This window comes from Rhodococcus sp. BP22 (genome assembly GCF_014281965.1).
Classification (GTDB): Bacteria; Actinomycetota; Actinomycetes; order Mycobacteriales; family Mycobacteriaceae; genus Rhodococcoides.
Window position 1 is genome coordinate 341,944 of sequence record NZ_JACFTB010000003.1, and the last position, 56,197, is coordinate 398,140.

Here is a 56,197-nt window from a genome sequence, read left to right on the forward strand (position 1 = left end):
CGTCGACGACATGGCCGCCTCCGAGGAATTCGTCGTGGGACTCGGCGCCACGAAAGTGACCGGGCCACTCGATCAGCCGAGTTTCACCGTCTTCCGCGATCCCGTCGGTCATCTCTTCTGTCTGTGCCTGCGCTGACCTAGACTCACGCTGCGTATGACACCGGGGCCATCGTTGCCTGTACCTGCAGCCACTGCGCCAAGATTTGGCAACCGGTCAGACCGCTCGCATCGAGAGGTTCACTCGCGTAGGCGGTGTGGCGATCGCCGGACGGATTGGATATGCGCCACTTCCGCCATACCAATGTCCTGGGTAGATATCCGCTGAGCTCGGTGGCGGCGACGCGCAGGCGTCGTATGTCTGTCCGCCACTGCTTCGGCGACAGGTGTGTCTTGGCAGCATTTTGAAAACCATTGCTACGCAACAGTATCCACAGCTGTTGTAGCCACAGTTTTGGAGTGCGAAAAGACATCCACCGGGTCAGGTCGGCGATGTCGCGAATGTAGCTGTCGTCGCTTGCATTGCAGATCATGTCCGCGGGTTGCCCGATCCAGATCACCGCGACCGAGTCCGGAAGCGTCGGTCCGTCCCCGGCAACCCCGCGTCCCGAGCAGGCGGGCACAGCGCCCGCAGGTTGTTGGGGATCGGAGATCAACCCGGCGGCGGCGACGGCAGGAAGGTGCACCTCCCCGCGTGCGAGAAGACCCAACACCTCACGAATGACCGAACAGCCCTGGGAATAGCCGATGAGTGCAATCGGTCCCGTGGTTACCTGGATCGCCGAGATCAGACTTCGGACACCGAGTTCGGTGCTGTGCGAGAAGCTGAGGCCACCGACTGCCACCGGACCATACGACGCGGGGTAGCCGACCCACCTTCCGTCGAATCTTTCATCCAATTCGCCGGTGACGCTGCTCAGCAGCCCGGAGACCTCGGTACGGTCGTCGTCCGGGTGAGATTCCCCGGTGCCACCGACCGCAAGAACCGTCATCTGAGTCATATCTACGAGCATGCGCGAGGAGTCTGAGGCCAGTACCCGCACAATGCTGAGAAGAGTCTGTCAAACAGGTCGGGCGAGGCGATCGGCCATCTCGTCCACCGCGTCGTGCACGAGCCCTGCGTAGACATCCGGGTCGTCCACCGCCGAGGCACTCGAGGTGACGCTGATGGTAATCACGTCGCCGATGCCGTGAACGCCGTGGGTGAGGCTCATGACCGGGGATAGCGCCGGAAAGCCCGCGGTGAATCGGACGCGCCCACCGCCCAAGGTGAGATCGGCGGATCCGCGATTCACACTCGACACGACGGTATTGCCGGTGACCGTGTCGGGTATCACCGTGGGGTCGAACTGACGGATTCCCCATCGCAGTAGTACTGCGGGCACCATCTCGGACGCGAGAGCCGCTGCCGCCATGGCCGGATGGTCGGCACGCGCCCGACGATCGCGCAGCGTTGCCGAAATCTGCTGTGCTCGCTCGATCGGGTCGACGATTCCCGGATAGAGATCGATACCTGCATTCCGAAAGTGGTTGCGGGCCCGCCGCGGGCCGCTCTTTCCCAGCGTGATCTCCGCGCCGAGGCGCTCCGGAACGGTGTCACCGCAGCGCTGCAGGTAGTTCGACAACGCTATGGACACCGCCGTGATGGCGCCCACGGTGACCGTAACCCCTGGACCGCTGAGCTCGGCACGGTCTCGGACGACGGTTCGGATGCTTGTCTCGCCCGCCGGGGTGACGTTGACTCGGATCTTCTTCCTGCCGGGCGACTGCGGGGGTATCAGTCCCGCAGCAGTGTCGGCGGCGAGTGTCCTTTCGAGTGCTTGGGCGCGACGCGACTGCGTGATGAGCTCGACGGGACGGAAGCGTCCGCGAGGGTTGTGCAGCGGGGCGGAGAAATCACGCTCGCCGAAGAGCTGTCGTGCGAGCGAGGAGGCGACACGGCCGTCACCGAGGGCGTGTGAAACCTGTAGCACCGCAACGAGTGCCGGTCCTGCGCATCGTGGGGCGCCGGAGACGGAATCGAAAAGATGTAGCAGCCAGGGAGTTTCGAGCGGATCGACTGGGCTGGCAAACAGGTCGGCGACGGCTCGCAGGCATCCTGTCCATGTTCCCTCGGGCAAAGTATGCGAGATGACGTGGTGTGGTCCGACGGTCATCGGAACGGTCCGTGGATAGCCGAAGGCGTCGGCGAAGCAGATGCCGAGGTCGGGGATACCGCTGGCACTCGACACAAGTTGATCCACGACGTCGACGGCAGCGGTGCTCGTGTCGAAGCAATAGAGCAGAAATTGGTCGTTCGGGATTTTCGAAGCCATCCAATAGGCCTGAGCGTCGGTCGGGTGCAAACGTCCGGACATCTGCACAGAATAGTCCAAATCTCAGCGAGAAACTGCAACGCGTTCTAATGTCAATCGAATGGAACGGTTGAGCGGATTGGACGCGAGCTTTCTATACCTCGAAACTCCTGAGCAGCCACTGAATGTGTGCGGTCTCATCGAACTCGAAGCGGTGGGTGATGACGTCGACTACGACGCCGATGCCCTTAAGGTCGAGCTGGTGCGTCGACTGGAGGGCATTCCAACGCTCCGTAAGAAGCTCCACGACAGCGTCTTCAATCTCGACCACCCTGTCTGGGTCGAAGACGAGAACTTCGACATCGACAAGCATTTCCATCGAATGACCCTCCCCGCGCCCGCCGGCAAAGACGAAATCGCAGCGGCATGTGCACATTTCGCCGTACAGCCCCTTGACCGTTCGAGGCCACTGTGGGAGATGTGGGTGCTCGAAGGGGCGAAGAACGGCAAGACCCCCATTTTCCTGAAGATGCATCACTCGACCGTTGACGGAATCTCGGCAGCGAACATTATTTCGCTACTGTGCAGCATCGATCGGGATGCGGAACCACTTCCACCATCACCGGGGGTCGGATCGGTCAACAACTTCGACCTTGCGGTGGGAAGTGCAGTGTCCTTCGCAAGCAGGCCACTGCAGGCACTCAGTATTCTTCCCGCCACGGTACGAACCCTCACCGGGTGGATCGGACGAGCTCGAAGCGGGCGGGCCATGCCGCCGCCTTTCGTAGCACCGCGAACGCAATTCAACGGCACACTGAGTCGGCACCGCAGCGTCGCCTTCGAGCAACTGAAGCTTTCCGACGTCAAGGAAATCAAGAACGCATTCGACGCCAAGGTCAACGACGTCGTGCTGGCAATGTGTGCGGGTGCAATCCGTATCTACCTCGAAAAGACCGGTGGTCTACCGGAAGAGTCGCTCATCGCAGTCGTCCCGGTCTCGGTGCACGAGAAAAGCAGCAGACCGGGGACCAATCAGGTATCGGCAATGTTCGCGTCGTTGGCCACCGACATAGACGATCCGGTCGAACGATTGCTCGCTATCTCTGCGAGCCATGAGGTCGGCAAGGAGCACAACAGAGAAATCGGTGCGACCCTGTTGCAGGACTGGGCTCAATTTGCCTCTCCAGCAACATTTGCCGCAGCGATGCGTGCCTACGCGGCACTCGATCTTGCCCAGCACCACCCCGTCGTGCACAACCTGGTGATGTCGAATGTCCCCGGTCCACCGATGCCGTTGTATTTCCTCGGGGCCAAGGTGACCGGAATGTTTCCTCTAGGACCGATCTTGCACGGTGCCGGTCTCAACATCACCGTCATGTCCGGCGACGGGCGCCTCGACATCGGTCTTATCGCAGACCGCGAACAAACACCAGATCTGGACCGGCTCGCCGACGCGATGGGCGAGTCGCTGGCAGAGCTTCTCAAGGCAGCACAAACACGAACAAAGGAGAGCTGATGCGGGTGCTCGTCACCGGCGGTACCGGTTTCGTCGGGGCATGGACCGCGAAGGCGGCCGTCGACGCCGGACACGAAGTTCGTTTCCTGGTCAGAAATCCTGACAGATTGCAGACGAGCGCAGCCCAGATAGGCCTGGACGTCAGTGACTTTCGCCTCGGTGACATCACCGACGCCGACTCGATCTCGCGGGCCATGGATGGCTGCGACAGTGTCGTTCATGCCGCAGCGGTCGTCGCTACCGATCCATCTCGTGCCGAGGAAATGATCGCGACGAACATGCTGGGTGCCGAGAATGTGCTCGGGACTGCCGCAGCTCTCGGCTTGGATCCGATCGTGCACGTCTCGAGCTTCACGGCCCTGTTTCGGCCAGGTTTGGAGATGCTTCGCGCCGATCTTCCGGTCGTCGGTGGAACCGATGCTTACGGACGCACCAAGTCCCAGGTCGACCTCTATGCACGCGGAATGCAAGACGGCGGTGCGCCGGTCGTCATCACTTACCCCGGCATGGTGCTCGGCCCTCCTGCGGGTGACCAATTCGGTGAAGCCGCCGACGGCGTCGAATCCGCCCTGAAAATGCGAATGCTGCCAGGACGCAGCGCAGCCTGGACTGTCGTCGACGTCCGTGATCTCGCGGCGGTGCACGCGGCTCTACTCGAACCCGGGCGTGGGCCGCGTCGCTACATGGTGGGTGGGAAGCGGATACCGATCGGGTCGATTGCCGAGATGCTGCGGAAGATCACGGGGACGACAGTCCTCCCGGTCCCCGTTCCCGACGTCGCGTTGCGACTGCTGGGACGAGCATCCGACATCGTCGATTCGGTGTCACCGATCGAGACCCCCGTGTCTCGGTCACCGATTTCCGAGGCCGCGATGCAGTACTACACGCAGATGCCGCCTTCCGACGATTCGCCGAGCGAGAAAGATCTGGGAGTGCACTACCGCGGGTCTCTCGATACGCTCGATGCCACGGTCGCGGGCCTGCGCAGCGTCGGACGGTTGTGACCGAGCTCCGTGTGACTTCAGCTCCGACCCTGGGGTGTTGGTAGAAGTTTGTTCGAGAAAAAATGCGGCGCCGCGAGAGCGGCGCCGCATTTCTTCGGTTCACGATCCGATAGTTGGGAGCGTCAGCCGACGTTCACCAAACCGACGGTCGGGAAGTAGAAGCAGTTGTTGACGCCATCGGCAGTCTTGTGTTCGACATTGCCGAACACAGCTGCGAGAACGGTGCCCGAACCGGTCTCTACTGGTGCGAGGCGCGCCCCGGCGGCAGGCAACTTGGCGATAGCAGTGGTCAACGCTCCACGTACCAACTCGGTAGTGATGGGGTCGAGCTTGGCATTGTCGAGTATCGAATCGACGAATGTCGTAGTGGCTCCGCCCATGTCGGCGAATCCGCCCTTCAAGGTGTTGACGTTGAACCACGCCACCTGCATGCCGGCCTTGTTCGCCGAGTCATCGACGATGCCTGCCGGTAGGAAGGCGAACATCGTCTCGCCCTTCTCGACAGCGTTGAGTGGGGGAAGCAGTGGTGCCTTCGCATTCGGCCAAGGTCCTCCCGCTGCTCCCGCTACTGCGGGAGAGATGCCGAGGGGTACGCCGGGAACCGCAGCACAATTGATCGCCGCTGTCGGGTAGAAGAACGGCGTGATACCGAGGTCGGTAAGGATCTTGTTGGCAGCGTCGAGAGCCGCGAGGGGATTGGCGTCGACGTCGTCGGCGACCGCAGTGCGGGCTCCCGAGATCGCGGTCGCTGCGGCCAGCGCAGGATCGGTAGCCGAGGTGCCCTGCTGCTGGAGCGCTGTCACTGCCTGCGACAGTGGATCAATGGGTGCCTGGTCTGCCGTCGCGGTGGCGGGCAGCGCAAGCAAAGCTGCGCAGGACAGTGCGACTGTTCCAGCTATTCGACCGAACCGAGACGACATGTGTTGCTCCTGTGACTGATGAAACCAATGTTACGAATGTGGTGATCCGACCACACTCGCCCATCACTTCTCAAGCCCAGAGCTCCTCGGTTATTCAATCGATACGCGCCGCGGACCGATGATTTCCGCGAATCGGCTAACCGACATTGATTCCGTAGTCGCGAACAATGCCCGTCAACCCGGACGCATAACCCTGTCCGATTGCGCGGAATTTCCATTCCTGACCTCGTCGGTACAACTCCCCGAACACCATGGCGGTTTCGGTCGACGCATCCTCGCTGAGATCGAAGCGAGCCAACTCGCGATTGTCGGCTCGATCGACCACCCGGATGAATGCATTGACGACCTGGCCGAAATTTTGTCCCAAAGAATCGGCGTCGTGAATCGAGACCGGGAACACGATCGATTCGACCTTCGGTGAGAGTGCCACGAGGTCGATGTTGATGCTCTCGTCATCACCCTCGCCCTCGCCCGTCCGGTTGTCGCCGGTGTGCTCGATGGCACCGTCGGGCGAACGGAGATTGTTGTAGAACACGAAGAACAGATCGTCGACCGACTTCTTGTTCGAGTCCAGGCCGATTGCGCTCGCGTCCAGGTCGAAGTCGCCGCCCGTGGTGTCGCGGACGTCCCACCCCAGACCGACCGATACTGCCGTGAGGTTGGGGGCCTCCTTGGTCAGCGATACATTTCCGCCCTTGGCAAGCGTTACGCCCATGAAAATCTCTCCTTCGATCGTCCTGAACCGATGACTCCACAGTAGGTTGTGCCCGCGTGGGCCGGGGAAGGTACTCGGTCGCGCGAATGTGCAGCGAGAGGCAAATGATGCTCCGGAGTCTGGAGTGACTAGCGGTACTGAAGTGAGTGTGGTGCAATACGCAAACCGGAAAACTTAGCAGCGCCGAGATGAATCAGCGGCGCGACACGCCGAAGCGATCTATCGATGTGGGGGCTTGAAGTGCACGTTTCACGACGCGAGTTGTTCAAATACGCGGCGGTCGGGTCGGCAACTGCCGTCGGATTGGCGACATTGGGGGCCCGTTCTGCAGCGCACGCCGACGGGTTGGGCACACTGATCGACTACTCGGGTGGGGTCCCCTCGCCGGAGGCGATCAAAGCCGCAGGTCACCTGGGGGCCGTTCGCTATGTTTCCGATCGCAGGCCGGGTGCCGAATGGATGTTCGGCAAGCCGATGAAGCGCGACGAGGCCGATGCGCTGACCGACGCAGGGCTCGAGGTGGTGTCCAACTACCAGTTCGGCAAGGGCGCGACGTCCGACTGGAGAGGCGGATACGCGGCCGGGGTCAAGCATGCGAACCGGGGTCTGGAACTGCATCGAGCCGCCGGTGGACCCCAGAACCGGCCTATCTACGCCTCTATCGACGACAATCCCACCGCAGTCGAATTCGCCACGATGATCGCGCCGTACATCCTCGGTTGGCAATCTGTCGTCGGAGCCGAGAACACCGGGATCTACGCCAATTCACCGACCATCGAATTGGCGTCCATTGCTGGGCTCGGCCAGTGGTATTGGCAGCACAATTGGGGCACTCCGAAAGGCTTCCGGCACCCCGCCGCGCATTTACATCAAGTGCAGATCGACAAAGGAAAGGTCGACGGGATCAGCGTCGACATCAATGTAATTCTCAAGCCCGATTACGGCCAATGGTCGCTAGCCTGATTTTCGAAAGAAGAACGATATGAATCTCATCGATGTAATTTATACGATCGCCGGATATATCTATCAGTTCTTGTCGGATTCCTTCGCTTCTTGATACGAATCTCGTCCATGAGACTCGAGTACCAGCAGCAGGAAGGCAATGGCCGCGAGCGCGGCGACTGCGCAGGAGAACACCACCCCAGCAGTGACGAGGCCCCAGGCATTCGCGGCTGCTCCTGCTCCGATCACGGGCACCGAGATGGCGATGTAGAGGACGACGAAGAATGTCGACGTCACTTCGGCGCGTCGATCCACCGGTAGTTCTGCGGTCACCGTCGCCATCCCCTTGCTGAACGTCACTCCCTGTCCGACTCCACTCACCACGGCGCTCAGAATCAGCAGGGGCAACGACGCCGTCAGCAGTGAGATTGCGAGTACTACGACGCCGGCGAACAGTACGACGCATCCGGCCCGCAGCGCGAACGACGTATCCAAAGCGCGGAGCCCGATCTGAGCGGCCGCGGACGAGGCGAACAATACGAAGACGACAGCGCCGGTCACAGCGTGGTCGTCGATGCCGAGGACGCTGGTCATGAAGCCCGGGGAGACGCCGGTGAACAGGCCCAGAACAGCAAATCCGGCGAAGCCGGCAATCGATGCTCGGAGAAACGTGCCGCGGATAGGCGCCGGAATCGACAGTCTCTGCAGATGAGGTCTGGCTCCGCGTGCAACTTTCACCGTCTCGGGGGAGAGGTACACCGCGACCGCCGCCAGGATCAGCAAACCGATGTCGACGATGAAGGTCAGCTGCATCGGGTGCGGCAGATACTGAACCAGTACACCGGCAAGTAGTGGCCCGAGACCGAGTCCGCCGATATTCGCCGCCGTCGCAATCGCCGGTGCGTGTGCACGCCACTTGTCCGGCACCAATTCCACCAGTGTCACGGTTGCAGTTCCGACGAATATGCCCGCCGATAATCCAGAGAGCACCCGTCCGATCAACAGCGCGGTGAGCGATCCGGCGAATATGAACACCAGCGCGCTGACGATGCCGAATGCGATCCCGGCAAGCAGCATCGGGCGACGACCCAGTGAGTCCGACCAACGACCGAACGCCGGGAGTGCAGTGAGCACTCCCAGCGCATAGGCGGCAAAAACTATCGTGACGACGAAAACGGAGAATCCGAACTCGACCTGGTACAGCGAGTAGACCGGCGTCGGCATCGTGGTGCCGATCATCGCTACCGCGAATGCATAGGTAATCGCAACGAATGCGAGAGGTCTGCTCACGAGCAGACCCTACTCACACGATGATCAGGCTACGTAAAAGGTGCCGATCGTGGGAAGGAATCCGCAGGTCCGCGCCGGTGCAGCGGCATCTTCGGCGGACTTCGTCGTAATGGAACCGGATGCGACAGCGAGGACGCGTCCCGGTCCGGTATCAGCAATACCGGAGATCGTGGCAGGGCCGCCCGGGTTGATGGCGGACGCTCCGGTCAACTCCTGGGTCCCGGTGCGACGGTTGTCGAGATTGAGCCACGTCACGGTGAACGGTGACTCCTGCTGAGCTGCAAGAGGTGCTGTGCCGAGGGCGGTGAAAACGAAACCGGCGTGACCTGCAGCAGGTCCGGGAGGCGGAAGCGTCGCGGGGCCGGGTACGGCCAGCGCGGTGCCGATGGAATCTGCCGTGTCCGAGATGCAGCCTTTACCGATGGTCGGGTAGAGGAACTGCGCGATGACCGGCCCGTCGGAGGGAGGCAGTTCGGGTCCGCCGCCACCGGATCCGTCGAGGAACGTGATGACCCGTGTGAGAGTGGCTTTCACCGTCTCAGGGATGGCGGGATTGTCCAGCAGCTGACGTGCCTGGGCGAGGAGGTCGCCTTGCGGGCCCGCTGCGACGTCGGTCGGACCTGCTGCGGCACCCATGATGGCGGGGGCGAATGATGCAAGTGCTTCGATCTGCGCGTAGTCCGGCAGTGGCTGGTCCGCAGCGGGGAGGAACATAGGAGGCAGCTCGGCTGCAGGCGGTGCTGGCTCTGCAGAAGCAAAGGTCGGCAGCGCGAGCGCAGCGGCGCATGCCACCGCCGCAACAGTGACGACTTTGCGTGTTACCCCGGTACGAAGCACTTGATTTTCCCCATCCTGATCGTAAAACGGGCCATGAAGCGGTTGTTGGCTCGAGGGGCCACTCTATGTATCCGACCCTTGACTTGTACAGCCGGTACTTTCGGGCGTTGTCCGATTCTGCACGGGCGCGACTCGGCATTGACCGCCTCCGGACATTAGCGTGTTACAGAAGTGAATAGTGTGATTGGTGATGCAAATGTTATTTGTGAACATCCACGATGATCGTCTACAAATTCAGTGAACCGCGTGCGCGAAGCCTGATCGGGTTCCCTATAAGAAGCCCGATCGGGCTCCCTATAAGCTCGGCTGTCGATCTCGAACCGAGACGACGAACAGCACCGAGCGGGAGCGAGAGACAACAGGTGAACCGACTGGTTCGATACGCCCCCTTCCTGCTTGCACTGTCGGTCCTGGCCCGACTCGCCTGGGCCTTCGCCACGCCCAACGGGATGAACCTCGTCGACCTGCACGTCTACGTGGACGGTTCGGCAGCATTACTGAAAGACGACCTCTACAACTTCACCTACTCGGTGAAGACTCCCGACTTTCCGCTTCCGTTCACCTATCCGCCGTTCGCAGCGTTGGTCTTCTTTCCACTGCACTATCTGCCGTTCACCGTCGTCGGGGTCGCCTGGCAGTTGGCGACGATGGCAGCGATGTTCCTGCTCATCAAGCTCAGCCTCGGACTGATGCTCGGTGACGACGTGGCAGGCGCCTCACGCTGGACCCGCATCGCCATGGCATGGACAGCGCTGGCCCTGTGGACCGAACCCGTGCGCACCACTCTCGACTACGGACAGGTCAACGTCTTCCTCGCCCTGGGCGCGGTCGTGGCAATCCGCAGTACGCGTTGGTGGGTGGCAGGTGGACTCATCGGTTTCGTCGCCGGAATCAAGCTCACGCCGGCGATAACCGGGCTCTACTTCCTGGCCACGAAGCGTTGGAAGGCAGCGATCTTCTCGGCCGTCGCCTTCGCTGCCACCGTGGCGCTCAGTTACCTGGTTCTCGGCCATCAAGCAGGGACCTACTTCACCACCCTGCTCGGGGACGCCGATCGAATCGGACCGGTCGGCTCGGTATGGAACCAGTCGCTGCGCGGAGCAATGAGCCGGATCGCCGGGCACGACATCGAATCCGGGCCGCTGTGGATGGGCGGCGTCCTCGTAGTCTCCGCTCTCGCAGTTGCCGCGTGGCGCTCGCTACGACGTGACGATCGACTCGGCATCCTCCTCGTCGTTCAACTGTTGGGGCTGCTCATCTCGCCGATCTCGTGGTCACACCACTGGGTATGGGTGATGCCGCTGCTCGTGTGGCTCGTACACGGGCCGGATCGCGATGCTGTGTTCACGCGGATCGTGGCCGGATACTGGCTGGTCACCAGCGTCATCGGCATCCCCTGGATCCTCAGCTTCTTCCAGGAGTCGATCTGGCTCGTATCCCGCCCAGGGATACTCGCCTGGCTCGGAACCGTCGACGTACTCGGTGCACTCCTCGTGTACATCCTGGCGATCTACCTGAGAAGACGACGGGTCAATCTCGAATCAGCAGATTCTCGATCTCGCGAGCCAGATCCACGTCCTTCGACGTGAGCCCGCCCTCGGAGTGCGTGGACAGCGTGAAGGTCAACTTTCGCCATCGGATATCGATGTCAGGGTGGTGCCCCGCAGCCTCGGCAGCGGTCGCCACCCGTGAAACGAACTGGATCGCCGCCGGAAACGTCGGCAACTCGACCGTTCGGGTGATCGAGGAGCCATCGAGACTCCACTCCGGCAGACTGCTCAGTGCGTCGTCGATCTCGGCGTTGGACAGTAGTTCACTCATGGAAACGATCCTGACATGACCGACGCCGAAAAATCAGCTGGTTCCGCCCCCGACATCACCACTCCTGCCGTCGTGGTGGCCGGTGCCATCGTCGCCGACGGGCTACTCCTACTCGCTCAGCGAGCCCGTCCACCGGAGCTTGCGGGCCTGTGGGAGCTGCCGGGAGGAAAGGTCGAACCCGGCGAAAGCGACGCTCAGGCGTTGATGCGTGAACTACACGAGGAACTCGGCGTCGACACTGCTGTCGGTGCGCAGCTGGCCGGTGATGTCCCCATCGGAGCCGGTCGAATTCTGCGGGCCTATCGCGTCGAGCTGGTCGCGGGATCGCCTGCTCCACTTGATCATTCAGATCTGCGGTGGGTCGACGCCGCCAGCCTGCGTGAGATGGATCTGGTCGATGCGGACCGCGAATGGGTAACCGAACTTGCGCTGATGCTCAGGTAGAGCGGGCCTTCTTCAGGCCCTTCTTCAAGTCCTTGCCTGAGACGCCCTGATTCTCGAGTTTCTTCATCCTCATGATCACCACGGGGCACTTGATGCAGCGCGTTTTCTTGCGGCAACATTTCTTCTTGGGCTTGAGACCCGACACCTTCTTGGCCTTGATCTTGCCCATGTGAACGTCTCCGAAAATCTCGCATTTCAAGGTGAACTTGTGGAAAAGGGTACTGCGTGTCGCAGGTCACCCTGGGGTAGCGGGTAAACTTGTTCAGTCGCGAGATTCTCGCGGTGCAGCGCGCTTCTCTAGCGTCATAAGCCCGCTAGCGAACAAGAGCCCGCATTCAACCCAGGAGAACCTTTCGCGTGAGCGCCCCAAGCAGTGCAGATAACATCGACAGCACCACCACTTTTCGCAACGTAGCCATCGTTGCACACGTCGACCATGGCAAGACCACCCTGGTCGACGCCATGCTCCGGCAGTCGGGAGCGTTCGAGGAACGCGCCGAAGCGATCGATCGCGTGATGGACTCGGGTGACCTCGAGAAGGAAAAGGGCATCACGATTCTGGCCAAGAACACGGCCGTTCATCGACGCAACCCCGACGGCACCATGACCGTCATCAACGTCATCGACACCCCCGGGCACGCCGACTTCGGTGGCGAGGTCGAGCGCGGCCTGTCCATGGTCGACGGCGTCGTCCTTCTCGTCGATGCGTCCGAGGGCCCGCTACCGCAGACCCGCTTCGTGCTGCGCAAGGCGCTCGCTGCGTCGCTGCCCGTCATCTTGGTCGTGAACAAGACCGATCGACCGGACGCACGAATCGAAGAGGTCGTCTCCGAGAGTCACGACCTGCTTCTCGATCTCGCTTCCGACCTCGACGACGAAGCTTCCGAGGCTGCTGAGCTTGCCCTCGACCTGCCAGTCCTCTACGCCTCCGGCCGTGAGGGCAAAGCATCGAAGGTTCAGCCCGAGAACGGCAATGCCCCTGATGCGGAGAACCTCGACGAACTGTTCGAGGTCCTGCTCAGCTACGTTCCTGCTCCCAAGGGAAACGTCGACGCGCCTCTGCAGGCACACGTCACCAACCTCGATGCTTCGGCATTCTTGGGCCGCCTCGCTCTGGTTCGTATCCACAACGGCCAGCTCAGCAAGGGCCAGACCGTGAGCTGGATGCGTGAGGTCGACGGCGAGCCCGTCGTCCAGAAGACGAAGATCACCGAGTTGCTCAACACCATCGGCGTCGAGCGCGTCCCGGGTGAGAAGGGCGTCGCAGGCGACATCGTCGCGGTTGCAGGCTTCCCGGACATCATGATCGGTGACACTCTCGCCGACCTCGAAAACCCCGTCGCGTTGCCGCGGATCACCGTCGACCAGCCGGCGATCTCGGTCACCATCGGCACCAACACGAGCCCGCTCGTCGGCCGCGTCAGCGGTCACAAGCTGACCTCGCGCATGGTCAAGAGCCGCCTCGATCAGGAACTCGTCGGTAACGTCTCGCTGAAGGTTCTCGACATCGGCCGTCCCGATGCCTGGGAGGTGCAGGGTCGTGGTGAGCTGGCTCTCGCCATCCTCGTCGAGCAGATGCGTCGTGAAGGCTTCGAGCTGACCGTCGGCAAGCCCCAGGTGGTCACCCGTCAGGTCGACGGCAAGCTGCATGAGCCGTTCGAAGAACTGACCGTCGACTCCCCTGAGGAATACCTCGGCGGTGTCACGCAGTTGCTCGCCGCACGCAAGGGCAAGATGGTGCAGATGACGAACCACGGCGCAGGCTGGGTTCGTATGGAGTTCATCGTTCCGTCGCGTGGCCTCATCGGTTTCCGCACCGACTTCCTCACCGACACGCGTGGCACCGGTATCGCCAACGCTGTCTTCCACGGTTACGGACCGTGGGCAGGGGAGATTCGTGCACGCCACACCGGTTCGCTCGTCTCGGACCGCGCCGGCAGCGTCACTCCGTTCGCCATGATTCAGTTGGCCGACCGAGGCACGTTCTTCGTCGAGCCGGGTGTCGATACCTACGAGGGCATGGTCGTTGGCATCAACCCGCGTCAGGAAGATCTCGACATCAACGTCACGCGCGAGAAGAAGCTGACCAACATGCGTCAGTCTTCGGCCGACGTCATGGAGACTTTGGCCAAGCCGAAGAAGATGGACCTGGAAATGGCCATGGAATTCTGTGCAGTCGACGAGTGCGTCGAAGTGACCCCCGAGGTCGTTCGCGTCCGTAAGGTGCACCTCGATTCCAACGAGCGCGCTCGTGAGCGCTCGCGCAGCAAGTCGCGTGACAAGGCTGCTCTCTAAAGAGCAGTAGCTTTCGTATATTGCGCTGGACGTCCGTGTCTGCGCAGTCGGTCTCGACAGGAGATTGCGCAGACACGGGCTACGACGAAGGAGATGCATTTGCGGCGAGCGCGCCCCCTGGGCATCGGAACCATCGCATTGGTTCTGCCCACTCTGGTTCTCGCAGCATGCACCGCCAACCCGCCGCCTCCGGTCGAGAGCGAACCGACACCCGTCATCACGACGACGGAAGTTCCCGTCGAGACCGGAGATCCCGTCGTCGTCGCGATCGACGATGTCGGCATCGGATTCAATCCGCATCTCTTGTCGGACCAGTCGCCCGCCAACTCCGCGGTGAGCGCACTCGTCCTACCGAGTCCGTTTCGGCCGGCCACCGATCCGTCGAACCCCGCGATCACCACGTGGCTCCCGGACCCTTCACTCTTGTTGTCCGCCGAGGTGACTTCGCAGAATCCGTTCACGGTCACCTATCAGCTCCGCAACGAAGCTCAGTGGTCCGACAGTGCGCCGATCGCCGCCGAGGACTTCCGGTATCTCTGGCAACAAATGATCTCGCAACCCGGAGTCATCGACCCGGCAGGCTACGGCCTCATCGATAACGTTGCCTCCTCCGGTGGCGGCAAGAGCGTCGCCGTGACATTCGCCGCGCCGTATCCGAATTGGCGACGACTCTTCTCCGATTTGCTCCCGAGCCATCTCCTCAAAGATTCCCCCGGTGGATTCGAAACCGGTCTCGTCGACAATGTGCCGGTCTCCGGCGGTCAGTTCAGTGTCAAGTCGATCGACGAAGGACGCGACGAAATCCTTCTCGAACGCAACGATCGATTCTGGGACGAACCGGCGAAGCCTGACCGAATCCTGCTTCGTCGAGGCGGGACTTCTGCCCAGTTGGCCGACTCGCTTCGGTCGAAAGACGCTCAGGTAGCCCAGGTTCGGGCAAGTACCGCTACGAGGGCGCAGCTGGCGGCAATACCAGGGGTCCGCACCGACGTCAGGTTTCAGCCACGCGTTCTCGATCTGACCCTCAACGGCCGAACCACGATGCTGTCGGATCCAAACGTGCGAGCGGGGATCTTCGGCCTTCTCGATCCGGCACTGCTGTCGACGGTTGCAGCAGGGACAGGATCGGCCGATCACCCAGCGCGCGCTCAACTGTCGGGCCCCTCCGACCCTGGTTATGCCCCAAGTGCTCCCGCTCCGATCGACCGCCAGAGTGCGCTCGCACTACTCGCCGGAGCCGGATTCGTACCAGGTCCGGACGGGGCGCTCGAAAAAGACGGATTTCCAGTCGAATTCGTCATCGGAGCAGTAGAGGATGATTCCACCTCGCTCGCCGTCGCAAACACTGTCGCCGACCAACTGGGAGGCGTGGGCATCGATGCATCGGTGACCCCGTTGCCACCCGAAGAGTTGTACAGCACGGCACTCGTAGACGGCGGGATCGACGCACTGGTCGGATGGACAAGTGTAGGAAACGATCCCGCGACCGTGATGGCGTCGAGATTCGGGTGCCCACCGGCTCCGGCCCCGACTCAGTCGGGTGTCACCAACGAGCCCAAGGCACGTCCGCCGAGCAACCTCTCCGGCTTATGTGTGCCGGAGTTGCAGAATTCGGTGAATCTGGCTCTACGCGGCGAACTTCCGGCGGACCGGCTGATCGCCGAAGCAGAGCCGAAATTGTGGGCGTTGTCCGCGGTTCTCCCGATCATGCAGGATTCGTCCGTTGTCGCCGTCGGCACCGGTGTCGAAGGTGTGTCGTTGGCAGGACCGATCGAGGTAGGCATCTTCGGTGATGCTGCGCAGTGGATGAGGACCAAGACCAAGTGAGACTTCTTCTCGTTCATGCGCATCCGGACGACGAAACCATCACCACCGGTGGAACTATCGCGCACTACGCGGGAGCAGGTGTAGAGGTCACGGTCCTCACCTGTTCACTCGGCGAAGAAGGCGAAGTCATCGGCGACCGGTGGGCAGGCCTCGTCGCAGACCGAGCCGATCAGCTCGGTGGATACCGAATTCACGAATTGCACAGGGCGCTGACAGCTCTCGGTGTCCAGAGTCCGACATTCCTGGGCGGCGCCGGACGGTGGCGTGACTCCGGCATGGCGGGTACCTCGGCGGCGCTCGATCCGCGGGCGTTCGTCAACGCCGACCGTGACGAGGCTCTGTCGGCAATACTCTCGGTCATCCGCACGATCCGGCCCCATGTCGTCGTCGCCTATGACCCCGAGGGCGGGTACGGACACCCCGACCATCAGCAAGTGCATTCGCTGGTGACGGAGGCTGTCGATATCGCAGACAGTGACCGCTACCCGGATGTTGGCGCACCGTGGGCGCCGCAGAAGCTCTACTGGACGGTTACCGGCGAAAAACAGCTGGTGCATGGACTGGACTCGATCGCGGACATTCCCGACGGTTGGCGAATGCCCGAGCCCGGTGAACTGCCCAGTGTGCCCGAGGCGACCATCACCACCTCGATCGATGTCAGCGGCGTTCTCGACAACAAACGCGCTGCACTCGAGGCACACGCCACCCAGGTGACCGTCGCGCCTTCGGGTACCGAGTACGCATTGTCGAACAACATCGCGCAGCCGATCCTGGCCGAAGAGCAGTTCGTTCTCGTTCGAGGCGATCGGGGAGAACTCGATGGGTCGGGTAGGGAAAGCGACCTGTTTGCCGGCGTCGTAGAATATGATCTGGATCACTAGATCTTCTTCAGTGCGGTCGGCCGAGCAGGGGAACACACAAGATGTACAACTGGGTCGTGCAGGACGCCATCGTCGCGTTCGTCAATTCGCTGATACCTGATTTCCCCCGTCAGGAGATGCTTTATCAGTCGGGCCTCACCGATCTCGCGTCCGCGCTGAGCAACCTGCTGACCGCTTTGGGATACCCGCCGATCTCCTGACCGCGGTGAGTACGCCAGTATTGGCTACATGATCTCGAAGGCCGCATCCAATGCTGTCGTCCTCGTGTCGAGGGCAACGCTCGCAGTACTGATATTCGACGGCTTTCTCTGCGGCGTACTGTCCGTATTCTTCCTCCCGGTCTACCTCGGGCCGGTGCCCTTTCCCGTCAGCGCACTGCTGGCGGGAGTCGCCAACGTCATGCTCCTTTACGCCGCGCGCAAAGTAGCAGAACGACCCCTCGCCATCGCGTCGCCATTGATCGCTTGGGGTGTCGCAGTGCTGATCTGCATGTTCGGCGGCCCCGGCGGCGATGTGCTGTTGCTTTCCGATTGGCGAACGGCATTGTTGCTGGTGGCAGGTATCGCTCCGTCCGGGGTTCTGTTGTTCACCTGGAGGCTGACGGCGCTCACATCAGGCCCGCATGGGAACCGGCCGCCCGCAGCACGTCCTCGATCATCTGCGTAGTCAACCGCCCGGTGAACGTGTTCTGTTGGCTGACGTGATAGCTACCGAACAACCGGATCGACCCCAGATCGACTTCGACGCCATGGCCGAATTTGGGTCGTGGACGCGGAATATCCCAGCCGTTCGCTGCCAGCACAGGTAGTAGTGCCTGCCAACCGAATCCGCCGAGGACGATCACCGATTTCAGCGTCGGCTTCAGCAAGCTCAATTCGATGTCGAGCCACGTGCGGCAACGATCACGCTCGGTGACGGTCGGCTTGTTGTCCGGTGGAGCGCAATGAACCGGCGCAGTGATTCTGACCCCTCGCAACGTCAGGCCGTCGCCGATGTGAGTGGCCGTCGGTTGATTGGCAAGCCCAACGGCATGCAGCGCCGCATAGAGAAAGTCACCGCTGCGGTCCCCGGTGAACATGCGCCCGGTGCGGTTGCCTCCGTGTGCGGCGGGTGCGAGGCCGACGATCAGGACCGACGCGTCCGCGGGCCCGAACCCGGGAACCGCCCTGCCCCAGTAGGTTTCGTCCCGAAACGCGGCTCGTTTCTCGGTTGCTACCTTCTCGCGCCAGGCGACCAGCCTGGGGCAAGCTCGGCAGGCACTGACGGCCAGGTCGAGTTCGGCGATGGTGGCAGGAGTGGAGCCTGCGGAATGACCATGGGGGTCAGGAGTGGAGCCTGCGGAATGACCATGGGATTCGGGGTCAGGAGTGTTCAGTGGGCCCATTTGTCACCGGCTCCCGGGGTGACAGCGTCGATGAGGGGCCATGCCTGGTCTGCAGGAATGTCGAGAACTTCGTAGTGTCCGACGCCGGCCGGTGTGGCAGCGACGATTGTCGCCACACCGGCGCGCCGTTGGAAGAATGTTTGTCTGACCGTCCAACCGATGATCCCGGCGGCCTCCAGCGAGTGCCTGGTGCGGTCGAGAGAACCGTGACGGGTGATCAACCAGCCCGGCAACACTGCGTGGCCGAGGCCTCGATATCGATCCCATGCGACGAATACCGCTCCGATCAGCACCAGCACCATGGCAACCCACACGGTGGTCGGGATCGGAGCGCCGAGTGCTTCGGCGACCCCGAGCCCGGCGGCCACAACGAGTACCGGGACCACTGCACGGGTGTATCTGCGACGCCTGGCTGCCGGTCCGTGCGGCGTCAGCGGCTTCTGCGCGTTCTCGTGCAGCCCCGCGTCACCGAGGACGACCGTCATCATGCGGAGCGCTTCGCGTGCGGGTGCTTGCGGTAACAGCAGTGACGATTCTTTCTTCTCCGCGCTGACCCCCGTCATGATCGCGTCGAGCTTGGCGCCCTTGGCGATCCGCAGCAGCAGAGGTTCGGACAGTGAGGTACCGCGAAGGCGTTTCCGGTCGAGCGTCGTCGAGCGAGTCTTGAGAAGTCCGTGGTTGACGTGGAGGCGGGCGCCGTCGTCGGTGACGGTCAGATTGCCGTACGCGATCAGGTAACGCGCGCATGCGAAGAGGCTGGCAATGACCAGCAGAATCAACAGTCCGACGACGATCACCAGGGCGATACCGAAACGCTCCGCGGAGTCGATACTGCTGGAGACGAGGGAAGAATTTGCCACGCGCTCACCGAACCCGTATTGGAAGAGCACCCCGACCGCCGCCGCGATGGCCACGACGCCGGTGAACGAGAACGGTGCATATCGGACCCACTCGGTCTTCCAGTGCGCAATCTCGGTTGCCGCGGCCGGCGCCTTCCTGAGTGCATCGGGCCCCCGCTCGGCTCGCTGCAACAGCTGTTCACGCAACGCGGGGACCACCCTCGAATCGAGCGCGTTCAATTCGAATTTCTCACCCTTGCCTGCCTGCTGGCCGGTGCCGATCCGCAAGATCGACAGACCGAGAAGCCGATGCATGACGCCCGCTTCGACGTCGACCGAGCGAATTCGGCTGCGCGGCACGGACAGTAGCTTCTTCTGAAACACCCCGGTGCGCAGTTGCACATGCACCGGGCCGATGCGATAACTGGTGGTGAACCAGCGCAGTAACGCGAACACCACCACCAGGGTCACGATGATCAATCCCCACAGATGATTACCGCTCCGACTGCCGATCACGAAAGACACGAACAGCACCGGTAGGACCTTGACCGCCTCGTTGACCGGATGAACCAACAGCATCCGCTTGTCCAGGCGCAGCCACGGTTGCTGCTCCTCAGCGACCAGAAGTTCGGTGTCGGTGCTCACGTCGCGTCGCCCCACGTTCTTCCCGCGATCTCGGTGAGCTGAGCGACAGTACGATCGGCCACGTCCTTGTCCAAAGCCGTGATCTTGACCGCCCCCGCCGAGGACGCAGTGGTGACGGTGACCGTGGACAAACCCAGCATGCGGTCGATCGGCCCACGCTCGGTATCGACCGTCTGCACCCGCGAAATCGGTGCGATGCGTCGTTCCTGGTCGAACCAGCCGGTCAGCGTGTACACCGCCGTGTCACTGATCTCCCAACGATGCACGCGATATCGCCACACCGGGACGACAACGATATGGACGGCTGCGAACACGACCGACGCGGCGAAGACCGCCACATGGGGCCACGTCGTCCACTTGCCGTCGATCACGGCCCACACGAGTTGGGCGATGAACAGCGGAACCCACATCAACGACGCGTTGATGGCCCACAATTGCCGCGCACGCGGACTCGGACGCCACGCAGGATCGGTCATTGTGATCATGCCCCAATCTAATCTCGTCGTCCCGCAGGCTCCACTCCTGCCCACTCCGGTCGTTCCGCAGGCTCCACTCCTGCCCACTCCGGTCGTTCCGCAGGCTCCACTCCTGCCCACTCCGGTCGTTCCGCAGGCTCCACTCCTGCCCACTCCGACCACCGCCGGTGGCACGCCGACCCGTCGGTGGCGCATGATCGACTGGTGACCATGCTGCCTGATCCTGTAACCGCCGCTGCTCCCGAACCAGAAAAGGTCCCCGCCCCCTCCGCAATGCGTCGCGTTCTACGGCGCGCCCGCGACGGGGTATCGCTCAATGTCGACGAAGCCACGGTGCTGCTGCACGCACGCGGTGACGACCTGGTGGACCTCTGCACTTCGGCGTCGCGGGTGCGGGATGCAGGTCTCGAGTCCGCGGGCCGCCCCAAAACGGTCTCCTACTCGCGCAAGGTGTTCATCCCGATCACTCGCCTGTGCCGCGACAAATGCCATTACTGCACGTTCGTGACGGTGCCGGGGAAGTTGCGCGCCGAGGGCCACGGACTGTTCATGGATCCGGACGAGATCATCGAGGTTGCGCGCAAAGGTGCGGAACTGGGATGCAAAGAAGCACTGTTCACCCTCGGAGACCGGCCGGAAGATCGCTGGCCCGAGGCCAAGGAGTGGCTCGATTCCCGGGGTTACGACTCCACGTTGGACTACGTCCGGGCCATGTCGATCCGAGTCCTCGAAGAAACCGGATTGCTTCCCCATCTCAATCCTGGAGTCATGAGCTGGCAGGAACTCTCTCGCCTCAAGCCCGTCGCGCCGTCGATGGGAATGATGCTCGAGACGACCTCCCGCCGACTGTTCGAGGAAAAGGGTCAGGCTCACTACGGCAGCCCGGACAAGGATCCCGAGGTTCGGCTACGAACTCTGACCGATGCAGGACGCCTCAACATCCCGTTCACCACCGGCATCCTCGTCGGAATCGGGGAAACCATCCGCGATCGCGCCGAGTCGATCATGGCTATTCGTAAGGTGCACAAGGCCTTCGGTCATGTGCAAGAGATCATCGTGCAAAACTTCCTCGCCAAGAACGACACCGTGATGCGAGATATGCCCGACGCAGGCATGGAGGAATTCCTCGCAACCATCGCGGTCACGCGGGTGCTGCTCGGGCCGTCGATGCGTATTCAAGCACCACCGAATCTCGTCGCGGCCGAAGAGACCGCGGCGTTGCTCGGCGCGGGCGTCGACGACTGGGGTGGCGTCTCTCCGCTGACTCCGGATCACGTGAACCCGGAACGGCCGTGGCCGAATCTCGACACGTTGGCGGAGCTGTCCGAGGCCGCCGGATACACGCTGACCGAGCGCACAGCAGCGCAACCGCAATACGTTCTCGCCGGCGCGCCATGGATCGATCCGCGTATCTCCGCGCACGTGAATGCACTGGCAGATCCTAAGACCGGAATGGCGCGTGCCGGCGTCCTCCCGACGGGGCTTCCGTGGCAGGAGCCGGACGAGGAGTGGGTGTCCTCTGGTCGAGTGGATCTCAACACCGAGATCGACACCGAGGGGCGCAACACCGAAACCCGCAGCGACCTGGACAATGCATTCGGGGATTGGGAGTCCATCCGGGAGCAGGTACGCGATCTGGCAGGCCTCGAACGCGTCGACAGGGATCTGGTGGCCGCACTCCGAGCGGCCGAGAAGGATCCAGCAGGTCTGTCCGACGAGCAGTACCTGGCGCTCGCGACGGCCGAGGGGACGGGAATGGACGCAGTCGCGGCCCTCGCCGACGACCTACGCAGGCAGGTCAATGGCGAGACCGTCACCTACGTCGTCAACCGGAACATCAACTTCACCAACATCTGCTACACCGGCTGTCGGTTCTGTGCTTTCGCGCAACGCAAGGGCGACGCGGATGCGTTCACGCTGTCCACTGCCGAAGTGGCGGACCGCGCCTGGGAGGCGCATGCTCTCGGTGCAACCGAGGTCTGCATGCAGGGCGGTATCGACCCGGAACTGCCGGTCACCGGGTACGCGGACCTGGTGCGTGCAGTGAAAGCGCGGGTGCCGTCGATGCACGTCCATGCGTTCTCGCCGATGGAGATCGTGAACGGGGCTTCGAGAGGTGGACAGTCGATTCGCGATTGGCTCGTCGAACTTCGTGCCGCGGGACTGGACACCATTCCCGGTACTGCAGCCGAGATCCTCGACGACGAGGTCCGCTGGGTGTTGACGAAGGGCAAGTTGCCTGCCGCGGAGTGGATCGAAGTTGTCACCACCGCACACGAAGTAGGCCTGCGATCGAGCTCGACGATGATGTACGGCCATGTCGACAATCCGTCGCATTGGGTCGGTCATATGAACGTGCTCAAGGGAATCCAGGACAAGACAGGTGGATTCACCGAGTTCGTCCCACTTCCGTTCGTGCATCAGTCCTCGCCGCTGTATCTGGCCGGAGCGTCGCGTCCCGGCCCGACCAACCGTGACAACCGAGCAGTGCATGCATTGGCACGGATCATGCTGCATGGACGTATCGACAGCATCCAGACTTCGTGGGTCAAGCTCGGCATCACCGGCACTCAGGCGATGCTCAACGGGGGCGCGAACGACCTCGGCGGCACGTTGATGGAAGAGACCATCTCGCGGATGGCGGGAAGCCAGAACGGATCGGAGAAGACCGTCGCCGAGCTCCACGAGATTGCCAACGGGATCGGGCGCCCTGCCCGTGAACGCACGACGACATACGGTCTCGTCGACAAGTTCCCCGCGGTTGGACTCGTCTGAGCATGAACGATCGCACAGTCGTCACAGCCCTCGATCGGGCCGTGGCCATCATCGACCCTGTTCTCGACATTCTCGCCGAACGTGATCCGGTAGGCCTGAAGGCGAGAACGTTTCGAAAACCGACCGCCGAAGACACCGCCATCGACACAGTGCTCGACACGTTGGCGAAGACCCTGAACGCCACCGACTTCCCCGGGACCGCTGCATGGCTCGAGCTCGATGCGGAGGCCCGCTCGTGGTGGTGGGTCGCGCGGATCGGCGCCCTCAACACCGTGGCGGTCGCATTCCCCAGTGTCTTCGGTGTACTGGTCAACAGGCTGCCGTTGCAGGATCTGCTCGGCTTCGCGAACCAGTCGATGGTTCTCGTTGCCGTCGCCAGAGAGAACGGCGTGACGGACCGGTCGGCGCACGTGCGCATGCTCGCGTCCGTGCTGTGCGGCCGTGAGGTCGACCTCGACGGCTCCGAGCCCGACACGTCACCGACTCCTCGCCGCGAATGCGGGCCCTTCGCGCTACTGCATGCGATGTGGGACGTCGCGTCCGTGCTGAAGGACGTCTCGAGCGAGTTGGCCAAGCGTCCGCACAGCCGTGGAATCTACCGCGTGCTTTCCGCGATTCCGCTGGTCGGCGGCGTAGCTGGCTACGTCGGGGAGCGTGGTGCGCTGTCCCGGGCTGCAAAGCAGGGACTCGGTTGGGTTCACGCGAACGCCGAAAGTTCGAGCCACGTAGGCTTGGGAGAGGTTTCTCGGATGATCCGAGTGCCACAGTGAGGACACCCTGCGCTGATTGTCGTATTTATACGGCGCGATACTAGGATTCTCAGGGCACTGCAAGCAGTGAACAACGCTCTCAGTGCCGATTACTGGAAAGGGAGGGAGACCAGCAGTGACGTACACGATTGCGGAACCGTGCGTGGATGTACTCGACAAGGCATGCATCGAAGAATGCCCGGTGGACTGCATTTACGAAGGTGGCCGCATGCTGTACATCCACCCCGACGAGTGCGTCGACTGTGGTGCATGCGAACCGGTCTGCCCCGTCGAGGCGATCTTCTACGAGGACGACGTCCCGGAGCAGTGGAGTGGCTACGTGAGCGCGAACGTCGATTTCTTCGACGATCTGGGTTCACCCGGAGGGGCCGCGAAGCTCGGCAAGACCGATTTCGACCCGCCGTTCATCAAGGCTTTGCCTCCCATGGGTGAGAGCTGACATTGGCGCGTATCTCCGTCGCGTCCGGCCTGCCTAACTTCCCCTGGGACTCACTGACTGCCGCGAAAGACAAGGCACAGTCGCACCCGGACGGAATCGTGGATCTGTCGGTAGGCACCCCCATCGACCCGGTTGCACCGATCATTCGCGCAGCGCTGGCGTCGGTATCGGAAATTCCCGGCTATCCGACGACCGTCGGCACGTTGGCGTTGCGTGAAGCGGCAGTTGCTGCGCTGGCGCGGCGGTACGGAATAACGGGGATCGGTGTCGACGCTGTTCTGCCTGCCATCGGCACCAAGGAAATGATCGCCTGGTTACCGACCCTTCTCGGTCTCGGTAGCGGCGACCTCGTGGTCATCCCCGAACTGGCCTACCCGACTTACGAAGTCGGAGCTCTCCTTGCCGGTACGCGCATCATTCGTGCCGACGGCTTGAATCGACTCGGTCCCGAGCGCGCATCGCTCGTATTCGTGAACTCCCCTGCGAACCCGAGCGGCAAGGTGCTCGGCCTGGAGCACCTCCGCAAAGTGGTCTCGTGGGCCCGTGAGCGCGACGCCGTGGTCGTGTCCGACGAGTGCTACCTCGGCCTGACCTGGGAAGGCGAGGCGCTGTCGATCCTCGACCCCCGTGTCAGCGATGGCGACCATACGAATCTTCTTGCCGTGCACTCACTTTCCAAGACGTCCAATCTCGCGAGCTATCGTGCCGGCTTCGTCGTCGGCGACCAGAAATTGGTAACCGAACTGCTCGAAGTCCGCAAACACGCAGGAATGATCATGCCGTTGCCGATCCAGGCTGCGATGACCGCGGCTCTGTCCGACGACGAGCACGAGAACATTCAGCGTGAGCGCTACCGTGCCCGACGCACCACACTGCTCTCCGCCGTCAGGGCAGCCGGGTTCGAAGTAGATCACTCCGAAGCCGGGCTGTATCTCTGGGCCACCCGCGGGGAACCCTGCCGGGACACCATCGACTGGCTTGCCGAGCGCGGCATCCTTGCCGCACCGGGTGAGTTCTACGGTCCCCGCGGATCCCAGCACGTTCGTATCGCACTGACCGCCACCGACGAGCGCATCCGGACTGCGGCGGAGCGGTTGACGGGCTAGGGTTCGCGAGTAGTCGGTTGCATAGCGTCTGGCCTGGGTGTTTTCATTCAGTTCATGACCGTCAGTATGTTGCTCAGCTTTGCAGGTGTGTGTTTCCTGCTGGCGATCCTTCCTGGGCCGGATTCTTTCCTCGTGCTGCGATACAGCATCGGAGGACAGAGACCCGGAATTGCAGCGGCCATGGGCGTCGCACTCGGTGGCTTGTTCTGGGCAGTATTGGTTGCCGTCGGACTTGCAGCCATCGTCGAGCAGTCTGCGACCGTGTACCGAACAATCAAGATCCTCGGTGGCCTGTACCTGCTGTACCTCGGGGTACGTGCGTTCATGGCGCGCAGGAAGACGAAGGTCGACGGTGAACCGATGGTGCCGGTCGTGGCCTCGGCTCGGTCCGCGTTCGGTGCCGGTGTCCTCTCGTGCGTGCTCAATCCCAAAGTCGGGCTGTTCTATCTCGCTGTCGTTCCCCAGTTCCTGACCGTCGTCACGTTCGCCGGAGCCATGACTCTCGGGGTCGTGGAGGTGGTGGTCGCCGCACTGGTCATGGGCTTCTTCTCGGTCGTCGCCGCGCGTGCCGTCGTGCTGCTGCGGCGACCCAAGGTGACCGACTGGCTCGATCGCATCAGCGCTGGAATCCTCGCAGCCCTCGGCATCGGCACAGTCGCGTCCTCGGTGTAGGGCACAGGTGCCTTCGCCGAATCCGGACGTGGGTCACGCGATGTCCCAACCACCGCGCCTGATGCGGAGGATGTAGACCAGTTCATTGCTACCGAAAGCCTCGACCGTGGTGAACCGCTTGGGCGCAGCATTGACCGACGGGTTGCGTGCATGCGCTTCCTCGTAGATCTGAGCGGCCCGTAGGTCTGCGAGTTCTACGCGTGTCCAGAAGTCATCGGACTGCACCGAATAGACCAACCGAGGAGCGCCGTCGCTGATGTGCGCGACCTCGATATCGTCCTCGTTGTCCAGGTCGTCGTCCAGATCTCCCTCGTCAGCGATTTCCTGGTCGGCATCGGTTCCGATCAAATAGACCCCGGGCTGCAGGTCTCCGGCGGGCACCGTCATGTACTCGGCGTAGTCACCGGTGTCGATTCCGTCGGCATCCATGTATGTACGGTAACCATGTGCTGCTCCGATCATTGAATCCACTCGCCGTCGCTCGCGGAGACGATATTTCCGACGCTGTGACGATCGGCGGTGTCTCCCTGTCCCGCGGCGACATTCTCGGCGCCGCGACGTCGGTCGCCGAGCGGATCTCGAGGGCGGAACGCCTGGCAGTACTGGCGACTCCCAGCGTCAAGACTGTGCTTGCCGTAGTCGGTGCGCTGATTGCAGGTGTGACGGTGGTGCCGATCCCGCCTGATGCCGGGCATGCCGAACGCGAACACATGCTGCGAGACTCCGGTGCGCAGGCATGGCTCGGCGAGGCGCCCGAGGACACGGCGGGCCTCGAGGTCCTGCCGGTCCGTCAGCACGCCAGGTCCTGGCACAGCTACCCGGATCCACACCCGTCGTCCATCGCTTTCATTCTTTACACCTCGGGCACGACCGGCCCGCCGAAAGGCGTCCTGTTGTCGAGGGACGCGATCGCGGCCGGTATCGACGCGGTAGCGCAGGCGTGGAACTGGACCTACCGGGACACCGTGGTGCACGGGCTTCCGCTGTTCCACGTCCACGGACTGCTCCTCGGAATGTTGGGCCCGCTGCGCATCGGCAGTCCACTCGTACACACCGGAAAGCCGACTCCCGAGCTGTATGCCGCCGCGAAAGGGACGCTGTATTTCGGCGTCCCGACGGTATGGTCCCGCATCGCCGCCGACGAGGCGTCCGCAAGAGCCCTCGCGCACGCCCGTCTGCTCGTTTCCGGCAGCGCGCCTCTGCCAGTGCCGGTGTTCGAGAAACTGAAGGAACTGACAGGCCAGGCGCCCATCGAGCGTTACGGCATGAGCGAAACGCTGATCACCATCAGCACCCGCTCCGACGGAGAACGTAGGCCCGGGTCCGTGGGACTGCCGGTCGACGGCGTCGAAACACGAATCGTGAGTGAGGCAGGGGAGACCCTCCCACACGACGGGGAGTCGATCGGAGCGCTGCAGGTACGCGGTCCGATGCTGTTCGCCGGCTACCTGAACAACCCGGAGGCGACGGCGAAGGTGTTCACCGAGGACGGGTGGTTCGACACCGGCGACGTGGCGGTCATCGGTCCGGACGGATTCCACCGCATCGTCGGACGCGCATCCACCGACCTGATCAAGACGGGTGGCTATCGCGTCGGTGCCGGTGAGATCGAGACCGTTCTGCTGGGGGACCCGAGCGTCGACGAGGTCGCCGTCGTGGGGCTTCCGGACGATGACCTCGGTCAGCGCATCGTTGCATTCGTCGTCGGCACAGGCGTCGAACCGTCGGCTCTGATCGATCTCGTCGCGAACGAACTCTCGATTCACAAGCGGCCGAGGGAAATTCGCGTCGTAGATTCACTGCCACGCAACGCGATGGGCAAGGTTCAGAAAAAGCAGCTCGGCTGAGCGGTTATTCGACGAGGCGCCCGAATCCGACGACGGCCGAATCGCCGGATATATCGACGGTATGTACGCGAATCTTTCCGAGTTCGTTGCCACCCACCGTGGTGGCAGTGTTCCCGTCGATCGCGACGACGATGTTGGTGTGCTGACCGATCCAACTGCTGTTGTCGTAGAGCACGACGTCCCCGACCGACGGGGTGTAGCCCTTCGGTTCGAATCTGCCCTCGCCTTGGTAGAACTCGGTCAGCGTGTACACACCGGGGATCCGCCAGCTACCGGAATTCGGATTGCTCAGTGGCTGTCCTGCCTCACGCATGATCCAGCTGACGAAGTTTGCGCACCACGCTTCTTCGACACCGTCGGAGTAGAAGGTTCCCGGGTTCTGTCGGCTGTGTTCGGTGCGGAGAAGTTCTACCACCTCGGCCTGCTCCGAAGAGAGAGCCGCAGCATCGACATCGGGAAAAGCAGTGGTGTCCCACGGCAAGTATCTACTCGGCGCCAACCACAACACGCCCGCTGCCAACAACACGGTGGCGGCAAGAACTCCGGCGACCCACCCCCACTTTCGACGGCTCGTGCGCGGGGACGGTGAGGTACTACCGGATTGTGCTCGCACGGGCGCAGTGTCGACCCCGTCATTACCCATTTGCGGAGTGTATCGGCCTTCGAGTTGGATGAGTGCGCAGGCAGCGCTGCTACTGTCGGCCCCGCGACGAAGCTGTTTCGGCCACAAATTCTTTGGAAGGCTCTTGATGGAATACGACCTACAGCGATTCGTCGACGCGCAGGATCCGGTGTGGGACGCCGTCCGCGCCGAGCTGAAAGCCGGCCGCAAACGCACCCATTGGATGTGGTTCGTTTTTCCGCAACTCGCCGGGCTCGGACGCAGTGCGACGGCTCAGCATTTCGGAATCGCAGACCGCGTGGAAGCGCAGATGTACCTCTCGCACGAAGTCTTGGGGCCGCGACTGCGGAAGGCCGCCGCGATGGTGGCGAAGATCGCCGATGGGACCGCCGCCGACATTTTCGGTTATCCGGACGATCTGAAGCTGCAGTCGTCGATGACCCTGTTCGCCGAAGTCGACCCTGGTATTCCGATTTTCGGGGAGGTTTTACAGAAGTACTACGACGGTAAGCCGGACGAGCGAACTATCGATCTGCTCGACGACTAACATCATCTTTCATGACGAACGAGCAACTCGGATCCATCGCCTTCATCCAAGCGACGTGGCACAGTGAGATAGTCGACCGGGCGCGCCAGGGATTCGTTTCCGAGTTGGCGGCGCAGGGCTATCCGGAAGCTTCGGTAGTCCAGTTCGCGGTTCCAGGAGCCTTCGAGATTCCATTGCACGCCCAGCGTCTGGCGCGCACGGGTAAATATTCGGCAATCGTGGCTGCTGCACTGGTCGTGGACGGCGGAATCTATCGGCACGAATTCGTAGAATCGGCTGTTATCGACGGCCTGATGCGGGTCCAGCTGGACACCGACGTACCCGTGTTCTCCGTAGTGCTGACACCCCACCACTTCCACGAGCACGCCGATCACTCGGCGTTCTTCACCGCACATCTGGAGCGTAAAGGAGTCGAGGCGGCACGCGCAGTGGTCGCCACTCTCGACTCCCTTCGCACCATCTAGTCGTTGGCGTGTAGTGCGGCGTTCAGTTCGACGCCGGTGCCCTTCCATGGCACGACCTCGACGGCACCGGATACCGAATTTCGACGGAACAGCAGATTGCTGTTTCCGTTGAGCGTCGCAGCCTTCACGACGGTGCCGTCCGGGCCGGTCACCTTGGTTCCCGCGGTGATGTAGAGACCTGCCTCGACGACGCAGTCGTCGCCGAGGGAAATGCCGAGTCCGGAGTTGGCACCGAGTAGGCAACGCTCACCGACCGAGATGACGTTCTTGCCGCCGCCGGACAGTGTGCCCATGATCGACGCGCCACCGCCGACGTCGGAGCCGTCACCGACGACGACTCCGGCCGAGATTCGGCCTTCGACCATCGAGTTACCGAGCGTGCCCGCGTTGAAGTTGACGAATCCCTCGTGCATGACCGTCGTTCCGCTCGCGAGATACGCGCCCAGTCGGACGCGATCGGCGTCGGCGATCCGGACGCCTGACGGCGCGACGTAGTCGACGAGACGGGGAAACTTGTCGATGCTGAGTACCGTGACGTGGCCGCGTGCACGAAGGCGAGTGCGGACCGTCTCGAAACCGTCGACCGCTGCCGGTCCGAAGTTGGTCCATACGACGTTGGCAAGAAAGCCGAACTGGCCGTCCAGGCTGAGCCCGTGCGGCTGAACGAGACGATGCGAGAGCAGATGCAGGCGCAGGTAGACGTCGTGCGCGTCGATCGGTGCGTCGTCGAGCGAGGCGATGGTCGTTCGGACGGCGACGACGTCGACTCCGCGAGCCTCGTCCGGGCCGACGAGGGCGGCGAACTCGGCGGGGATGTCCGACCCCTCGAGCCGCGTGGTGCCGACCGGCCCGTTTCCGCCCAGCTCGGGGCTGGGGTACCAGGTGTCGAGGACGACTCCGCTGGTGGTGATGTTGGCAATGCCTATTGCTGATGCTCCCTGTGCGCTCACAGGTACCGAGGATACGGCGTGCGTCGTCGAAGGCAGAAGCGCGACGGCGACGGGCGTGCGTGCTAAACATGATTCATGACTTTGGGGGCGCAATTCCGACGGTGGGGCACGGGTGCTGTAACGGCCGTATTGATCGCAGGAGGAACAACGGTCTTGCAGGCGCCGACGGCGTCCGCGGCACCTGAGTGTGCTGCGGTGAGCGCACCACCGGTGAAGGTCGCCCAGATCGACGGGTCGGCTCTCGAAGGGCTGGCGGTCGACGGGCAGGGCAGGCTCTACACGACCGATATAGTCACTGGCCGGGTCTACCGGATCGACGCGCCGGGCCAGGCTGCGTATCCCATCGCGACGGTGCCCAGCGGCGGCGGTGGCGCCCTTGCCTGGATGCCGGACGGCACCTTGCTCGTCGGGTACGGCGCCGATCCCCGCGTCTTCGTGGGTGATCTCATCAAGGCTGCGGGCATCGTTCGGCTGAACATCGATACGCTCGAGCTCAGCCCGTTCGCGACGGGTTTGAGTGCCGCCAACGGCCTCGCGGTCGCCGGCGATGGGACTGTATATGCGACCAACGATTTCGGGGGTCTCATCGGGCAGGTTCGCCCCGACGGATCGGTGAATTCCGAGTGGGCAAGGTTCCCCAGCGCCAACGGCGCGGTGCTCGATCCTGCAGGCGAGTACCTGTATGTATCTCGGACCTTCGTGAACCCGGGGGTGAGCCGAATCCCGGTCGCCGATCCATCGAGGCCGGAGAGCATTCTCGACCTGCCCGGTCTGGACGCGTTGAGCGCGCCGGACGGTCTGACACTGGACTCCGCAGGCCGCCCCGTCGTACCGTTCAACGCCCGCGGGCAAGTAGTTCGCATCGATGCACCCGGGCAGTACTGCGTCCTCGGCAGCGGCATTCCGTTGTCGAGTGTTCTGATCTACGGCCGTGGTGAACAGGGTTTCTCTGCTGGAAAGCTGTTCCGGGCAGGATTCGATGGCGCGGTGTACGAGATCCCCGGAGGCGCACTTCAGCGGCGGGAGTAGCGGGAGTTGTGGCTGCGGAATGAGCTGGAAGTAGTCTCGTACGGTGAGTTCGTACCCGGCTTTGAATCTGCATTCCGACCCCATCGATCTGACAGCGGCGCTGGTGGATATACCCAGTGTTTCGCGGGAGGAGTCGGTGATCGCCGATGCGGTGGAGGCCGCGCTGCGTGAACAGACGGTCGGTTTCGAGATCATCCGGAGCGGTAATGCGGTTCTTGCGCGCACCGATCGTGGGCTTCCCAGTCGCGTGATGCTCGCCGGTCACCTCGATACCGTCCCGATCGCCGACAATGTGCCGAGCAGACGTGAACGCGACAGTGTCGAGGGCGATGTTCTGCATGGTTGTGGCACGGTCGACATGAAGTCTGGTGACGCTGTCTTTCTTCATCTCGCCGCCACGATCGACGACCCTGCGCACGACATCACGCTGGTGTTCTACGACTGTGAAGAGATCGACGCGACGCTCAACGGCCTGGGGCGGATCGAACGTGAGCTGCCGGAGTGGCTTGCGGCCGACGTGGCGATTCTCGGTGAGCCGTCCGGTGGATTCATCGAGGCGGGCTGCCAGGGCACGCTGCGAGTGCGGCTTTCGGCGGGTGGGACGAGAGCGCACAGTGCTCGATCGTGGCTGGGGGACAACGCAATTCACAAGTTCGGTGCTGTTCTCAACAGGTTGGCTGCATACAGTGCGCGAGAGGTGGACATCGATGGCTGCTTGTACCGCGAAGGTCTGCAGGCTGTACGTATCTCCGGTGGCGTGGCCGGCAATGTCGTCCCCGACGCAGCCGAACTGGATGTGAACTTTCGCTTCGCCCCAGATCGGAGTGTCGAGCAGGCGATCGAGCACGTTCGTGACGTCGTCGACGGGCTCGATCTCGGATTCGAGGTCACCGATTCCTCACCCGGTGCGTTGCCTGGACTCGCCGCGCCTGCGGCTGCGGCGCTGATCGAGGCGGCCGGTGGCCGGTTTCGCGCCAAGTACGGCTGGACCGACGTGTCGCGGTTCTCGGCGCTCGGTATCCCGGCGGTCAACTACGGTCCTGGAGACCCGAACTTGGCGCACAAGCGCGACGAGCGAGTGCCCACCGAGCAGATCACGAACGTCACGGCAGTCCTGCGGGGATACCTGACCGCTGGATGACCTGTGGTTCCGATCGCTAGTGGGCCGGATAGCCTGTAAGACATGGAGACGCCAGCGAGACGCAAGGGACCGGTGACGTTGCGTCGCGGACGCAACACCGAGTCGTCGACCTCCGACCAGCGGTTGCTCGATCAGCGCGGAACGGGAAACTGGAATCACACCGACACGTGGCGGGTGCTGCGGATTCAGAGTGAGTTCGTCGAGGGTTTCGGCGCTCTCGCCGAGGTGCCGAGGGCGGTCTCGGTGTTCGGTTCGGCTCGAACCCCGCGTGATCACGATGAGTACAAGTCTGCCCGCGAGCTCGGAAGTGCGTTGGCGGTAGCGGGATTTGCGGTCATCACTGGCGGCGGCCCAGGAATCATGGAAGCTGCAAACCGCGGTGCGAGTAGCGTCGACGGCTACTCGATCGGGCTCGGCATCGAGCTGCCCTTCGAGCAGGGCCTCAACGATTGGGTCGATCTGGGTATCGACTTTCGGTACTTTTTCGTCCGTAAGACGATGTTCGTGAAGTACTCCCAGGCGTTCATCTGTCTCCCAGGCGGTTTCGGCACGCTCGACGAATTGTTCGAGGCTCTCACTCTGGTGCAGACGGGCAAAGTGACGCGCTTCCCGATTATCCTGATCGGCACCGAGTTCTGGTCCGGTCTCATCAGTTGGATCAAGGACACACTGGTCGCGCAAGGCAAGATCTCCTCGGCCGACCTGGACCTTATTCGTTGTACCGACAGCGTCGAGGAAGCCGTGCAGATCGTGAGCAGTGTTTGCGGAGAGTCGGAGTGAGCGAAGCTGTCGTAATCAGGGTGTGCGTCTACTGTGCGTCCGGGCCGGTGGATCCTTCGTTTCTCGAGCTGGCGCGTGAACTCGGTACCGCGATCGGTCAACGGGGATGGCAGTTGGTCTCCGGTGGCGGGAACGTCTCGATGATGGGAGCGGTAGCCGAATCGGCGCGGGCTGCAGGTGCTTTCACCGTCGGAGTCATCCCGAAAGCTCTCGTCCATCGAGAGGTCGCCGACGTCGACGCCGATGAATTGATCGTCACCGACACCATGCGTGAGCGCAAGAAGATCATGGAAGACCGAGCCGACGCGTTCATCGCGCTACCCGGTGGCATCGGAACCTTGGAGGAACTGTTCGAAACCTGGACGGCGGGGTATCTGGGCATGCATGACAAGCCCGTCGTACTACTGGATCCAACGGACCATTACGCGGGCCTGTTGCAGTGGCTCGATGGGTTGTCCTCGACGGGATTCGTTCAGCAGCGGGCACTGGACAAGCTGATCAGGACCGCCACGATCGGCGATGCGCTAGCCGCCTGTTCTCCACGATGAAACCAAAGGTTACTCTGGAGTAAGGTAACAGGGATCACATAGCTCGAAGGGGACTCCATGGCTGTCGATGCCCGTCAGAAAATTGGCCTGACCGACCTCGCGGTCGCGTTGCCGAAAATGGTGACGGAGGTGCCGAGCATGCTGCGCGGTGTCCTCGGCTTTACTCGCAAACCTCATCACAAGGCCTCGATCGGCCTGGTGTTCCAGGATGCCGCTGCCAAGCACGGAGACCGACCTTTCGTGCGATTCGAAGGTGAATCGGTGTCGTACGCCGACGCCAACGCGATGGTCAATCGGTATGCCCATGTATTCACCGACCTGGGCGTAAAGCGCGGCGACGTGGTCGGTGTGCTCAGCAAGAACAGGCCGGAGGCGCTTTTCGCGGCCCTCGCTGCCGTCAAGCTCGGCGCTACCGCAGGAATGCTCAACTACAACCAGCGGGGCAACGTCCTCGAACACAGCCTCGGCATCTTGTCGGCGACCGTTCTTGTCCTCGACGAAAACGCTCAGGAAGCGCTCGACTCGTTGGACAACGCTCCAGAGGCGGGCGTGGTTCTGCCGATGCGCGAGCTTGCCGAACTCGCGGCGGATGCCAGCGCGGACAACCCGTCGGTGACTGCGCAGATCCAGGCCAAAGAAAATGCCTTCTACATTTTCACCTCAGGCACCACCGGCCTGCCGAAGGCAAGTTTGATGAGCCATTTTCGCTGGCTCAAGTCGATGTCCGGGCTGGGCAATATGGGTGTGCGTCTGCGCAAAGACGACGTCATCTACTGCTGCCTGCCGCTCTATCACAACAATGCGCTGACGGTGACGCTGTCATCGGTCCTCGCCGGCGGTGCGGCGATGGCCATCGGTAAACAGTTCTCGGTCAGCAACTTCTGGGAAGACGTCAAGGTCAACAAGGCGACCGCGTTCACCTACATCGGCGAACTGTGCCGCTACCTGCTGACTCAGGAGAAGCGGCCGGACGACCGAGACAACACGATCGAGCTCATCGTCGGCAACGGCTTACGCCCCGAGATCTGGGAAGAGTTCACCGAGCGTTTCGGAATCTCGCGCGTTGCGGAGTTCTACGGCGCGAGCGAATGCAACATTGCGTTCATCAATGCTCTGAACATGAAGAAGACTGCAGGCATCTGCCCACTGCCGTATGCCGTCGTCGAATACGACGAGGAGTCGGGCAAGGCGAAGCGCGGAAGCAACGGCCGACTCCGCAAGGTCGGAAGCGGCGAAGTAGGTCTGTTGTTGTCGAAGGTCACCGACCGCGCACCGTTCGACGGTTACTCCGACGACGAGGCGACGGAGAAGAAACTCGTCCGAGACGGGTTCAAAGATGGAGACTGCTGGTTCGACACCGGCGACCTGGTCCGGCATCAGGGTTGGATGCACGTCGCGTTCGTCGACCGACTCGGTGACACCTTTCGGTGGAAGGGAGAGAACGTCGCGACGACGCAGGTCGAGGGCGCGCTCGGCGGACACCCATCGGTGGACGGTGTGGTCGTCTACGGCGTCGACATCGAAGGAACCGACGGCAAGGCAGGTATGGCTGCGGTGACGTTGCGTGACGGTGAGAGCTTCGATGGAAAATCGGTCGCCGAGCATCTCTACGACAAACTGCCCTCGTACGCGGTTCCGCTGTTCGTCCGTGTCGTGGACAGTCTCGAGCAGACCTCGACGTTCAAGAGCCAGAAGGTTGCTCTGCGAAAGCTCGGCTACGGCGACGACTCCGATGCCGAACTGTACGTACTCCGCGGCAAGTCCGGTGGATACGACAAGGCGTACGACGGATACGTCGACGAAGTAGCTGCAGGGAAGGCCCCCAAAGGTTAGGGGAGAAGCGATGCGGTCAGTGTGACTTCCAGCCACTGGCCGAATCTGTCTTCTCGACCAGCCCGAACGGCCGCGCAGCATTCGGTGTGTGCAGGGATGCCACTATTGATTCATGAGCACCCTTTGCGGCAAACCGGTCGCCACCGACCGCGCACTCGTCATGGCGATTGTGAACCGCACCCCGGATTCGTTCTACGACAAAGGTGCGAATTTCACCGACGACGCGGCCATGGCGTCGGTGCACCGCGCTGTCGCGGAGGGCGCGGACCTGGTCGATATCGGCGGAGTCAAAGCCGGACCCGGTGATGTGGTCGACGTGGCCGAGGAAATTCGCCGCGTGATTCCGTTCGTCGAAGCCATTCGAGGCGAGTACCCCGATCTGCTGATCAGTGTCGATACCTGGCGTAGCGAGGTAGCAAGGCTCGCGTGCGGAGTCGGTGCAGATCTGATCAACGACACCTGGGCGGGGGCCGATCCTGATCTCGTTGCGGTCGCTGCAGAAGAGGGCGTCGGGATCGTGTGTTCACACACCGGAGGCGCGACGCCACGCACGCGTCCGCACCGCGTTCGATACACCGATGTGGTCGCCGACGTCGTCGCCGAAGTGACGACAGCAGCAGAAGCGGCGCTTGCCGCCGGAGTTCGCCGCGACTCGATTCTGATCGATCCGACCCACGATTTCGGAAAAAACACCTATCACGGGCTCGAGTTGTTGCGGCGAGTGGACGTTCTTGTAAACACCGGATGGCCAGTGCTCATGGCGCTGAGCAACAAGGATTTCATAGGCGAGACTCTAGGTGTAGAACTCGCCGACCGGTTGGAGGGAACATTGGCAGCGACAGCATTGGCCGCAGCAGGCGGAGCTCGCATGTTCCGAGTGCACGAGGTCGCATCGACCAGAAGAGTCGTGGACATGGTTGCCGCGATTCTGGGGACGAGGATTCCCGAACGAACCGTCAGGGGGCTCGCATGACGTTGGCCGACAGAACGGCTGTGAGGGAATCGTGGGCGGCCTCGCACAGTTGGGATGAACCGTCGTGGTCTCTGGCGGAGCTGGAAGCCGCGAAGAAGGGCCGAACCGTCTCGGTGGTTCTACCCGCCCTCAACGAAGAACAGACCGTGGCCGCGGTCATCGACACGATCCACCCGTTGCTGGGAGGTCTGGTCGACGAACTGATCGTCTTGGACTCCGGGTCCACCGACGCCACGGCCGAACGTGCAAGAGCAGCCGGTGCACGCGTGATCAGTCGAGAGGAAGCAATTCCAGGACTCGAACCAGTGCCCGGCAAAGGCGAAGTGCTGTGGCGCGCTGTCGCGGCGTCGACCGGTGACCTCATCGCCTTCGTGGACTCCGACCTCATCAATCCCGATCCGGCCTTCGTCCCGAAGCTGCTGGGACCGTTGTTGACGGTCGAGGGAATCCATCTGGTGAAGGGGTATTACCGGCGCCCGTTACGGGTGAGCGGCGGCGAGGACGCCAACGGTGGAGGACGGGTCACCGAGCTCGTCGCCCGCCCCATGCTGGCGGCTATGCGTCCGGAATTGACCAGCGTGATCCAACCGCTCGGTGGTGAGTACGCCGGCACCCGCGAGCTGTTGTCTGCCGTCCCGTTCGCGCCCGGCTACGGCGTCGAGATCGGACTGCTGCTCGATACCTACGATCGGCTCGGCCTCGACGCAATCGGCCAGGTCAATCTCGGTGTACGCAAGCATCGGAACCGTCCGCTCGTCGAACTCGGTGCCATGAGTCGTCAGATCGTCGGCACCATGCTCGGGCGATGCGGAATCCCGGACTCGGGTGCCGGGCTGACACAGTTTCGCGTCGACGGGGACTCGTTCGTCCCGTTCTCGACGGAGGTCTCGTTGGAGGATCGACCGGCAATCAACACCTTGCACGTGTGACGGGCAGGGCTGCGTGAGACGATCGGTCCATGCTGACGCTCCTTCTATACGTCGTCATCATCGCCGTGATCGCAGCCCTGCTCTTCTTCGTGGCAAGCGTCGTGTTCGGACGCGGTGAAGAACTCGGCCCGCTACCCGAAGGCACCACCGCCACGGTGCTGCCCGCAGAAGGTGTGACCGGCGACGATGTCCGAACGCTGAAATTTCAGCAAACGGTGCGTGGCTACAAGCAGAGCGAAGTCGATTGGGCCCTCGACCGGTTGGGTGCCGAGATCGATCTGCTGCGGTCCGCTCTGGCAGCAGCGAAGTCCGAGGAATGACGGCGATACCCGGACCGGACGGTCTACTGCGCTGTCCATGGGGTGCTACGGCAGACGACCTCTATCGGGAGTATCACGACACCGAATGGGGCCGGGAAGTTCACGGCAGGGATGCCTTGTACGAGCGACTGTGCCTCGAATCGTTCCAATCCGGCCTGTCGTGGATAACCATCTTGCGTAAACGGGAGAGCTTTCGTCGCGCGTTCGCGGGTTTCGACCCGGAGAAGGTCGCGAGCTTCGGCGAGGACGACGTCGCCCGACTGATGGCCGATGCCTCCATCGTCCGCAACAAGGCCAAGATCGCCGCAACGATAGCCAACGCGCGGGTCGTCCTCGACCTGGTTGGAACCGATCTCGACACTCTGCTGTGGTCGTTCGCGATCCCGCCGCGACCGAGCCGGCTCGCCGACGCCTCGGAGGTGCCGGCGGTGACCGCGGAGTCGACGGCGATGGCCGCCGACCTCAAGCGTCGTGGCCTGCGGTTCTTCGGACCGACAACGGCCTACGCCCTGATGCAGGCCACCGGAATGGTGGACGATCACCTGTCCGGTTGTCTGATGCCAGCCCTCAATACCGACTCCAGTTCCCGATATCGGCCTCGATAGGGAAGAATAGTGTTCAAGAACCTTTCTCGCCCTGCGGCGAGAAATCTTTTTTGGCCGAGGCGCAGTGCAGTGTGGCGCAGATCTGGAGGGAGCAGAGGATGGCGGCTATGAAGCCCCGGACCGGAGACGGTCCCCTCGAAGCAACCAAAGAGGGACGAGGAATCGTGATGAGGGTACCGCTGGAAGGCGGTGGGCGCCTGGTCGTCGAACTCACCCCAGACGAGGCAGCAGCACTCGGTGAGGAATTGAGGGGCGTCACCGGATAGCTGCTGTTCTTTTTCTACCCATAGCCCCGTGCGCGAAGTCGGCGAACGGGGCTTTGTGGTGATGCCAGTCCATACGGAGAGAACAAATTGCTGAGCGATGTGATGGATCTACTGGCCTGCCCGCACTGCACCTCGGATCTCGAGGCCATCGAGGACGGTCGCGTGTTGCGGTGCGACCGGGCGCATACCTTCGACGTTGCACGTCAGGGCTACGTCAGTTTGCTGGCGGGAAACGCAGGCAAGATCGTCGGTGATTCCGCCGAGATGATCGAGGCGCGGTCGAAGTTTCTCGACAGCGGACACTTCGATCGGATCATCGCTGCGGTAGCCGCGGCCATGTCGGTACACGATCCCGCCACCGTGCTCGAGGTGGGCGCGGGTACCGGACACTATCTGGCGGCGGTACTCGAGACGTCCGAGCGCATGAGGGGCGTCGGACTCGACGTGTCCAAGCCTGCGGCCAGAACAGTGGCTCGTGCGCATCCGCGACTGGGATCCGTCGTGGCCGACGTGTGGCAACCACTGCCTGTGCGAACCGGTGCGATCGACGCGGTCAGTTGCGTGTTTTCGCCGCGGAACGCCGCTGAGCTGCGACGCATTCTCGCCCCGGACGGAATATTGGTCGTCGTCACTCCGACCGCTCATCATCAGCAGGAACTGATCGAGACCCTCGGCCTCCTCAGCGTGGACGAGGACAAGGCGCGGCGCCTCGAAGAATCTCTGGCAGGCCGCTATGAGCAGACGGACACCACTCGCATCGAGTTCACGATGGCGCTCGATCATGCGAGCATCGGAAGCCTTGTGGGAATGGGTCCGTCGGTTCGGCATTCCACAGATGCCTCGCGCCGCACTGCAATTGCAGCTTTACCCGACACAGTCGAGGTGACGGCCTCGGTGACCGTCGGTACTTACCGGGCCCTGGCCGCCAGTGCTGCGTTGTAGACCTCGACTGTCTGCTGCGCGATGGCAGCCCACGAAAATTCGGCGATGGCCCGTGCTCGACCAGCTCTGCCCATCGCCGTCGCGGTCTTCGGGTCGAGCGCGACAGCGTTGACCGTGTCGGCCAAGGAGCGCTCGAACACCTGTGGCTCGTAGGAGTTGTAGTGCACGAGGCGTCCGGTGACACCGTCTTCGACCACCTCGGGAATGCCGCCGACATCGGATGCGACGACGGCAGTTTCGGTGGCCATGGCTTCGAGATTGACGATCCCTAGGGGCTCGTACACCGAGGGGCATACGAATACGTCTGCCGCCGAAAGTATTTCACGGACTTTTTCGGTGGGTAGCATCTCGCGAACCCAGAACACATTCGATCGGGTCTCGGCGAGTTCGGCCACCGCTCGCTCGGTGTCGGCGGCAATCTCCGGGGTGTCCGGCGCGCCCGCGCACAGGACCAGTTGAATGGACGGGTCGAAATGATGTGCTGCCGCGATGAGGTGGCCGACACCTTTTTGCCGGGTGATGCGTCCGACGAACGCCGCCATCGGCCTGTTCGGATCGACACCGATGTCTGCCAACGCGGAATCCGCGGGGTCCGCCGCTGGACCCGGATGCCAATTTTCGGTGTCGATGCCGTTGCGTACCACGTGAACTCGGCTGGGATCCAGGCGTGGATAGGCGTCGAGAACATCCTTGGCCATGCCCTCGCTGACCGCGATGACCGCATCCGCGTACTCGACAGCGTTGCGTTCGGACCAGGAGGAGATGCGATAGCCGCCGCCCAGTTGCTCGGCCTTCCACGGCCTGCGAGGCTCGAGTGAATGGGCGGTGAGAATGTGCGGCACGCCGTACAATTCGGCCGCGAGATGCCCGGCAAGCCCGGTGTACCAGGTGTGCGAGTGCACGACATCGGCGCCGGCCGCAGCGTTGGCCATCCGTAATTCGGCGGACAGTGTCGTGAGGGCGGCGTTGGCCCCTGCCAATGCGGGATCGGGATCGTGAACCTGCGCGGTATCGCGCGGCGCCCCCATGCAGTGAATGTCGACCTCGCACAGGGATCTCAACTGTGCCGATAGCTCGGTCACATGTACACCTGCGCCGCCGTAAACCTCAGGCGGAAATTCCCTTGTCATCATTGCCACGCGCACATCTGACAACCTACATTCCTTGTGCGAACCGCGTGTACTGCTGGCGAGGTTCATCCGGTGCGGATAGGTTGGGCACGTGAGGACACAACCGCACGTACTAGGCATTGTGCTGGCAGGCGGTGAGGGTAAACGCCTATACCCGATGACCGCCGATCGAGCCAAGCCCGCCGTCCCATTCGGTGGCGCATATCGACTGATCGACTTCGTACTCAGTAATCTCGTCAACGCCGGTTACCTCCGGCTGTGCGTGCTGACTCAGTACAAGTCCCATTCGCTGGACCGCCATATCTCGCAAACCTGGCGCCTGTCGGGTTTCGCGGGGGAATACATCACGCCGGTACCGGCGCAGCAACGGCTCGGCCCACGTTGGTATACCGGCAGCGCCGACGCGATCTTCCAGTCGCTCAACCTCGTCTACGACGAGGACCCCGAGTACATCGTCGTTTTCGGCGCCGATCACGTCTATCGCATGGATCCGGAACAGATGGTCCAGCAGCACATCGATTCGGGTGCAGGCGCCACCGTGGCGGGCATCAGGGTTCCGCGTAGCGAAGCGTATGCATTCGGCTGCATCGACTCCGACGAGAACGGCAACATCACCCAGTTCCTCGAGAAGCCGGCGCACCCACCGGGGACTCCCGACGACCCGAACGTCACCTTTGCCTCGATGGGCAACTACGTGTTCACCACCAAGGTGCTCATCGACGCCATCAAAGCAGACGCCGAGAACTCCGACTCCGACCACGACATGGGCGGTGACATCATCCCGGCTCTCGTCGAGGCGGGCATGGCGTCGGTGTACGACTTCAACGACAACGTCGTTCCCGGTGCCACCGAACGCGACCGTGGCTACTGGCGTGATGTCGGCACCATCGACGCGTTCTACGACGCACACATGGATCTGGTGTCCGTGCACCCGATCTTCAATCTGTACAACCGTCGCTGGCCCATTCGCGGTGCAGCCGAGAACCTTCCGCCCGCAAAATTCGTGCAGGGCGGTCTCGCACAGGAATCCGTCGTGGGTGCAGGCTGCATCCTGTCGGCGGCAACGGTTCGCAATTCGGTTCTGAGCTCGAACGTCATGATCGACAGTGGGGCGACCGTGGAGGGCAGCGTCCTGATGCCCGGGGTGAAAATCGGCAAGGGCGCGGTCGTTCGTCGGGCGATCCTGGACAAGAACGTCGTCGTCGGTGACGGCGAAATCGTCGGCGTCGACATCGAGCGCGACAAGGAACGCTTCAACGTCTCTGCCGGTGGCATCGTCACCGTCGGCAAGGGCATCTGGATCTAGCGGCCCCTACCGCTCGCCGCCCTCGTTGAGCCGGCCCCGTCCAGCTCCGTGAGGCCGGCCAGCTCCGCGAGGCTGTCTAGCTCCGTGAGGCGCAGATCAGCCCGTCGCCGAGGGGGAGCAGGACCGTCGTGAGGCGGTCGTCCTCGGCGATGGCGCGGGCGGCAGCGCGGACGGCGACGGTAGTGGCGTCACGCTGCGTGGAGTCGGGGACCCGTCCGCTCAGTAGGGCGTTGTGCAGCACCAGAACTCCGCCGGGTCGGAGTAGTCGCACGCTCTCCTGTACGAAATGCAGGTGGTCCACCGGACTGGTGTCGATGAACACCAAGTCGTAGGTCTCGTCGGCGAGGCGGGGGAGGACATCGAGCGCCCATCCGTTGATGAGGCGCGTCCGCGACGGCGCGATACCTCCGGCACGGAACGCTTCCTTGGCGGCGCGCTGATGTTCGGGTTCGGTGTCGATGGTGGTGAGCACGCCGTCCTCGCGCATCCCGTCGAGCAGCCACAGGCCGGACACACCGGCACCCGTTCCGACCTCGACGACGGTCTTGGCGCCGAGCATCTGAGCGAAGATGCTCAGTACCGCGCCGACGGACGGCGGCACGGGTGCGGCGCCGAGATCGTCAGCGCGTTCACGAGCATTGACGAGGATCTCGTCTTCCTGCACGGACTCCTCGGCGTAGGTGAGCAACTTCTCGGCATTTGTCGGCACATGCCGAGGCTATCGCGGCAGGAGCAAAGCCTGCGGAGCGACTCGGTCGATCTGCGTGCCACTTTCTCAGCGGCACCTCAGCTTTTTCATACGGTGGGCACACCCGGATGCGACAAGCTACTGGAGATCGCTTGATCGAGAAGACACACGCGGGAACATCTCGGCGGAGCCGCAGGTTGTACACGGCACGGGAGCTACACCAACGTGGTCCTGAGCAGGAGGATCCAACTATTTACAAGATCAACGGAGATCGAGACACCGCTCGATTGCCCGAGCCCGCCGATTCTGCTGTTGTAGCGGATCTGAGCGGCACCGCCGTGTTCGACGCGACCGGCGAAAAGAACGCGATGCCGTCCTGGGACGAGCTCGTTCGCGAACACGGCGACCGCGTCTACCGTCTGGCATACCGGCTGTCCGGCAACGCGCAGGATGCCGAAGATCTCACACAGGACACGTTCATTCGTGTGTTCCGTTCGCTGTCCAACTACCAGCCCGGCACATTCGAAGGCTGGCTGCATCGCATCACGACCAACCTGTTTCTCGACATGGTCCGTCGACGCAATCGAATTCGAATGGAAGCACTACCCGAGGACTACGACCGGGTCCCTTCCGAGCTCCCGAACCCGGAACAGATCTACCACGACGCACGCCTCGACCCCGATCTGCAGTCCGCGCTGGACTCGTTGGCGCCGGAGTTTCGCGCCGCGATCGTGCTGTGCGACATCGAAGGGCTGTCTTACGAAGAGATCGGTGCAACACTCGGTGTGAAGCTCGGAACCGTCCGAAGTCGAATCCACCGTGGACGCGCAGCGCTTCGCGAGTATCTTCGAGTGAACGGGAAGGTCGAGCCGGATCACGCAAGTGTCCAGTAGCTACCAGGAGGGTTGGATGACGCAGGCCCGCAAGCCACGACAGTTCAGCTCGACCGAGCATCTGGCCAGTGAAGCAGTTGCCGCCTTCGTCGACGGCGAACTTCGAATGACCGCCTACTTACGGGCCGCCCACCACATCGCCGAGTGCGATGAGTGCGCCGCCGAGGTGGATGCTCAGCAGCAGGCACGTAGTGCGTTGCAAGGCGCGGGTGAGTTGTCCATGCCCCACTCGCTTCGCGGTCTGCTCAGCCAGATTCCGATGTGCGAGCCAACCGACGCCAAGGATGCGATCAGCCGCAGCAAACGCGCGATCGTTACCTCCGTTGTGGGTATCCGCAGGCGTCGTCGGTAGCCTGTGCGCGTGAGCACCCATACAGATCCCGAGGCACCCAGACTGCCTCCAAGGCCGCTCTACCGGCCCGAGGTGGATCCGGCGTCGGCTGCGGCGTTCGGACGTCCGAAGGGCCACGAGGGGTCGTTCACACCTCCAGCGCGACGGGCAGAGCCTTCTCCCCGAATTGCGGTGCGCACACCCGACCCAGTTCTCGCTGAGGCGTTCGGCCGCCCCACGGACGCTGCCGAGTCCTTGCAACGTGACCCTGACCGAACATCCAACGAAGTGGTACCCGAGCCCGTACCCGAGGATCCGTGGCGTGACCCGCATTCCTCGGTGCGGCTGGGCAACGCCGCCGAACCGACACCGGAACCCCCGGTCGCGCCCGACGGACCCAAGCTCGGTGTCCGGGAGGTGCTGTTCGGCGAACGCGTCGCACCCAAGACTCTCGTGGTGCTCGGAGCCATCGCCCTGGCAATCGGCCTCGTCGGCGGGCTGGTGGGCCGTGAGACTGCCGAGGTGACCGGCGCCTTGACCAGTCAGAAAGTCAACCTGACTCAATCGAGTGGGGAAGACCTCCCGCAGGGGCAGGTCGCCAAGGTGGCCGACGCAGTCCTGCCTGCCGTCGTCTCGATTCAGGTGACTCTCGGCGAGAACGCAGGTACCGGATCCGGCGTCGTCATCGACGGAGCCGGGTACATCGTGACCAACAACCACGTCATCTCGATGGCGGCTACCAACCCGGACCGTGCGACGCTGCAAGTGACCTTCTCCGACGGCACCAAGGTGCCCGCGAAGATCGTCGGCCGCGACACCAAGACGGATCTGGCCGTACTCAAGACCGACGTCGGAAATCTGACGGTCGCACAATTGGGAAATTCTGCAGACGTCCAGGTCGGCGAGGACGTCGTAGCGGTCGGCTCGCCTCTCGGCTTGAGCAAGACTGTCACCCGTGGCATTGTGAGCGCGCTCGATCGTCCGGTTCGCCTGTCCGGTGAAGGCACCGACACCGACGCGGTTATCGATGCCGTGCAGACCGATGCCGCGATCAACCCTGGCAACTCCGGGGGACCCCTGATCGACGCCGAAGGGCGTGTCATCGGGATCAACTCGGCCATCCGAAGCGAAAGCGGCGGGTCGGTGGGTCTTGGATTCGCCATTCCGATCGATGACGTCACCAAGGTCGCCCAGTCGCTCATCGCCAACGGGAAGATGCAACACCCGGACATCGGCATCAATGCGCGTTCGGTCATCAACGACGCTACGTCCGGTGCTGAAGTCGCCAACGTGCGTGCCGGTGGGCCCGCTCAGCAAGCAGGCATCGTCGAGGGTGACGTGATCACCAAGGTCGGCGATCGCGCTGTATCGAGCGCCGACGAACTGGTCGTCGCCGTGCAGTCGAGTCGGATCGGTGAGTCGACGCCCGTGCAGCTGATCCGGTCGGGTCGGCTGGTCGATGTCACCGTCACCCCAATTTCGGACTGAGGAAGTAGGCTGACGACGTGTTCGGCAACATTGGCTGGGGAGAGCTCGTCGTGCTCCTGGTAGCAGCGCTCGTAATCCTTGGCCCTGACAGGCTCCCCGGCGCCATCAGTTGGGTCAGCAAGTCGATCCGTCAGGTGAAGGACTACGCGAACGGCGCGAGTCAGCAGCTCAAAGACGAATTGGGCACGGACTTCGAGGATCTCCGTAAGCCCCTCGCCGACCTCAATCAGCTTCGTGGCATGACCCCGCGCGCGGTTATCACCAAGCACTTGCTCGACGGCGATGATTCGATCTTCACGGGCAACTTCGATTCCAAGAAGCCGACCACCGGCTCTTCGACGAACGGATCTCTGCCCACGCCGGAGAGTAAGCCGTCACTGGAGAAGAATCTTCCGACCGGTAAGACGCCGCCGATCGATTCGGACGCCACCTAGGTTCATCGGCCCGAGAAACGGCCCGTTCGCGGTGGTGCTCGAACGGACCGTTCACGCGACGTCCGGTCAGAGCACCTTGTTCAGGAAGTCTTGCGTCCGCGGGTTCTGCGGGTTCCCGAAAAGTTGATCGGGCGTACCTTCTTCGACGATGACTCCTTCTGCCATGAAGATGATGCGGTCGGACACTTCGCGTGCAAACCCCATCTCATGGGTCACGACGACCATCGTCATGCCGCCCTTCGCCAGATCGCGCAGCACCTGGAGAACCTCACCGACCATTTCGGGATCGAGGGCCGAGGTCGCCTCGTCGAACAACATGATCGACGGGTTCATCGCCAGGGCTCGCGCGATCGCGACGCGCTGCTTCTGTCCACCGGACAGGCTGGCAGGTTTGTAGTGGGCACGATCGGAGAGGCCGACCTGCTCGAGCAGTTCGAGCGCGGAGTTCTTGGCCTCTGCTTTTGATTCCTTCTTGGTCTGCACGGGGGCGAGCATGACGTTCTCGAGGGCCGTCATGTGCGGGAAGAGATTGAAATGTTGGAACACCATGCCGATGTTCTGCCGGACCTTGTCGAGGTTCACGTTCTTGTCGGTGAGGTCGACGCCATCGACGACGACGTGGCCGCCGGTGATGTCCTCGAGCTTGTTGAGGCACCGAAGCAGCGTGCTCTTGCCGGATCCGGACGGCCCGATGATGCACACCACTTCACCGTTTGCGATATCGGCGTCGATGCCTTTGAGCACTTCGTTGTCACCGAAGGCTTTGTGTAGGTCCTTGATGGCGATCTTGACGCCGGGCTTGCCTTCGACCGGCACAGCTTTGCTCAGGTCCGCGGTCATTTGTTGATCCTCTTCTCGATCCGGTTCGACAGCTTGGTGAGGGCCATGATGATGATGAAGTACATGACGCCGATGATCAGCCACATGTTGAAGGACTGGAAGTTGCGCGCAATGATGATGCGGCCGGTCTGGGTCAATTCGGCGAGGCCGATGACCGACAGGATCGACGTGTCCTTGAGTGTGATCACGAACTGATTGATGTACGACGGGATCATCGTTCGAACTGCCTGCGGCATCACCACTTTTCGCATCGACTTCAGGTAGCTGATACCGAGGCTTCGCGACGCTTCCATCTGGCCCTTGTCGACAGCGAGGATGCCGCCGCGGACGATCTCGGCCATGTAGGCGCCGGCATTCAGTGACAGTGTGATGATGCCTGCGGTGAAGGCGGACATCTGGAAGTCCAGTGCGGCAGGAATGCCGAAGTAGATGAAGAATGCCTGCACGAGAAGCGGTGTGCCACGGAAGACATCGACATAGGTTGTGCCGATGCCGCGCAGGACGATGTTCGTCGATACGCGGAAAAGGCCGAAGATTGCGCCGAGCACCAGGGCGATCGCGATCGAGATCGCAGTCAGCAGGATCGTCAGCCAGAGGCCTTCGAGCAGCAGCTTCCAGGTGCTCTTGATCAGGCCGAGAATCGAGTTGTCATCGGTGCTGGCAGCGGAATTGAGATAGGTGTCGAGGATCTGGTCGTATTCGCCGCTGGCACGCAGGTTCGCCAGGCCGGCGTCGAATTCCTCCAGCAGCTGTGCGTTCTGCCCCTTCGCGACGGCGAAGCCATAGCTGGCGCCAGGCTCCTTCTCGGTGACCGTCTTGAAGCCGTTGCCCTGCTTGATGCCGTATGCCAGCACCGGATAGTCCTCGAATACCGCCGCGGAGTTGCCGGTTCGGACCTCGTCGAACATCGACGAGGAATCGGCGAAGTACCGAGTGCTGAATCCGTACTGTTCCTTGATGGATTCGGCGAAGGTGGCGCCTTCGGTGCCGTTCTTGACCGCGACGGTCTTACCTCGAAGGTCTTCGTACGACGTCACCGAATCGTTCGAATCGAGGACACCCATCTGTACGCCGGAATCGAAGTACGGATCGGAGAAGTCGAAAGTAGCTTTGCGGGCGTCCGTGATCGACATTCCGGCGATCATGCCGTTGAACTGACCGCCGGTGACGCCCTGCAGTGCGGCGTCGAATCCGACTGGGCTGACGTCGTACTCGAATCCCTGGTCCTCCGCGATCGCCGCGAGCAGATCCATGTCGATGCCGACGAGTTTGCCGCTCTCGTCCTGGAATTCGAACGGAGCGAACGTGATATCGGTTGCGATGGAGTAGTTCTGACCCGGCGGCGGAGCCGGCTGAGCGGCGGCGACGGCGGGTGCTAGGACTGATCCCAGGAGGACGGAGAACAGCACGAACGCCAGCGCCACTGCGCCACGGCCGTTCGATTGCGGCGTTTTCATGTTTGCCACTCTCTACCGAATTGTGTCCGAGTGGCAAGTATCAGGTGAGGTTACCGGCGGGTTGTATCGATGCTGAGCGACATGCCTACCAGTCCCCGCTCGCGCACGGCGAGCTTTGCCGCGACGGCTTCGAGTGCCTTCGCTGCCGGAGTCTCGGGGTGACCCAGCACGATGGGAATCCCGTTGTCACCGCCTTCTCGAACCGCGGTATCGAGTGGAACCTGGCCCAGTAGTGGAACAGTGGCGCCGACAGCCTTGGTCAATCGGTCGGACACGTCCTGGCCACCGCCCGATCCGAAGATGTCCATGCGGGTGCCGTCGGGCAGCTCGAGCCAGGACATGTTCTCCACGACTCCGGCAATACGTTGGCGGGTCTGTAGCGCGATGGCTCCTGCGCGCTCGGCAACCTCCGCTGCTGCCTGCTGCGGTGTGGTGACAACGAGGATCTCTGCGCCGGGAACCAATTGCGCCACCGAGATCGCGATGTCTCCGGTGCCGGGTGGGAGGTCGAGAAGAAGGACGTCGAGATCTCCCCAGAACACGTCCGCGAGGAATTGCTGCAAGGCGCGGTGCAACATAGGACCGCGCCATACGACGGGGGTGTTGCCCTGAGTGAACTGGGCAATGGAAATGAACTTCACGCCGTAAGCCTGTGGCGGCATGATCATCTTCTCGACCTGGGTCGGCTTGGCATCGTTGCCGAACATCCGAGGAACCGAGTGACCGTAGATGTCGGCGTCGAGCACACCCACCGACAGGCCGCGGGCGGCCAACGATGCAGCGAGGTTGACCGTGACGGAAGACTTTCCGACGCCACCCTTGCCCGACGCGACGGCGTACACGCGAGTCAGCGACCCGGGCTGGGCGAACGGAATGAGGGGTTCGGCGGAATCGCCTCGTAGAGATCTGCGGAGTTCGGTGCGCTGCTCGTCGTTCATCACATCGAGTTCGACGTTGATGACGCCGACTCCCGGGACGTCGGCGACGGCTTTCTTGACGCTCTCGCTGATCTCGCCCTTCATCGGGCATCCGGCGGTGGTGAGGTAGATGCCCACGTCGACTGCGCCGCCGTCGCCTATCGTGACGCTCTTGACCATGCCTAGATCAGTGATCGGTTTGTGAATTTCCGGATCGATGACCTTCGAAAGTGCTGTTCGAACGTCGGATTCCGTAAGGACTGCCATGACCCCATGCTATCGGGGCCCCGACGCTAGTGGATGCGGGGGAGCTCGTCCGAGGTCGGGACGATTCCGGTTGCGTAACCGGTGGACCAGGCGAGCACATTGGCGACGTATGCCATCGAATTGTTGTACCGCAGAATTGCCTTGGTCGTCTGGCCGAGATCACGCAGGTCCAGTCCACCGTCGCAGAGGTACTTACCGGTGGCGAGAGCTGCGTCGTAGAGGTTCTGGGGGTCGGAGATGCCGTCGCCGTTACCGTCGGCGTGGTAGTGATTCCAGGTCTCCGGTAGGAACTGCATTGGTCCGACGGCGCGATCGAAATGTGGGTCGCCGTCGAGGGCGCCTCCGTCGGTGTCTGCGATGACGTTGTTTCCGGCGAGCGAGCCGTCCAATCGGGGGCCGAGGATCGGTTCGAACAATTCGCCCGCGTCATCTGCTTTGCCGTTGTTCGCATGAGTGGACTCGACGCGGCCGATACCGGCGATGACGGTCCAGCTGATACCGCAGCCCGGCAGCTCGGCGGTCAGGATCTGCTCGGCGTTCTTGTATGCCGACACGTTGACCGTGGGGATGGCGATCGGGCTGGCCATCAGAGACGTGGGTAGCTCGGGCGTCGGCGCAACCGCGGGTTGCGGGGCGGCGGCTACGGCCAGCGCGACCGGTGCCTCGGCTGCGGCGACGGGCTGAGCGTCGGTCTCCGATGCGAGGGGACGTGGAGTCTCGACCACGGGCTCCGACTGCTCGGTCGTCGACTCCGATGCCATGAACGGGAGGTACTCCGCTGCTCCTGCGCTGGAAGCCGCAGTGATGAGACCTGCGGGGACAAGGCCGGTCAGAGCGATCACCGAATTCCGCCGCATAGTGGAGTTCGATGCTCTTCTGTGACGTCCCACGCCTGGTACCTCCTCGTCGCCCCGTTGTTTCGAGGCTTTCCGTTTGAATTCCGGAGTCGAGGGTACCCGATTCGAGATGATTTCGTTACCGCGCCGTTATAGAGCGTGTCGTGCGAGGTCAAGCCGCCGCCGAAACGTTATTCGATGTGATCCGTGCCGGACCCCCACGTCTCCCCGTCACTTTTCGACGCGGGACGTGAGGATTTCTTTCTGGACTTCTTCACCGGCGCCGGTGAAACGCCGTTCAACTGTTCGAGAAGTTCCCTGATCTCGTCGAGTTCGCGGCGCAGATAGTCGCGGGTAGCGACCTCGCCGACGGCGATGCGCAGTGACGCGAGTTCGCGGGCGAGGAACTCGGTGTCCGCTTTGGTCTGCTGCGCTCGTGCTCGATCTTCCTCCAGCGACACGCGGTCGCGGTCGTCCTGACGGTTCTGTGCAAGCAGGATCAGCGGCGCCGCATACGCAGCCTGAGTGGAGAACGCGAGGTTGAGCAGGATGAACGGGTATGGATCCCAGCGCAGATTGACCGCAACGACGTTGAGGAAGATCCAGACGATGACGATGGCCGTCTGAATGATGAGGTAGCGCCCGGTGCCGAGGAATCGTGCAGCCTTTTCACCGGATCTGCCCACGTCGACGTCGAGGTGGAAATTGAACAGCTTGGTCCCGCGTGGGGTGTCCATCCGTTGGCGGGCTGTTTCCTTCATCGGCCGGCCACCTCTTGCTCTCGCCAATCCTCCGGTAACAGGTGATCGAGAAGGTCGTCCACTGTTACCGCGCCCACCAAATGGTCCTCATCGTCGACTACCGGGCCGCAGACCAGGTTGTATGTCGCGAAATACCGCGTGACGGTAGTCAAACTGTCCTCGGTGGAGAGACGGGGGAGCGCACTGTCGAGCACACCACCGATCAAGCTTGCGGGCGGTTCACGCAGCAACTGCTGCAAATGAACGCATCCGAGATACGCCCCCGTCGGCGTCGCGGTCGGCGGCCGAACGACGAACACCAACGAGGCCAACGCTGGAGTCAGATCCGGATTGCGCGCCCGCGCGAGTGCTTCGGCGACGGTGGTCGACGCCGTCAAGATGACCGGCTGGGGCGTCATCATGCCACCGGCCGTATCGGGAGAGTGCGCGAGCAAACGGCGAACCGGTGCCGAGTCCTCCGGGTCCATCAGGCGCAGTAGTGATTCCGCCTCGGTCTTCGGCAGCTCACCGAGCAGGTCGGCGGCGTCGTCGGGGTCCATCGCTTCGAGCACGTCCACCCCACGATCGACGCCCAGGTAATGCATCAACTCCACCTGATCGTCATCGGGTAGCTCCTGCACGATGTCGGCCAAGCGCTCGTCGTTCAGCGCCATCGCCACTTCCATACGCCTTTTGACGGGGAGTTCGCGCATCGCGTGCGCCACGTCGGCGGCACGTAGGTCCTCGAACTGCATCAGAAGTTGCGCGACGCCCTGACCGGGCAACGACAGCTCGTTCTGCGTCAAACCCTGAACGTGCTGCCAATCGACAACGTGGATCGCGCCGCGACGGGCAAGTCGTTGACGCTGGCGCCGCACTGCGACACGAGCGACGAGCCAATCCCGGGTACGGGTCAGTTCGATCCCGAGATCGACCACGAGCGAGTCGACATCGTGCATCTCCTCGAGCTCTGGGTCGTCGACGCGGACCTTGGAATCGAGGATCTGCGCGAAGACCAGAATCTCGTTCGCGCGCTGGGTGAATCGACGCAGACTCACGTTGCCGGTGTTGAGTTGCACGGAGTTCGGCTCGATGCTCGTGACCCGAAGCATCGGCACGAAAATCCTTCGGCGCGTGGAAAGTTCGACGACGACTCCCAGCACGCGAGGTTGGGCGCGTCCGATGCGCATGGTGATGACCAGATCGCGCACACGGCCGATCGACTCACCATCGGGACCGAGAACCACCAGGCCCGCCAGCCTGGCCGCAAATACCTTGCTCAGAGCTGCCATGATGTCAAGGTTAGAGCGTCAACGGATATTTCAGAGAATCAGACAGGGGTGGCGTGAACGTGACTTCGGTGGAGCGAGACCGTCCGCGTCGATCGGTTCTTGCCGTTCCCGGCAGTTCCGCGAAGATGATCGAGAAAGCCAAGACACTTCCCGCGGACGCAATCTTTCTCGACCTCGAGGATGCGGTCGCCGCTATCGCGAAGGTCGAAGCACGCGGACGGATAGTGGAGGCGCTCAACTCCGACGGCTGGGGCGAACAGATCAAGGTCGTCCGCGTCAACGACTGGACGACGCCGTGGACGCACGGTGATGTGATCGAGGTCGTCTCCGGTGCAGGCGGCAACCTGGACGCGATCCTGCTCCCCAAGGTAGAGACCGCCGCGCACGTCCAGGCGCTCGATTTGTTGCTCACGCAGGTGGAAAAGCTTGCGGGTCTGCCGGTGGGCGCCATCGACATCGAGCCACAGATCGAGAGTGCGACAAGCCTGCGCAACATCGACGCGATCGCTACCGCGAGTCCTCGTGTGCGCACCCTCGTCTTCGGGCCTGCAGATCTGATGGCCAGCGTCAACATGCGCACACTCGTCGTCGGCGAACAACCGGAGGGCTACGACACCGGCGACGCCTATCACCACATTCTGATGACCATCCTGTTGGCCGCGCGCACGCACGGGCTACAGGCGATCGACGGACCGTACCTCCAGATTCGCGACCTCGACGCGTTCCGGCGCGCCGCGGGTCGCACCGCGGGCCTCGGTTTCGACGGGAAATGGGTACTGCACCCGACGCAGATCGACGCCGCCAACGAGATATTCAGCCCGCGTCAGTCCGACTTCGACAAGGCCGAGATGATTCTCGACGCCTACGAGTTCCACACCTCCGCCGCAGGCGGCGGCCGTGGTGCTGTCATGTTGGGGGACGAGATGATCGACGAGGCCAGCCGGAAGATGGCGCTTGTCGTCTCGGCGAAGGGGAGAGCCGCAGGCATGACACGGACGACCTCGTTCACGCCGCCTGCGACGTAGTACGCCCGCAAACGCACAGGGCATGGTGAAACACCACAACGGGTATCTGTTGTGTCCGTTCCCAGGCACAATGGATACATGACGAATCCACTCTCGCAGCCCGGCCGCGGTGGCCAAGGCCTTCCGACGCCTCCGTCAGGATGGCCGATCGGCTCCTACCCCACCTATGCCGAGGCTCAGAAGGCTGTCGACTACCTCTCCGATCAGGAGTTCTCCGTACAAGACGTCACGATCGTCGGCGTCGACCTCATGCAGGTCGAGCGAGTCCTCGGCAGACTCACCTGGGCCAAAGTGATTGGCGGAGGAATTGTTTCGGGTGCGTGGCTGGGCGTATTCCTCGGTCTCGTACTCGGAATCTTCACCAACGGCAACCTTTTCGGTGCTTTGGCCATAGGCATCGTCGGCGGCATCATCTTCGGTCTCATCTCCACCGCCATTCCGTACGCAGCAACGCGCGGGCAACGTGACTTCGCGTCGAGCATGCAGCTCGTCGCCGGTCGCTACGACGTCTTGTGCGAGCCCAAGAGTGCCGAGAAGGCCCGGGACATGCTCGCAAAGCTGTCGATCTGACCCGATAGTCATCTGTCGGACATTACGGAATAGTCCCAATTTCGCCTCGAGGACTGTGAGTTCGGTTACGTTTCTTTACGCGCAGGGTAGACCAGAGCAACTGCTGCGCGAGTAATCGAAAATACGGAGGCGGAAAGTGCCGAGACAACGTGGTCCGAGGCCGAGAAACGCAACCAGGATAGGGGTGTTGGCCGCAGCTGCTCTGGTCGTCACTCCGCTGTTGGCGGCATGTGGATCGTCGGACAGCAGCACCCCGGTGCTGAGTTTCTATACAGCTGCGGACGGTGCCGAGCAATATGCGGCCGCCGCACAGGCCTGTTCGGCGGCGTCGGGCGGCCGCTACACCGTGGAGCAGAGGACTCTCCCCAAGAGCGCCAACGATCAGCGGCTTCAGCTGGCTCGACGGTTGGCGGGCAACGACAGTTCACTCGACCTGATGACGCTCGACGTCGTCTGGACGGCGGAGTTCGCCGAAGCAGGTTGGGCGCTGCCGGTTCCCGAGGAATTGTCCGCCAAACTGCGCGACGGGTCGACCCTCGAAGGTCCCCTGGCAACGGCAGAATGGCAAGACCAGCTGTACGCGGTTCCGCTCAACTCCAATACGCAGCTGCTCTGGTATCGCCCGGACCAGGTTCCAGGCGGCGTACCCCCACAAACGTGGGATCAGCTGATCGACGTCGCCGAAGCGAATGCTGCAGAGGGCAAGCCGTCGTACATCGGGGTTCAGGCCAAGCAGTACGAGGGCCTGATGGTGTGGTTCAACAGCCTCCTGGTCAGCGCGGGCGGTCAAGTAGTCGGTGATGACGGTACGACTGTCACCCTCAACGACACTCCGGAGCATCGCGCGGCCACCGAAAAAGCACTCGAAATCATGAAACGTGTTGCAACCGCGGACGGTGCGGATCCGTCCATTTCTCAGACCGACGAAGCGACGGCCCGACTCGGACTCGAAGCAGGTAGCTCCGCATTCGAGGTCAACTACCCGTTCGTCCTGCCTGGTCTGAAAGAGAACGCGGTCGCCGGTGCGGTTCCATTTCTCGACCTGTCGAATGTTCCTGCCGATCAACAGGATGCGGCAATCGCCGAGGTTTTCCGAAGCGCTCCGTATCCAGCTGTCAAGGAAAACACGCCCGCCAAGGTCACGATCGGTGGATTCAACATCGGCGTCGCGAACACGACCCAACACGAGGATCTCGCCTGGGAAGCCGTCGCATGCTTGACGAACGAGGAGAACCAGCGCAACAACGCAGTCAACGGCGGCGTGCCGCCGGTCCGGCGGAATCTGTACCAGGATCCTGAGTTCCAGGCCGTCTACCCAGCGTGGGAAGGCGTCCTCAACTCGATCGAGAATGCTGCGGTCCGGCCCGTTTCCCCGGCATATCAGTCCATTTCGATCCTGCTCACCGACGCGCTCAATCCACCGCAGAACATTGACCCCGTCGCGGACGTGGACAAGCTCGCCGATCTCGTTTCCAAGGCCGTCAACTCGGAAGGGCTGATCCCATGAGCGCACCGACCACCGAGCCCGAATCCGGGTCCGTCGCGCCGGCCAGGCAGGATGCGCTGAAGCACATATCAGACGGCAAGAAGGCCGAGCGTCGACTCGGGCTCATGCTGGTCGCGCCCGCCGCGATCATCATGGTGGCCGTCACCGGGTATCCGATCGTCTACGCATTTTGGCTCAGCCTGCAGAAGTACAACTTGGCTTTCCCCGACGACCGGGAGTTCGTAGGCTTCTCGAACTACGTCACAGTGCTCTCGGACAGTTACTGGTGGCAGGCGTTCGGTGTCACGGCGGGAATCACGATCGTGTCGGTGATCATCGAGTTCATCCTCGGGTTGGCTGTGGCACTCGTCATGCACCGCACCATCTTCGGCCGCGGCCTCGTGCGTACCGTGGTCCTGATTCCGTACGGCATCGTGACGGTCGCCGCGGCGTACAGCTGGTATTACGCATGGACGCCGGGCACCGGGTATCTCGCCAACCTCCTTCCCGACGGCAGCGCGCCTCTCACCGAACAGTTCCCGTCGTTGGCGATCATCGTCCTCGCCGAGGTGTGGAAGACCACGCCGTTCATGGCTCTTCTGCTGCTGGCCGGACTCGCACTCGTCCCGGACGATCTGCTCAAGGCTGCCGAGGTCGATGGAGCCGGTGCCTGGACGAGGTTGCTGCGCATCACGATTCCGCTCATGAAGCCGGCGATTCTCGTCGCGGTTCTCTTCCGCACCCTGGATGCTTTCCGCATCTTCGACAACATCTACGTGTTGACCAAGGGCAGCAACGGCACAGGTTCGGTG

At 62.6% G+C, this 56,197-nt stretch carries 62 protein-coding genes (2 of these 62 running past the window's edge); 40 read left to right on the forward strand and 22 right to left on the reverse strand.

The features are described 5' to 3' along the window. Positions 1-136 carry the 3' portion of a VOC family protein gene (locus H2510_RS08970; RefSeq protein WP_186627973.1) on the forward strand. Its footprint begins 227 nt before the window's first position, so only the last 136 of its 363 coding nucleotides appear in the window; the start codon falls outside the window, past its left edge; the stop codon is at positions 134-136. 7 nt (positions 137-143) lie between these two features. Here H2510_RS08970 and H2510_RS08975 read toward each other — a convergent pair whose 3' ends face one another. Together H2510_RS08975 and H2510_RS08980 are read right to left on the reverse strand one after the other, a co-directional pair. Continuing rightward, positions 144-998 (reverse strand): PE-PPE domain-containing protein, encoded by an 855-nt coding sequence (locus tag H2510_RS08975; protein ID WP_261392821.1) that lies wholly within the window; start codon positions 996-998, stop codon positions 144-146. A gap of 60 nt (positions 999-1,058) precedes the next feature. Then, a complete protein-coding gene (locus H2510_RS08980) occupies positions 1,059-2,354 on the reverse strand; it encodes a WS/DGAT domain-containing protein (RefSeq protein ID WP_186627975.1) in 1,296 nt (431 codons plus the stop codon). Between the two features lie 58 nt (positions 2,355-2,412). Here H2510_RS08980 and H2510_RS08985 point away from each other — a divergent pair, with 58 nt between their 5' ends. Beyond that, positions 2,413-3,807, forward strand: a complete 1,395-nt coding sequence (locus tag H2510_RS08985; protein WP_186627976.1) for a wax ester/triacylglycerol synthase family O-acyltransferase — start codon at positions 2,413-2,415, stop codon at positions 3,805-3,807. Continuing rightward, positions 3,807-4,811, forward strand: coding sequence for an NAD-dependent epimerase/dehydratase family protein (locus H2510_RS08990; RefSeq protein ID WP_084346054.1), 1,005 nt, complete (start codon positions 3,807-3,809; stop codon positions 4,809-4,811). Before H2510_RS08985 ends, H2510_RS08990 begins: the two co-directional genes overlap by 1 nt. Positions 4,812-4,933: 122 nt before the next feature. Here the strand turns inward: H2510_RS08990 and H2510_RS08995 are convergent, their stop codons facing one another. After that, the gene (locus H2510_RS08995) at positions 4,934-5,731 is read right to left on the reverse strand and encodes a hypothetical protein (RefSeq protein ID WP_186627977.1); all 798 of its coding nucleotides are present in this window, start codon (positions 5,729-5,731) and stop codon (positions 4,934-4,936) included. Positions 5,732-5,867: 136 nt separating this feature from the next. Further along, positions 5,868-6,446 carry a TerD family protein gene (locus H2510_RS09000; RefSeq protein WP_186627979.1) on the reverse strand — a complete coding sequence of 193 codons (579 nt, stop codon included), beginning with the start codon at positions 6,444-6,446 and terminating at the stop codon, positions 5,868-5,870. Positions 6,447-6,671: 225 nt separating this feature from the next. Between H2510_RS09000 and H2510_RS09005 the strand changes: the two genes are divergently transcribed. After that, complete coding sequence (locus H2510_RS09005) at positions 6,672-7,409, forward strand: DUF1906 domain-containing protein (RefSeq protein WP_186627981.1); 738 nt, start codon at positions 6,672-6,674, stop codon at positions 7,407-7,409. A 63-nt stretch (positions 7,410-7,472) separates the two neighbouring features. Here the strand turns inward: H2510_RS09005 and H2510_RS09010 are convergent, their stop codons facing one another. Continuing rightward, positions 7,473-8,678 carry an MFS transporter gene (locus H2510_RS09010; RefSeq protein ID WP_186627982.1) on the reverse strand — a complete coding sequence of 402 codons (1,206 nt, stop codon included), beginning with the start codon at positions 8,676-8,678 and terminating at the stop codon, positions 7,473-7,475. A 24-nt stretch (positions 8,679-8,702) separates the two neighbouring features. Next, the gene (locus H2510_RS09015; RefSeq protein ID WP_186627984.1) at positions 8,703-9,515 is read right to left on the reverse strand and encodes a hypothetical protein; all 813 of its coding nucleotides are present in this window, start codon (positions 9,513-9,515) and stop codon (positions 8,703-8,705) included. A gap of 218 nt (positions 9,516-9,733) precedes the next feature. On the opposite strand from H2510_RS09015, the gene H2510_RS09020 reads away from it, so the two are divergent. Further along, the gene (locus tag H2510_RS09020) at positions 9,734-11,104 is read left to right on the forward strand and encodes a mannosyltransferase (RefSeq protein WP_186627986.1); all 1,371 of its coding nucleotides are present in this window, start codon (positions 9,734-9,736) and stop codon (positions 11,102-11,104) included. On the opposite strand, the gene H2510_RS09025 is transcribed toward H2510_RS09020, so the two are convergent. Beyond that, entirely contained in the window at positions 11,046-11,336 is a 291-nt protein-coding gene (locus tag H2510_RS09025; protein WP_136171277.1) for a 4a-hydroxytetrahydrobiopterin dehydratase, read from the reverse strand. The two genes, H2510_RS09020 and H2510_RS09025, sit on opposite strands and share 59 nt — an antisense overlap. Positions 11,337-11,351: 15 nt before the next feature. Between H2510_RS09025 and H2510_RS09030 the strand changes: the two genes are divergently transcribed. Continuing rightward, positions 11,352-11,780, forward strand: coding sequence for a (deoxy)nucleoside triphosphate pyrophosphohydrolase (locus tag H2510_RS09030; protein ID WP_186627987.1), 429 nt, complete (start codon positions 11,352-11,354; stop codon positions 11,778-11,780). Here the strand turns inward: H2510_RS09030 and H2510_RS09035 are convergent. Further along, positions 11,773-11,949 carry a hypothetical protein gene (locus H2510_RS09035; protein ID WP_186627988.1) on the reverse strand — a complete coding sequence of 59 codons (177 nt, stop codon included), beginning with the start codon at positions 11,947-11,949 and terminating at the stop codon, positions 11,773-11,775. The two genes, H2510_RS09030 and H2510_RS09035, sit on opposite strands and share 8 nt — an antisense overlap. A 188-nt stretch (positions 11,950-12,137) precedes the next feature. Here H2510_RS09035 and typA point away from each other — a divergent pair, with 188 nt between their 5' ends. The 5 genes from typA to H2510_RS09060 all read left to right on the forward strand — a co-directional run bounded on the left by typA (position 12,138) and on the right by H2510_RS09060 (position 17,449). After that, a complete protein-coding gene (typA, locus tag H2510_RS09040) occupies positions 12,138-14,075 on the forward strand; it encodes a translational GTPase TypA (RefSeq protein ID WP_186627989.1) in 1,938 nt (645 codons plus the stop codon). Between the two features lie 93 nt (positions 14,076-14,168). Beyond that, positions 14,169-15,902, forward strand: coding sequence for an ABC transporter family substrate-binding protein (locus H2510_RS09045; RefSeq protein ID WP_186627991.1), 1,734 nt, complete (start codon positions 14,169-14,171; stop codon positions 15,900-15,902). After that, positions 15,878-16,783, forward strand: coding sequence for an N-acetyl-1-D-myo-inositol-2-amino-2-deoxy-alpha-D-glucopyranoside deacetylase (gene mshB / locus H2510_RS09050; RefSeq protein ID WP_186627993.1), 906 nt, complete (start codon positions 15,878-15,880; stop codon positions 16,781-16,783). The genes H2510_RS09045 and mshB overlap by 25 nt, the downstream gene beginning before the upstream one ends. Before the next feature lie 41 nt (positions 16,784-16,824). Then, positions 16,825-16,983, forward strand: coding sequence for a hypothetical protein (locus H2510_RS09055; protein ID WP_186627994.1), 159 nt, complete (start codon positions 16,825-16,827; stop codon positions 16,981-16,983). A 28-nt stretch (positions 16,984-17,011) separates the two neighbouring features. Then, complete coding sequence (locus H2510_RS09060) at positions 17,012-17,449, forward strand: hypothetical protein (RefSeq protein WP_186627995.1); 438 nt, start codon at positions 17,012-17,014, stop codon at positions 17,447-17,449. On the opposite strand, the gene H2510_RS09065 is transcribed toward H2510_RS09060, so the two are convergent. From H2510_RS09065 to H2510_RS09075, 3 genes are all read right to left on the reverse strand, one after another. Further along, on the reverse strand, positions 17,391-18,167 hold the full coding sequence (locus tag H2510_RS09065; RefSeq protein WP_186627996.1) for a uracil-DNA glycosylase: 777 nt from the start codon (positions 18,165-18,167) through the stop codon (positions 17,391-17,393). The two genes, H2510_RS09060 and H2510_RS09065, sit on opposite strands and share 59 nt — an antisense overlap. Beyond that, positions 18,155-19,585, reverse strand: coding sequence for a PH domain-containing protein (locus H2510_RS09070; protein WP_186628134.1), 1,431 nt, complete (start codon positions 19,583-19,585; stop codon positions 18,155-18,157). Before H2510_RS09070 ends, H2510_RS09065 begins: the two co-directional genes overlap by 13 nt. 62 nt (positions 19,586-19,647) lie before the next feature. Beyond that, positions 19,648-20,136 (reverse strand): PH domain-containing protein, encoded by a 489-nt coding sequence (locus H2510_RS09075; protein ID WP_186627997.1) that lies wholly within the window; start codon positions 20,134-20,136, stop codon positions 19,648-19,650. Here H2510_RS09075 and H2510_RS09080 point away from each other — a divergent pair. The 6 genes from H2510_RS09080 to H2510_RS09105 all read left to right on the forward strand — a co-directional run bounded on the left by H2510_RS09080 (position 20,135) and on the right by H2510_RS09105 (position 25,889). Beyond that, positions 20,135-20,335 (forward strand): hypothetical protein, encoded by a 201-nt coding sequence (locus H2510_RS09080; protein ID WP_186627998.1) that lies wholly within the window; start codon positions 20,135-20,137, stop codon positions 20,333-20,335. The two genes, H2510_RS09075 and H2510_RS09080, sit on opposite strands and share 2 nt — an antisense overlap. A 2-nt stretch (positions 20,336-20,337) precedes the next feature. Then, positions 20,338-22,902, forward strand: coding sequence for a bifunctional FO biosynthesis protein CofGH (locus H2510_RS09085; RefSeq protein WP_186627999.1), 2,565 nt, complete (start codon positions 20,338-20,340; stop codon positions 22,900-22,902). Positions 22,903-22,904: 2 nt separating this feature from the next. Then, entirely contained in the window at positions 22,905-23,672 is a 768-nt protein-coding gene (locus H2510_RS09090; RefSeq protein ID WP_186628000.1) for a hypothetical protein, read from the forward strand. Positions 23,673-23,787: 115 nt separating this feature from the next. Next, on the forward strand, positions 23,788-24,111 hold the full coding sequence (fdxA, locus tag H2510_RS09095) for a ferredoxin (RefSeq protein WP_084346039.1): 324 nt from the start codon (positions 23,788-23,790) through the stop codon (positions 24,109-24,111). A gap of 2 nt (positions 24,112-24,113) precedes the next feature. Then, positions 24,114-25,217 (forward strand): succinyldiaminopimelate transaminase, encoded by a 1,104-nt coding sequence (dapC, locus tag H2510_RS09100; protein WP_186628002.1) that lies wholly within the window; start codon positions 24,114-24,116, stop codon positions 25,215-25,217. A gap of 54 nt (positions 25,218-25,271) precedes the next feature. Then, positions 25,272-25,889, forward strand: a complete 618-nt coding sequence (locus tag H2510_RS09105; RefSeq protein WP_186628003.1) for a LysE family translocator — start codon at positions 25,272-25,274, stop codon at positions 25,887-25,889. 33 nt (positions 25,890-25,922) lie between these two features. Here H2510_RS09105 and H2510_RS09110 read toward each other — a convergent pair whose 3' ends face one another. Further along, positions 25,923-26,318, reverse strand: a complete 396-nt coding sequence (locus H2510_RS09110; protein WP_186628005.1) for a hypothetical protein — start codon at positions 26,316-26,318, stop codon at positions 25,923-25,925. Positions 26,319-26,320: 2 nt separating this feature from the next. Between H2510_RS09110 and H2510_RS09115 the strand changes: the two genes are divergently transcribed. Beyond that, entirely contained in the window at positions 26,321-27,736 is a 1,416-nt protein-coding gene (locus H2510_RS09115) for an acyl-CoA synthetase (RefSeq protein ID WP_186628006.1), read from the forward strand. Positions 27,737-27,740: 4 nt separating this feature from the next. Here the strand turns inward: H2510_RS09115 and H2510_RS09120 are convergent, their stop codons facing one another. Continuing rightward, positions 27,741-28,379, reverse strand: a complete 639-nt coding sequence (locus tag H2510_RS09120) for a CHAP domain-containing protein (RefSeq protein ID WP_186628007.1) — start codon at positions 28,377-28,379, stop codon at positions 27,741-27,743. 106 nt (positions 28,380-28,485) lie between these two features. Between H2510_RS09120 and H2510_RS09125 the strand changes: the two genes are divergently transcribed. Both H2510_RS09125 and H2510_RS09130 read left to right on the forward strand, forming a co-directional pair. After that, entirely contained in the window at positions 28,486-28,905 is a 420-nt protein-coding gene (locus H2510_RS09125; RefSeq protein ID WP_186628008.1) for a DUF1810 domain-containing protein, read from the forward strand. Positions 28,906-28,916: 11 nt separating this feature from the next. Further along, complete coding sequence (locus tag H2510_RS09130; RefSeq protein WP_186628009.1) at positions 28,917-29,369, forward strand: 6,7-dimethyl-8-ribityllumazine synthase; 453 nt, start codon at positions 28,917-28,919, stop codon at positions 29,367-29,369. Here H2510_RS09130 and dapD read toward each other — a convergent pair. Further along, positions 29,366-30,319, reverse strand: a complete 954-nt coding sequence (dapD, locus tag H2510_RS09135) for a 2,3,4,5-tetrahydropyridine-2,6-dicarboxylate N-succinyltransferase (RefSeq protein WP_088943400.1) — start codon at positions 30,317-30,319, stop codon at positions 29,366-29,368. The genes H2510_RS09130 and dapD overlap by 4 nt on opposite strands. Before the next feature lie 195 nt (positions 30,320-30,514). On the opposite strand from dapD, the gene H2510_RS09140 reads away from it, so the two are divergent. From H2510_RS09140 to H2510_RS09190, 11 genes are all read left to right on the forward strand, one after another. After that, complete coding sequence (locus H2510_RS09140) at positions 30,515-31,348, forward strand: SMP-30/gluconolactonase/LRE family protein (protein ID WP_397517339.1); 834 nt, start codon at positions 30,515-30,517, stop codon at positions 31,346-31,348. 43 nt (positions 31,349-31,391) lie between these two features. Continuing rightward, positions 31,392-32,489 carry a succinyl-diaminopimelate desuccinylase gene (gene dapE, locus H2510_RS09145; protein WP_186628011.1) on the forward strand — a complete coding sequence of 366 codons (1,098 nt, stop codon included), beginning with the start codon at positions 31,392-31,394 and terminating at the stop codon, positions 32,487-32,489. 42 nt (positions 32,490-32,531) lie between these two features. Then, entirely contained in the window at positions 32,532-33,269 is a 738-nt protein-coding gene (locus H2510_RS09150) for a TIGR00730 family Rossman fold protein (RefSeq protein WP_186628012.1), read from the forward strand. Beyond that, positions 33,266-33,817: a TIGR00730 family Rossman fold protein gene (locus H2510_RS09155; protein ID WP_186628014.1), complete on the forward strand. Its 552-nt coding sequence runs from the start codon at positions 33,266-33,268 to the stop codon at positions 33,815-33,817. The genes H2510_RS09150 and H2510_RS09155 overlap by 4 nt, the downstream gene beginning before the upstream one ends. 57 nt (positions 33,818-33,874) lie before the next feature. Further along, positions 33,875-35,650, forward strand: a complete 1,776-nt coding sequence (locus H2510_RS09160; protein WP_186628016.1) for a long-chain-acyl-CoA synthetase — start codon at positions 33,875-33,877, stop codon at positions 35,648-35,650. 112 nt (positions 35,651-35,762) lie between these two features. Next, entirely contained in the window at positions 35,763-36,623 is an 861-nt protein-coding gene (gene folP, locus H2510_RS09165) for a dihydropteroate synthase (RefSeq protein ID WP_186628017.1), read from the forward strand. After that, entirely contained in the window at positions 36,620-37,552 is a 933-nt protein-coding gene (locus H2510_RS09170; RefSeq protein ID WP_186628019.1) for a glucosyl-3-phosphoglycerate synthase, read from the forward strand. The genes folP and H2510_RS09170 overlap by 4 nt, the downstream gene beginning before the upstream one ends. Positions 37,553-37,581: 29 nt before the next feature. Continuing rightward, a complete protein-coding gene (locus tag H2510_RS09175; protein ID WP_084346025.1) occupies positions 37,582-37,872 on the forward strand; it encodes a DivIVA domain-containing protein in 291 nt (96 codons plus the stop codon). Beyond that, the gene (locus H2510_RS09180) at positions 37,869-38,477 is read left to right on the forward strand and encodes a DNA-3-methyladenine glycosylase I (RefSeq protein WP_186628021.1); all 609 of its coding nucleotides are present in this window, start codon (positions 37,869-37,871) and stop codon (positions 38,475-38,477) included. The genes H2510_RS09175 and H2510_RS09180 overlap by 4 nt, the downstream gene beginning before the upstream one ends. A gap of 98 nt (positions 38,478-38,575) precedes the next feature. Then, on the forward strand, positions 38,576-38,743 hold the full coding sequence (locus H2510_RS09185) for a DUF3117 domain-containing protein (RefSeq protein ID WP_084346353.1): 168 nt from the start codon (positions 38,576-38,578) through the stop codon (positions 38,741-38,743). 87 nt (positions 38,744-38,830) lie between these two features. Next, a complete protein-coding gene (locus H2510_RS09190) occupies positions 38,831-39,685 on the forward strand; it encodes a putative RNA methyltransferase (RefSeq protein ID WP_186628023.1) in 855 nt (284 codons plus the stop codon). Here the strand turns inward: H2510_RS09190 and glgA are convergent. Further along, entirely contained in the window at positions 39,652-40,830 is a 1,179-nt protein-coding gene (glgA, locus tag H2510_RS09195) for a glycogen synthase (RefSeq protein ID WP_186628135.1), read from the reverse strand. The two genes, H2510_RS09190 and glgA, sit on opposite strands and share 34 nt — an antisense overlap. Before the next feature lie 76 nt (positions 40,831-40,906). Here glgA and glgC point away from each other — a divergent pair, with 76 nt between their 5' ends. Continuing rightward, complete coding sequence (glgC, locus tag H2510_RS09200; RefSeq protein ID WP_186628024.1) at positions 40,907-42,121, forward strand: glucose-1-phosphate adenylyltransferase; 1,215 nt, start codon at positions 40,907-40,909, stop codon at positions 42,119-42,121. A gap of 76 nt (positions 42,122-42,197) precedes the next feature. Here the strand turns inward: glgC and H2510_RS09205 are convergent, their stop codons facing one another. Beyond that, a complete protein-coding gene (locus H2510_RS09205) occupies positions 42,198-42,830 on the reverse strand; it encodes an O-methyltransferase (RefSeq protein WP_186628026.1) in 633 nt (210 codons plus the stop codon). A 131-nt stretch (positions 42,831-42,961) separates the two neighbouring features. Here H2510_RS09205 and sigE point away from each other — a divergent pair, with 131 nt between their 5' ends. Genes sigE through tatB form a run of 4 tightly spaced genes read left to right on the forward strand, consistent with a single transcriptional unit; the run spans position 42,962 to position 45,955 of the window. After that, entirely contained in the window at positions 42,962-43,702 is a 741-nt protein-coding gene (sigE, locus tag H2510_RS09210; protein ID WP_397517340.1) for an RNA polymerase sigma factor SigE, read from the forward strand. A 16-nt stretch (positions 43,703-43,718) separates the two neighbouring features. Next, complete coding sequence (locus H2510_RS09215) at positions 43,719-44,054, forward strand: hypothetical protein (RefSeq protein WP_186628028.1); 336 nt, start codon at positions 43,719-43,721, stop codon at positions 44,052-44,054. 9 nt (positions 44,055-44,063) lie between these two features. Then, positions 44,064-45,521 carry a trypsin-like peptidase domain-containing protein gene (locus H2510_RS09220; RefSeq protein ID WP_315901305.1) on the forward strand — a complete coding sequence of 486 codons (1,458 nt, stop codon included), beginning with the start codon at positions 44,064-44,066 and terminating at the stop codon, positions 45,519-45,521. Positions 45,522-45,538: 17 nt separating this feature from the next. Continuing rightward, entirely contained in the window at positions 45,539-45,955 is a 417-nt protein-coding gene (gene tatB, locus H2510_RS09225; RefSeq protein ID WP_186628029.1) for a Sec-independent protein translocase protein TatB, read from the forward strand. A gap of 66 nt (positions 45,956-46,021) precedes the next feature. On the opposite strand, the gene H2510_RS09230 is transcribed toward tatB, so the two are convergent. The 6 genes from H2510_RS09230 to H2510_RS09255 form a co-directional block, all read right to left on the reverse strand. Further along, positions 46,022-46,795 carry an amino acid ABC transporter ATP-binding protein gene (locus tag H2510_RS09230; protein ID WP_186628031.1) on the reverse strand — a complete coding sequence of 258 codons (774 nt, stop codon included), beginning with the start codon at positions 46,793-46,795 and terminating at the stop codon, positions 46,022-46,024. Beyond that, positions 46,792-48,252: an amino acid ABC transporter substrate-binding protein/permease gene (locus H2510_RS09235; RefSeq protein ID WP_261392822.1), complete on the reverse strand. Its 1,461-nt coding sequence runs from the start codon at positions 48,250-48,252 to the stop codon at positions 46,792-46,794. Before H2510_RS09235 ends, H2510_RS09230 begins: the two co-directional genes overlap by 4 nt. A 50-nt stretch (positions 48,253-48,302) precedes the next feature. Then, positions 48,303-49,436, reverse strand: coding sequence for an Mrp/NBP35 family ATP-binding protein (locus H2510_RS09240; protein WP_186628033.1), 1,134 nt, complete (start codon positions 49,434-49,436; stop codon positions 48,303-48,305). 26 nt (positions 49,437-49,462) lie between these two features. After that, complete coding sequence (locus H2510_RS09245; protein ID WP_186628035.1) at positions 49,463-50,326, reverse strand: lytic transglycosylase domain-containing protein; 864 nt, start codon at positions 50,324-50,326, stop codon at positions 49,463-49,465. A 137-nt stretch (positions 50,327-50,463) separates the two neighbouring features. Beyond that, positions 50,464-51,033, reverse strand: coding sequence for a DUF1003 domain-containing protein (locus H2510_RS09250; protein ID WP_186628036.1), 570 nt, complete (start codon positions 51,031-51,033; stop codon positions 50,464-50,466). After that, entirely contained in the window at positions 51,030-52,304 is a 1,275-nt protein-coding gene (locus H2510_RS09255) for a magnesium transporter MgtE N-terminal domain-containing protein (RefSeq protein ID WP_186628038.1), read from the reverse strand. Before H2510_RS09255 ends, H2510_RS09250 begins: the two co-directional genes overlap by 4 nt. 59 nt (positions 52,305-52,363) lie before the next feature. Between H2510_RS09255 and H2510_RS09260 the strand changes: the two genes are divergently transcribed. From H2510_RS09260 to H2510_RS09275, 4 genes are all read left to right on the forward strand, one after another. Then, positions 52,364-53,329 carry a CoA ester lyase gene (locus tag H2510_RS09260; RefSeq protein WP_088943463.1) on the forward strand — a complete coding sequence of 322 codons (966 nt, stop codon included), beginning with the start codon at positions 52,364-52,366 and terminating at the stop codon, positions 53,327-53,329. Positions 53,330-53,407: 78 nt separating this feature from the next. Beyond that, positions 53,408-53,899: a general stress protein gene (locus tag H2510_RS09265; RefSeq protein WP_084346014.1), complete on the forward strand. Its 492-nt coding sequence runs from the start codon at positions 53,408-53,410 to the stop codon at positions 53,897-53,899. 184 nt (positions 53,900-54,083) lie between these two features. Then, positions 54,084-55,406: an ABC transporter substrate-binding protein gene (locus tag H2510_RS09270; protein WP_186628039.1), complete on the forward strand. Its 1,323-nt coding sequence runs from the start codon at positions 54,084-54,086 to the stop codon at positions 55,404-55,406. Continuing rightward, on the forward strand, positions 55,403-56,197 hold the 5' portion of the coding sequence (locus H2510_RS09275; protein ID WP_261392823.1) for a carbohydrate ABC transporter permease. The gene runs 159 nt beyond the window's last position; only the first 795 of its 954 coding nucleotides appear in the window; its start codon is at positions 55,403-55,405; its stop codon lies beyond the right edge, outside the window. Before H2510_RS09270 ends, H2510_RS09275 begins: the two co-directional genes overlap by 4 nt.

Coding starts and splice junctions, on each gene's coding strand:
- H2510_RS08975 (WP_261392821.1), bottom strand. CDS start 998: ATGACTCAGATGACGGTTCTTGCGGTCGGTGGCACCGGGGAATCTCAC.
- H2510_RS08980 (WP_186627975.1), bottom strand. CDS start 2,354: ATGTCCGGACGTTTGCACCCGACCGACGCTCAGGCCTATTGGATGGCT.
- H2510_RS08985 (WP_186627976.1), top strand. CDS start 2,413: ATGGAACGGTTGAGCGGATTGGACGCGAGCTTTCTATACCTCGAAACT.
- H2510_RS08990 (WP_084346054.1), top strand. CDS start 3,807: ATGCGGGTGCTCGTCACCGGCGGTACCGGTTTCGTCGGGGCATGGACC.
- H2510_RS08995 (WP_186627977.1), bottom strand. CDS start 5,731: ATGTCGTCTCGGTTCGGTCGAATAGCTGGAACAGTCGCACTGTCCTGC.
- H2510_RS09000 (WP_186627979.1), bottom strand. CDS start 6,446: ATGGGCGTAACGCTTGCCAAGGGCGGAAATGTATCGCTGACCAAGGAG.
- H2510_RS09005 (WP_186627981.1), top strand. CDS start 6,672: ATGTGGGGGCTTGAAGTGCACGTTTCACGACGCGAGTTGTTCAAATAC.
- H2510_RS09020 (WP_186627986.1), top strand. CDS start 9,734: ATGATCGTCTACAAATTCAGTGAACCGCGTGCGCGAAGCCTGATCGGG.
- H2510_RS09025 (WP_136171277.1), bottom strand. CDS start 11,336: ATGAGTGAACTACTGTCCAACGCCGAGATCGACGACGCACTGAGCAGT.
- H2510_RS09030 (WP_186627987.1), top strand. CDS start 11,352: ATGACCGACGCCGAAAAATCAGCTGGTTCCGCCCCCGACATCACCACT.
- H2510_RS09035 (WP_186627988.1), bottom strand. CDS start 11,949: ATGGGCAAGATCAAGGCCAAGAAGGTGTCGGGTCTCAAGCCCAAGAAG.
- H2510_RS09045 (WP_186627991.1), top strand. CDS start 14,169: ATGCATTTGCGGCGAGCGCGCCCCCTGGGCATCGGAACCATCGCATTG.
- H2510_RS09055 (WP_186627994.1), top strand. CDS start 16,825: ATGTACAACTGGGTCGTGCAGGACGCCATCGTCGCGTTCGTCAATTCG.
- H2510_RS09060 (WP_186627995.1), top strand. CDS start 17,012: ATGATCTCGAAGGCCGCATCCAATGCTGTCGTCCTCGTGTCGAGGGCA.
- H2510_RS09065 (WP_186627996.1), bottom strand. CDS start 18,167: ATGGGCCCACTGAACACTCCTGACCCCGAATCCCATGGTCATTCCGCA.
- H2510_RS09070 (WP_186628134.1), bottom strand. CDS start 19,585: ATGCTGTTGGTTCATCCGGTCAACGAGGCGGTCAAGGTCCTACCGGTG.
- H2510_RS09080 (WP_186627998.1), top strand. CDS start 20,135: ATGCCCCAATCTAATCTCGTCGTCCCGCAGGCTCCACTCCTGCCCACT.
- H2510_RS09075 (WP_186627997.1), bottom strand. CDS start 20,136: ATGATCACAATGACCGATCCTGCGTGGCGTCCGAGTCCGCGTGCGCGG.
- H2510_RS09085 (WP_186627999.1), top strand. CDS start 20,338: ATGCTGCCTGATCCTGTAACCGCCGCTGCTCCCGAACCAGAAAAGGTC.
- H2510_RS09090 (WP_186628000.1), top strand. CDS start 22,905: ATGAACGATCGCACAGTCGTCACAGCCCTCGATCGGGCCGTGGCCATC.
- H2510_RS09105 (WP_186628003.1), top strand. CDS start 25,272: ATGACCGTCAGTATGTTGCTCAGCTTTGCAGGTGTGTGTTTCCTGCTG.
- H2510_RS09110 (WP_186628005.1), bottom strand. CDS start 26,318: ATGGATGCCGACGGAATCGACACCGGTGACTACGCCGAGTACATGACG.
- H2510_RS09115 (WP_186628006.1), top strand. CDS start 26,321: ATGTACGGTAACCATGTGCTGCTCCGATCATTGAATCCACTCGCCGTC.
- H2510_RS09120 (WP_186628007.1), bottom strand. CDS start 28,379: ATGGGTAATGACGGGGTCGACACTGCGCCCGTGCGAGCACAATCCGGT.
- H2510_RS09125 (WP_186628008.1), top strand. CDS start 28,486: ATGGAATACGACCTACAGCGATTCGTCGACGCGCAGGATCCGGTGTGG.
- H2510_RS09130 (WP_186628009.1), top strand. CDS start 28,917: ATGACGAACGAGCAACTCGGATCCATCGCCTTCATCCAAGCGACGTGG.
- H2510_RS09150 (WP_186628012.1), top strand. CDS start 32,532: ATGGAGACGCCAGCGAGACGCAAGGGACCGGTGACGTTGCGTCGCGGA.
- H2510_RS09160 (WP_186628016.1), top strand. CDS start 33,875: ATGGCTGTCGATGCCCGTCAGAAAATTGGCCTGACCGACCTCGCGGTC.
- folP (WP_186628017.1), top strand. CDS start 35,763: ATGAGCACCCTTTGCGGCAAACCGGTCGCCACCGACCGCGCACTCGTC.
- H2510_RS09170 (WP_186628019.1), top strand. CDS start 36,620: ATGACGTTGGCCGACAGAACGGCTGTGAGGGAATCGTGGGCGGCCTCG.
- H2510_RS09175 (WP_084346025.1), top strand. CDS start 37,582: ATGCTGACGCTCCTTCTATACGTCGTCATCATCGCCGTGATCGCAGCC.
- H2510_RS09180 (WP_186628021.1), top strand. CDS start 37,869: ATGACGGCGATACCCGGACCGGACGGTCTACTGCGCTGTCCATGGGGT.
- H2510_RS09185 (WP_084346353.1), top strand. CDS start 38,576: ATGGCGGCTATGAAGCCCCGGACCGGAGACGGTCCCCTCGAAGCAACC.
- H2510_RS09215 (WP_186628028.1), top strand. CDS start 43,719: ATGACGCAGGCCCGCAAGCCACGACAGTTCAGCTCGACCGAGCATCTG.
- H2510_RS09230 (WP_186628031.1), bottom strand. CDS start 46,795: ATGACCGCGGACCTGAGCAAAGCTGTGCCGGTCGAAGGCAAGCCCGGC.
- H2510_RS09235 (WP_261392822.1), bottom strand. CDS start 48,252: ATGAAAACGCCGCAATCGAACGGCCGTGGCGCAGTGGCGCTGGCGTTC.
- H2510_RS09240 (WP_186628033.1), bottom strand. CDS start 49,436: ATGGCAGTCCTTACGGAATCCGACGTTCGAACAGCACTTTCGAAGGTC.
- H2510_RS09250 (WP_186628036.1), bottom strand. CDS start 51,033: ATGAAGGAAACAGCCCGCCAACGGATGGACACCCCACGCGGGACCAAG.
- H2510_RS09255 (WP_186628038.1), bottom strand. CDS start 52,304: ATGGCAGCTCTGAGCAAGGTATTTGCGGCCAGGCTGGCGGGCCTGGTG.
- H2510_RS09265 (WP_084346014.1), top strand. CDS start 53,408: ATGACGAATCCACTCTCGCAGCCCGGCCGCGGTGGCCAAGGCCTTCCG.